We start from the raw sequence: 57,671 nt of genomic DNA, 5'->3' as shown, positions 1-57,671 counted from the left end.
GACCCTTACCGCTCGGTGCTATTTTATCGCACATCGAAGATGGGGCACGGCCGGATGCCGCACATCGGCTCGGAATTGGTCGATGTCGCCGGCATCGAATTGCTGCGCGATTGGATTCGGCAATTGCCGGTTCGCCCCGACGACACTTTCGCCATCGAACAATTGCGCAAGTTGGACGAATCCACGGCATTGGCCCGAGAGCGGCAAAACCGCCCACGCGATCTTGCGCTGCGGTCCCGCGATATCGCCAAGCAAAACGATCGCGACAACCCGAGCGAATCCGACCGAAAACTTGCTGCCGAGCAGCTCGACCGCGAAGCGAAGGTTCAAGTCGTCGCGCGAGCGAAACGGCGTGTCGAAATGATTCAGCGCTTGCTCTCATCCACCTCGAGCGCGCTACTGCTATCGCACGAAATCGACGTTCGGCCATTGCCGCCTGCGCTGCGCGAGCAAATGGTGAGCATGGCTTATGCGAATGGCGATCCGCAAATCCGCGATTTGTTCGAGCGCTTCGTGCCCGCGGAAAAGCGCGTCGCGCGGTTGGGAAGCATGATCGACTCCAGCCGGCTTTTGGCGGTCGCGGGCGATGCCGAGCGCGGCCGGGCGTTGTTCTTCAGCAACTCAGGCGTGCAATGCAAGAATTGCCACCGCATCGGCGACCAGGGTGGAAAGATCGGGCCGGAGCTGACGCACATCGGCAAGAAATACAGTCGGGCCCAGTTGCTGGCAAAACTGCTCGAACCCTCGAAGACAATCCTTCCCGAATACATTCCCTATCTCGCTCGCACCAGCGACGGAAAATCGCATGTGGGAATTTTGGTGGCAAAGACCGATCGCGAAGTGGTGTTGCACGACGTCGACGACAAACTGGTTCGCATCCCCGCCGCCGATGTCGAACAATTGATCAAACAAACCCGTTCGCTGATGCCGGACCAATTGCTGCGCGATCTGTCGGCCGAGCAAGCCGCGGATCTATTGAGCTTTTTGGAATCGTTGAAGTAAACCGTCCCTATCAGGCAAAGGCAAGCAAAGGAGAAGTGGTAATGCACGAACCACGACGTTTTCGCGCCAGATTGTTTGTGCCCGCAATGCTTGCAATTCTGGCGATTGGAATTCTCGAATTTGCCTCGGCAATGGCAGCCGATAAGGCGCCGGCCGCCGGCGGAAAGGTTGCCGGAATCTACATCGATGGGCGGGGCGAGTCGATCACCGTCAAAGCCGATGGCGAAGACGAGCCGGTCAAATATCTCATCGATCCGGCCGACAAGAATCTACAGAATGCGTTCAAATCGATTTTCAGTGCCAGCCGCGTGCAATTGACCTACAAGACCGAAGGCGACGCCCGACGATTGGTCAGCATCAAGAAGCAGGTTCTCCGAGCATCGGGAACCGTGACGGGCACCGTCGTGAAGGTCTACAACAAGTTTTGGGTCGAGGTAAAACCCAAAAACGGCCTGCCCGACGCCTATGCCGCCGGCGCGAATTACAAAGACAAAGAATTCATGGCCAAGCTGCAAAGCTTGCAACCCAGTGACACGGTAACAATCACCTTCAACACCGACTTCGAGCGCCATCGCATCAAGACGTTGAAGAAGGTTCAATAAGCAAGTCGGGCTTAGCCCGGATTATTCAGTGCGCCGGAAATCTGAAAAACGCTGCGATATAGTAGCCCGAAGCGTTAGCGATGGTAAGTGTCAGTCGCTTCCTCGCTTACGCTTCGGGCTACTATCGCACTATCGCTAATCCGGTTCAGCGCTTCATGCCACATCACCCGGAGGCGATCGAATTGGTCCGGCGGAGTGCGGCTCTGCTGAATGCCGGCGATCGCGGGGCGGCGGCGGAAATGCTGCGAGAGGCGCTGGCAATCGAGCCCCGCGTCGCTGCCTGGCATTGCGATTTGGCGGTGCTCGATCAGACCGCGGGCCGAATCGAGCAGGCCGAGGCCGAGTATCGCCGGGCCGTTGAATGCGATTCGTCGCTAAGGCCAGCGTGGTACAACCTGGGTTGCCTGCTCAACGAACAGGATCGCGAAGCGGAGGGACTGGAGTGTTTTCAGCAGGCGGTGCGGCTCGATTCCAACCAAGCGGCGGCACATCACAATCTGGCTCAATCGCTGTTCAATCTGGGCCACACCGATGAAGCGATCGCGCATTATCGCCGCGCTGCGGCACTCGGCGGCGGCACCAAGCCGGAAACGATGCTCGCACTGTCGATCGCGGTCAGCCCGACCGCCACGCCGCGCGAAGTGTTCGAGACCCGCCGCGCTTGGTCGCGCCGCCATCTGCCAAGGGCCGATCGATCGCCGATCGCCGTCGGCGCAAGCGGCGCCGACTCACCCAATTTGTGTGGCAGTTCGCTTGCGGTTTCGCGCGTCGCCCTGGCTGCCGCGCCGCCCTCCGCCGAAAGCCCCGGCCGCCCCCTGCGGCTCGGCTACGTCTCCGCCTACTTCGACTATCCGAACTGGATGAAGCCAGTTTGGCCGGTGATCAATAGCCACGATCGCAGGCAATTTGAACTATTTCTCTATTCCGATGGGCGGAACGAATCGCTTCCCCCCGGCTACGAGCCCAACCCCGCGGATCGCGTTCATTTCACAGCGTCGCTCGACAACGCAGTACTGGCCAATCTCATTGCGAGCCACGGAATCGACGTGCTGGTCGATTTGAACGGCTTCAGCCGCCTGCAGCGATTACCGCTGTTTGCATTTCGCCCGGCCGCGTTGAACGTCGGTTGGTTCAATATGTTTGCGACCACCGGCATGGAAGCGTTCGATTATCTGATCGGCGATCACACGGTGCTCGCACCGGGCGATGAAGCTGATTATTGCGAAAAGTTGGTACGGCTCGACGGCTGTTATTTGGCGTTCGCGGTGGAATATGCGGTGCCGCCGGTCGTGCCGCTGCCATGCCTTGCCGGACGGCCGTTTACGTTCGGCAGCCTTGCGTCGCTGTATAAGCTCACGCCGCAGGTCGTCGCCCTCTGGTCGCGAGTGCTCGAGCAATCGCCCGGTAGCCGGCTGCTGTTGCGAAATCAGGGTTTGCGATCGGCGGGCAATCGCCGGCACCTGGCCGCGCGATTTATCCGGCATGGAATCGCTGCCGATCGGTTGGAACTCTTGGGGCCGACCGACCATTTCCAGTTTTTGCAAACGTACGACGCGATCGATTTGGCCCTCGACCCGTGGCCATACAACGGCGGCACGACCACGAGCGAAGCCCTGTGGCAAGGTGTGCCGGTGGCGTCGATCCGCGGCGACCGCTGGACATCACGGGTCAGTGCGTCGCTGCTGACGGCGGCGGGCCTCTCCGAGTTCATCGCCTCCGACGTGGAGTCGCTCGTGCGGCTTGCCTCGGCCGCCGCAAAGGATCCCGGCCGCTTGGCCGGCCTCCGTGGTGAACTGCGCGAGCAACTGCGCCGCAGTCCGGCGTGCGACACGAACGGCCTCACCCGGCAATTGGAATTCGCCTATCGACGAATGCGGCTTGAGGCCAAGCCGAACGATTGACTTTTCGCGGCACGCTCGGAACGTTCGGACGAGTGCTTGCGAGCCCGCAGGCGTGTAGGTCTAATATCTGTTGCATGGCGATTTGTCCCAGAACAGTTTCTCCCAGCAGTGTCGCTCCTCATGCCTCAAATACCGAGCTTCGCGTGCCGATCCCGCATCCGCAAATTTCTTCCGTTCACGGTCGGCCGAACAACAACTTCCGCTTTTCGACCCCTTCACTCTGCCCTCTTCCGCAAGGGGAGGGAGGGCTGCGGAGAAGTTATTTTTCGGCCGAGCCTTAGCCGCAAGCCCGTCGCCTTTTTTGCGGCGCTTTCATTCGCGCTGGTTTCGCTGGCCGGTTGTGGTGGTTCCAGCGATCCGTATAGCTACGTGCAAGAGCACGGCAGCGTCACCTTCACCGATGGCTCGTTGATTAAGGCGCCTAGGATTCAACTGATTTTCGTATCGCAAACGCCGCCGGTCGATCCGAAATTCTCCCCACCCCTCGGGATCGCGGAAGTCAATCCGGCGGATGGGAGCTACGATTTCATCATGAGCCACATCCATAAAGGGATTGTTCCGGGCAAGCATAAAGTGATCGTGCGGTGCATCAGCGCGAAGGATCGGCCGATCACGGATCTGGTCGGCGTCGAGTATGCCGACCTTACGACGACGCCGCTCGTGGCCGATACGGCAAATCCGGAGTCATTCACGTTCAAGATCAACAAATACTCGGGGCCTGCCCATCCGAACATGCAGGGCCAGCGCGGGATGCGGTCTCCCGGAATGCAGTATCCCGGCCCGCAAGGCGGCAACGTCCAGGGAGGCCGCCGATAGTCGGCCGCGAATTTTCTCGCGGGCGCGCGACGAAGCGCGCCGCGCTTCACTCGCCCGTCGGCCCTCGCACCTCGCCCCTTCCTCCGTTCTTCCTGATTCCCAGGATTAACTCCACCTCACCGACTTGGCTGCCGATTTGGCTTGCGATCGTTGCCGGCGATAGGCCGGCGTCGGCGAGGGCGTAGACGCGATCGAATCGCGGCTTGTCTGCGCCGTCTGCCGTTGTCGAGCCGGCCGGTGCAATCGCCGGGACTCGTCGCGGCTCGGTGGCGTTGACTGCGGCGCGGATTGGCGGACGCTTCGGTGGTACGCCCGTTGGCGGCTGCGATGCCTTCGCTGCCGTCACCTGGAGTTCGGCGCGATCGGTCTTGCCCGATTCCGTCGTTTCGCGCGAGCGAGCTAGTGCTGCCTCAAGCCGGGCGGCCGCTTTGTCGGACTCGCGGATCAGCAATTCCAAAATCCGGATTTTGCTGTCTAGTTGGCCCGACAGATCGCGGGCCAGATCGTGCATCGCCACTTCCCATCTTTCGAAATCTCGAGGGGGCGCTGCGGCGGATGCCGACCGTTGCGAGCCCGCTGCCTGCGGCGCACCCGATGAAGGGGCGGCGATTGGTGGCGCGTCGGCGCGCGGAACCTGATATTCGCTCACCTGCCGAAAATAACGCCGCGAACGGACCAACAACACGACGATCATCAACGACAGCCCGAGCAAAAAAACGACTTGCGCAGCGCCGATTTCGCCGAGCACCAGTGCTAGTTGATCCATACGACTTCGTCCATGAAGACCCGTAGGTCGGGCTTTCCAGCCTGACAAGTTTTTTCGACGGATGGTCTAGCGGCCCGCATCCGCGGCGGAGTCGCGGTCTACGGAGCCCGCCGCGCTAGCAAGGAAATCGGACTGGTACTGCCTTGCTAGCGCTGCGGGCTCTGGGGTTTTCGCGCCCTAATCCATACCAAACGCTTGCGGATCGAACGCCCGCTGTGCCGCTTCAATCACGACGCGCAGCGGCACACGGTTTTCATCGGCCAATCGGCGGCATGTTTCGTACTCGGGGGAAAAACCGGCCGGACTGCCCGGCGGATGCCACAACACGCCGTCGATCGGGCCCCAAGCGGTCTGCACTTCATGCCGCTCGCGCGCCAACGCTCGCCGCTTTGCCGGCCAGCGGCGAACACCCAACGTCGGCGTCTGGCGAAACACGATCGCCTCGAGCCGCTCGACATCCGCCGGGCGGCACAAAACGGAGAGCAACACGCCGGGCCGGTTCTTTTTCATCTGCACAGCGGTGGTGTAAACGTCGAGCGCTCCCGCGGCAAGCAGCAGGCCGGAGCAATAGCCGACGAGTTCGCCGGTCGCATCGTCGAGTTGCGTTTCGAGCGTCCAGACGGTTTCCAGGGCGTCGGCCGAATTGTCCGGCTCGCCCAAGAACAACCGCAGCAGGTTCGGCTGTTCTTTCATGTCGCGGCTGCCGGCGCCATAGCCGATCCGCCTGATTCGCATCGTCGGCACGGGGCCGAATTCGTCGGCCAGCGTCGCCACGATCGCTGCGCCCGTGGGGGTCGTCAATTCGGCTTCGATGTCGCTAGCGGCAAGCGGTATGTCGCGCAGCAATTCGGCGGTGGCGGGAGCGGGAATGCTGCATCGGCCGTGGGCGATCGTTATGAACCCGTGCCCGGTCGGCACTGGCGATACTACGAGCCGATCGATCTGCAAGAGATCAAAGCCGATCGCCGCGCCGACGATATCGGCAATGGAATCGACCGCGCCGACTTCGTGGAAATGAACTTTGTCGATCGTGGCGCCGTGCACTTTCGCTTCGGCCTCGGCCAATCGCTTGAAGATTTGCGTCGCCAAATCTTTTTGCCGCGACGAAAGCCGGCTGCGGTCGATCATCGCCGTGATGTGGTGTAGATGCCGGTGAGCATGTTCGGGCTCGGTTTCGACGGTGATGTGCATGCCGCGAAACGCCTGCCGCCGCACCTCATTGGCCACCAGGCGGCAACTCGGCAGCCCGAGCGAATCGATGCCGGCCTGAATGGCCGCCAGGTCGGCCCCCGCATCGATGAGCGCCGCCAGCGTCATGTCGCCGCTAACTCCGCTCGGGCAATCTAGATAGGCCAGTGTCACGATCGTTTCTTCCAGACGCCCCGCAGATAATTTGCCATTGGATTGCCGCCAGTATACGACGAGCGGCCGATTTTCGAAACGCGGATCGAAGCCAACCGGCGGCGGGAAACGTGCATTTTCGCAATGTTCTAGCTAATGCTCGGCCGAAAAACAAATTCTCCACAGCCCCCTTTCCCCTTGCAGGAGAGGGCAGGGTGAGGGGTTCGAAAAGCGGAAGTCATTTTTCGGCAGAGTCTAAGCTCTTAAAATTCCCCCGACCAGCACACGAGGCGCAAAGCGTTAGCGACGGAGGTCCGCAACCTCGACGTCGTCTCGCTATCTGCCGAGCCGCATGCAGAATGGCTCGACGCGTTAGTCCAGCGACCCGTAACGGAGCGCACGCTCAACGATCATAGGCTCGGCCCTGGCCACTGCTCTTTGCAGCACCGTTTGGGAAATATTCGTAAACTAACTCGAACTTTCCGAACCCCCGTGCCCAGGAGCAAAAGGCCGTTACGACTCCCTCGCTTACGCTTCGGGCTTGTGTTGCGTCACAGCAAAGATTTGGGATTGTGGGCCGGACGCGCTCCGTTGCGGGGTCGCGTTCAACACTAGGCGCGAAGCGTTAGCGAGGATGCGCTCCGTTGCGGGTCGCCCCCACGAACGCATTTTGATCCAATGTGCATGCGCTTTGCCGCCTGCAGCGAGACGATGCCGCCGTAGCGGCGCTCCATCGCTTACGCTTCGGGCTTGTGTTGCGTTACAGCAACGATTTGGGTCGTGGGGCGGTTGTTGGGCGGCGAATCGTCGGACGACACGAACGCATTAATCCAATGTGCATGCGGCTGTTCCGCTTGCAGCGAGACGATGCCGCCGCAGCGGCGATTTCTCGCTAAGCCGCCTTGCTCACGCTGAAATCGTCGCTTCCTCGTTTTCTTCGGCGTCGGCGCCATGAGAGGCGATCGACGTGCGGATGCCGATCTTTAGCGTGCGAATTTTTCGCCGCAGGCAACCGCGGGTGATTCCGAGAATGATCGCGGCATGCGACTGATTGCCCCCCGTCGAGCGAAGCACCTGCATAATCAGGTAGCGTTCCATCAACTCCACCGTTTCGGCATACAAATTCGTCGAGCCGGCACGGAGCCGGCTTTCGACTAACGGTTGCAGATTGCTCGAAGATTCGTCACTTCCGTTGAAAACCCGCGGCATGGCGGGCTCGCGGTGGATCACCTCGGGCAGAAAATCGGGAATGATAACCGGACCCGCGGCTTGCAGCAGCGATTGCCTGAGCACGCTTTGCAATTCGCGAATATTGCCCGGCCAACTGTATTGCATCAGTTGGTGCAGTGCATCGGGGCTGATGGCTTGCACTTCCTTTCCCAATTCGTGGCGGAAGCGATGCAAGAAATGCTCGAGTAACAATAGCAGGTCGTCGCCGCGCTCGCGCAGCGCCGGCAATTGGATCGTAAAGCCATTCAGGCGGTAGTAGAGATCGCCGCGAAATTGCCCGTCGGCGACCATCTGTTCCAAATTGCAATTCGTGGCGGCGATGATCCGCACGTCGGTTTCGAGCGTCGTATTGCCGCCGACGCGTTCGAACCGCTGTTCTTGCAACACGCGGAGCACTTTGCTTTGAATCAAAGCAGACATGTCTCCGACTTCGTCCAAGAAGATCGTGCCGCCTGAGCATTGTTCGAATTTGCCGATCCGTCGAGAATCGGCGCCGGTGAACGACCCGCGCTCGTGGCCGAAGAGCTCGCTTTCCAGGAGCGACTCGGGGATCGCCGCGCAATTGACGGCCAGGAAGGGGCCGCCCGCGCGCGGGCTATGCTGATAGATGGCCCGGGCGACGAGTTCCTTGCCGGTGCCGCTTTCGCCGCGGATGAGCACGATCACGTCTTGCGACGCGACGCGTCCGATGGCTTTATACACCTCCTGCATCTTGGGGCTGCGGCCAACGAGCGAATCGCCGGCTTGCCCGGCGGTCGGCGGCAGCGGCACGTCGACCGGCACCCGCATGAGCCGCCGCATTTCGAGGGCTCGGTGCACCAACTGCCGCACCGTCGGCAAGTCCAACGGCTTCATCAGGTAGTCGTAGGCCCCGTTCGACATGGCCTCGATCGCCGTGTCGCTGTTGCCGTGGGCCGTGATGTAGATCACCGGCAGCTTGCGGTCGATTTCCTGAATTTGCCGGAAGACATCGAGCCAATTCGTTCCCGGCAGCATCACGTCCAAGAGCAACACGTCGGGCGTATGCTGTCGCAGGTGGGCGAGGCCTTCTTCGGCCGTGAGCGCAGTCAACACCGCCACGTCCGTCTTTTCGAAGCCGCGCTCGATCAAACGCAAAACGCTTCGGTCGTCGTCGATCACCAATAGCCGAGGCATGACAAAGTCTCCAGTCTGAGGACACGCGGAAACTAGGTTTACAAACAACGGCCGCTGGGCAAATTACCCATGACCGGGGCCTCCGTCAACTCTAGACGGCGAGTCAAACCACCGTTCCGCTCGGCAACCAAGTGAAACTGCTGCCCCAGTTCCCCGGTCGGTCGAAATTCATCGATTCGCGTTCATCGCCGATTCAAATCGCATAACAGCAACACCATATCGTGCAACTGGCCGCTCCGGTCGCGGATAAAGTCGGCCAACCGCGCGGCAGGGGAAAACCCACGCCGCGCGAGATGATCCATCAACTCGAATTGCTCTGCCGCACATTCATACACCAATTTGTGCACACCCAGATCCCGCGCCAACTCGACAAGTTCGCCCAAGAGCCGGCCGCCAATGCCGCGACGGCGGAAATCGGGATGCACGAGTGTTCGAATCTTGGCGACATGGGCCGTCCAGAGGCCCGGTTCCTGTTCCAAAGTCGCGTCGCCCACGATGCGATCCCCTTCCCAAGCCAAGAGCGGGAAAACATGCCGGTAGTCGAGTTCCGAGCACCACTGCTCGACCCGCTCGGCAATCGAAGCGTCGCGGCGAAAAAATCGCTGTTCCTCCTCGGGCACGGAATGCAAGAACGCTTCCAGATATTGCCAATCGCTGGGCACCATCGGCGCCAAGGTCAGGCGGCGGCCAGCCGCAAGCTCCAAATCGTGCGGGTAGCGGCCGCCGATCGAGTCGCCGAGGTGGTTGTCCCACGATACGGTCAACGGGCGCATGGCACACACGCTTTCTTTCTGCGGCGCGATCGAGCTCAGCGGGCGCTGCTCAAGCCGACGGAGCTCACCACTTCCACGCGGTTTTCGATCCGCTCGATCTGCGGCAACTGCCCCAGCACCGCCTGCAATATCTGCTTGAGATAGAACGACGGCACCCGGCCGCGCAGCGTGAGTACGCCGTTGTCAAAGCGATAATCGACGTGCTTGAAATAGAATTGATAAGGGCAGTTATCGGCGACCCATTCGCGCGCTAATCGCTCGATCCAAGAAGCTGAACTTGGCTGTGCGGCGCGTTCGTCGCTCGCTGAAGATAGTGCTCCGGCCGCGGCCTGTCGGCTCGCCGCTGATTGGCTAATCATCTTGTTCAACCCTCCGGTGGCAGGCGTCTTGCAATTTTTCGCCAGCCTTGGCTCGTTACTCTCGAGACGCCGCGGCACGTCGGCTGCGACCATCTCTCCGCCATGCACTCATTGCACTAGCTCCCCGTAGAAGCTATTTTTGCGCTTTCCTGGACGATTTAAAATCGGGGCAATTCCTAATTTTGCGTAGCGGAAACCACTATTTCGCGGCGATCTGGCATTGTTTTCGCACGCATATCACTGCCCTATTCGCCGTTTTTGATCTACCGTGGCCGTACGCCTAAAAATCCGATACAGGCGTTTCGGCCAGGTCAGAGGGTCAGCATTGAGTCCCGGGACAGTTTTGTTCGGCCGGCAGAGGGGGTTTGCACGATGACCGGCAAGTCGCGAGGCAAAAAAGGCAGCCGCAAGGGACGCCAAGCAGAGGGCGTTGAGCGGCGGCCCGTCGAACCAGAAAGGCCTGCCGACTCTGCCGAGCCCGCCAACGGGCCCCGGCCCGGTTTTCCCGTCATCGGCATCGGCGCATCGGCGGGCGGTCTGGAAGCGCTCAAGCGATTCTTCTCGAAGATGCCGAAGCGGCTGGGCATGGCGATCGTGCTGGTGCCGCATCTCGACCCCAAGCACAAAAGCATGATGGTCGAGTTGCTTTCCAAGCAGACCGATTTGCCGGTCACCGAGGCCAATGAAAATGTGCTGGTGGAGCGCGACCATATTTATGTGATTCCGCCAAATCGCTATCTGTCGCTGACGGATCGGCATTTTTCCTTGGTAAAGCCGGAAGAAGGCCGAGCGATGGCAATCGCGATCGACGGCTTCTTCCGCTCGCTCGCCGCCGACGCGGAAGAGCGAGCGATCGGCATCGTGCTCTCAGGAACCGGAAACTACGGCGTGGCCGGTCTGCGCGAGATCAAGATCGCCGGTGGAATCGTGCTCGCCCAAGATCCGGATACGGCCGGTTTCGATCAAATGCCTCGAGCAGCCATCGCGGCCGGCGTGGTCGACAGCGTGTTGCCCCCCGAGGATATGCCGCGGGCGATCATCGACTTCGCCAAGCGGTTTTTCGATCGGTTGCCGGGAACCGAGGCGGGCGAATCCGATCTGGATTCACAGCTCATATCGCAAATCGGCCCGATTTTGAAACTACTGCACGGCCAAACGCGGTGCGATTTTCAGTACTATCGCAAGAAGATGATTCTGCGGCGCGTTCTGCGACGCATGGGATTGCGTCAAATCGATCAACTTGGCGAATACCTCGGCTATCTCGGCGACCATCCCGAGGAGGTCGTGGCGCTGCGAAAGGACCTGTTGATCGGCGTGACGAGTTTCTTTCGCGAGCAGCATGCGTTCGAGGTTCTCGAGCGGCTGGTGATTCCCAAGCTTGTGCAGGAAAGCGACGGCCGGCCGGTACGCGTCTGGGTGCCCGCGTGCTCGACCGGCGAAGAGGCGTATTCCCTGGCGATGCTGCTCTTGGAAGGATTTGCCGCGGCCAAGAAGATGCCGTCCGTGCAGATTTTCGCCACCGACATCGACGAAGATTCGTTGAACGTCGCCCGCCATGGCAGCTATCTTGAGAGCATTGTCGGCGATGTGTCGAAGCAGCGGCTTCAACAATTTTTCGTGAAGGTGGACGACCATCATTATCGGGTGTCGAAGCAACTCCGCGAATCGATTGTGTTCGCGGCGCAGAACTTGATTTCGGATTCGCCCTACTCGAAGCTCGATTTGCTGAGCTGCCGCAATTTCTTGATCTATCTCGAGTCCGAGATGCAGCAAAAGCTTGTGGCGATGTTTCACTTCGTGCTCAATTCCGGCGGAACGCTCGTCTTGGGGCAGTCGGAATCGATCGGGCGATCGGTCGACCTCTTCGAGCCGATCTCGAAGAGTTGGCGCGTGTTCCGCCGGGTCGGCGCCAGCCGCCATGATCGACTGGAAATCCCGATTGTTTCGCAGGCCAGAGCGCTGGGTGGGCGATTGTTTCGCACCGAGGCGCCGCCGCAACCCGCGAAGAGCCTTCCCCACTTGATGCAAAAGCATCTGCTCGAAGATTACACGCCCGCCGCGGTTTTGATCGATCGTCATTTTCAGGTGCTTTGCCAGAACGGGCCTCTTACCGCGTATCTCGAATTTCAAAGCGGCGAGCCGTCGCGCGATCTGTTCTCGCTATTGCGCCAAGGATTGCGCGGGAAAGTTCGTGCGGCCGTCCAACGGGCGATCCAGGAGAAAGCTCGCGTGGTCGACACGAGCGCCCAGGTCAAACGCGGCGACGGCTATGTCCCTTGCACGATCGAGGTCAAGCCGGTCCAGGCGCCAAGCGACCACGACTTGTTGCTCGTCAGCTTTCGCGACCGCGAATCTTCCCCCGGCGAAACCGCTGCCGGCGAATCCATCGCCGGTGGGCCGGGCGATGCCGCGCTGGCACGCCAGCTTGAAGACGAACTGAAATCGACCCGCGAAGAATTGCAAGGGGCCATCGACGATCTCGAAGGCTCGCATGGCGAGTTGAAAGCGTCGCATGAAGAAGTCATGTCGATGAATGAAGAACTCCAATCCGCCAACGAGGAATTGGAGACTTCGAAAGAGGAATTGCAATCGCTCAACGAGGAATTGACCACCGTCAACAACCAGCTCCAGTCGAAGGTCGACGAGTTGGAGCGCGCCAACAACGATATCACCAATCTGCTGGCGAGCACCGATATCGCCGTGGTATTTCTCGATGCGGCGCTGCGGGTGGTGCGGTTCACGCCGCCCGCGGTGAAGCTGTTGAGCCTCTTGCCGAGCGATGCGGGCCGGCCGTATGGCGATCTGTCGCCGAAATTCAACGATCCGCAGCTATTGGCCGAGTGCCGGCTCATGCTGCACGGCAAGCAGTCGGCCGATCGGGAGGTTTGGAGCAGCGCCGCGATCGATTCCGCCCCGGATGCACGACAAGAATCGCCGCCGCGGTGTTACTTGCGCCGCATCCGGCCGTATCATGCGGGCGAGAAGCGGATCGAAGGCATCGTCGTTACGCTCATCGATATCACCGATCGAATCCAGGCCGAAGCGCAGATTCGGCGCTTCGCCGCCGTGCTGCGCGATTCGAGCGATGCCATGTTGGTCTACGATCTCGACGGCAAAATTACCGCCTGGAATGGCGGAGCGCAGCGCATGTACGGCTATACGGAAGCCGAGGCACTGAACATGAACCTCTGCGATCTGGTTCCCGAAAACCTGCGCAGCACGTGCCTCGATCAGATTCGGCCCCCGAACGCCGCCGCGCACATCGAGTCGGTCGAAACCCAGCGGCGCACCAAAGACGGTCGCACACTCGACGTGTGGCTTAATGCCGCCTGGCTCACCGACGAAGTGGGCAAGCAAATCGCGCTGGCCACGACCGAGCGCGATGTCACCGATCGCAAGAAACACCTCCAATCGCTGGAATCCTTGACGAACCAATTGGAGCAGCAGGTCGCCACCCGCACCGAGGAACTGCGGAGAAACGAGGATCGCTTGCGGGCGATCGTCGATAGCGTCGCCGACGCGATCATCACCATCGATCAACACAGTTCGATCGGCACCTTCAATCGATCCGCCCAGCGGATATTCGGCTATGCTCCGCCGGAAATCATCGGCCAGAAGATCGGGCTGCTGTTGAGTTCGGCAGCGGGTGAAGACGCCGATTCGGCCACACGATTCGAACTCCTCAAGGATAACTTGCACGACGGCGCGCGCGAGTTGGTCGGCCGCCGCAAAGATGGCACGACATTTCCCGCCGAATTGGCAGTCGGCGATTTGTCCGACGGCTTCGACCTGTCGACCATCGTGATCCGCGATGTTTCGGAACGGAACGAGTTGCAGCGGCAAGTGCTGCAGGTGGCGGAGCAAGAGCAGCGCCGCATCGGCCAGGATTTACATGATAGCACGCAACAGGAACTTTCCGGTTTGGGAATGATCGCCCACAGCCTCTACGAATCGCTGGAGCATGCGAGCCCGCAAGCGGAAACAGCCGCCCGGCTTTCGGAAGGCATCGGCCGAGCGCTCGAGAATGTGCGCCACTTGTCGCGCGGGCTGGTTCCGGCGGAGATCGGCGCCCATGGACTATGCTTTGCCCTCTCGGAGCTTGCCAAGCAGACCAACGAATCGGGCCAGATCGATTGCCGCTTCGAATGCGACGAGAATGCCGAAGTCCGCGATCAGTTCGTGGCGACGCATTTATATCGCATCGCCCAGGAAGCGATTACCAACGTGCTGAAACACGCCAGCGCCCAACACATCGTCGTCGCCTTGGAAACGCGGCCGAATTTCGTTACGCTGAAAGTCACCGATGACGGCTCGGGCATTCAAAGTCCCCGCGATGCCGGCAAGGGCATCGGACTGAAGGTGATGTCGTATCGCGTGGGACTGATCGGGGGCTCGTTGCGCGTCGAGCCCTTGCCAGGGGGCGGCACCCAAATCGCCTGCACCGCTCCTCTTCGTTAATACGCCGCGAGGGAGACTTCCGATGAACAAAATGCTCGATCCGCCCAAACGCGTAAGAATCCTGATCGTCGATGATCATCCGCTGGTGCGCGAAGGGCTGACGACCCGCATTTCCTCGCAGCCCGACCTCGAAGTTTGCGGCGAGGCCGAAGACGTCGAAGATGGTTTGCTTCAATTCAAAGCCTGTGAACCCGATTTGGCGCTGGTCGATATTTCGCTCAAAAAAGGACACGGCTTGGAATTAATCAAGCAAATCAAGACCTTGAATCCCGAGGCGAAGATGCTCGTGATCTCGGCCTACGAAGAATCGTTCTACGCTGAACGGGCGTTGCGGGCCGGAGCCCTTGGATATATCAGCAAACAGGAATGCCGCGAAAATGTGGTGGGAGCGATCCGAACCGTGCTCGAGGGGCGTCGCTATCTCAGCCCGCAGATGACGGATCAATTGTTGGGGATGGCAGTGACCGGGCGCGAGCCAACTCCCCTATCGCCGGTGGAAAAGCTCACCGACCGCGAACTGCAAGTGTATCAACTGATCGGGCAGGCGCAGACCACGAGCAGCATCGCCAAGCAGTTACATTTGAGCCCCCACACGATCGATTCGCACCGCGAAAAGATCAAAGCCAAGCTGGGCCTGAAAAACGGCGCCGAGCTGACCCGCCACGCCTTGCAATGGGTGTTGGAAAATCGCTAACGGTCGAACTGCGATCAAAGCTTCGTCAAAACGCCGGCGGCTGGTGCCTCGCCAATCACGCGCGGATCGTTCGTCGCTTTGGCTAGCGCGATATTGAAACCGGATCGAGATGCGATTGCCGTGGCTGCGCGCCCATCTACGTTTTGCTGCCGTTTGGCGGGGGAGGTCGGGGCGGTTTGAGCTGATCGTTGACGGCGGCTTGGACGAATGGCTCGAAATTCTTCGACCCAGGTGACTCCAAGCTCGCGCAGCGAAACGGGCCAACGATGGCTGGAACGCATTTGGTCGGTGATGGCCACCGGCGCGGCACGCGACTGCCCCCGAAGGCTCCGGCGTGCCAGAACCCGCGGAAGTCACAACCCCTCACCTGAAAGGCAGATCAGAATTGCCCCCTGAAGGACTTGAACCTTCAACCCTCTGATTAAGAGTCAGATGCTCTGCCAATTGAGCTAAGGAGGCGTTGCGGGCATTCACCGCAGCAGGGCAGTTTAGTCCATTCAATCGCACCGATCAAGGCACACACGGCGTTGCCAGCGTCGCCATGGTGCCCTAGAAATTTCGCGCTTCGTTGGGGAAAGTGGAATTGTTCATTTTGCCCAATAGATAATCGACCAGCCCGATCGCTTCTCGATAGTCGGGAATGATGATATCGGCCCCGACTTGCAGAAGACGGGCCCTTTTTCGTGGATCGACTTGGCCGGAACCGTTGTTCGCCTCGTCGCTGGCGACCGCAACGGCGATCCCACCAACGGCTTTGACGGCTTCGATTTCCGCGAAGCCGTCGCCGAAGCCGAGCAGTTGTGTGCCGGGGATGCGGTCGTCGCGAAGCATGCGCGAGATAACCAGTGGCTTGGAGAATTTCGCCGCATCGGCGTGCGCTCCATAGATGTGCGGGCCGAAGTAGCGGGTTAGGTCCAACAGATCGGCTTCATGCTTGACGGCCACATCGTCGGTGCCGCTCGCCAGATACAGCCGCAATCCGAGCCCGCGCAAGTGTTCCAAAAGCGGCCGCACCTGGTGCACGAGCAGCGACTCGGCGGCCAGCTCACGGCTCTGCAAGCCGGCCCGGCGGGCGCCAGTGTGCCGCTCCAATCGCTCGAGGAATCGCTCCTTATACCACTCGGGATCGTGGGGGGTGCCGCCGCGCTGGCGAATTTTTTCGGCCAACAGAATCATCTGATCGATGGTCGGCTTGCCGGTGAGCCGCATAATGTCTTCGACAAGGGCCGGTCGAAGCTCGGCGCCGGTTTCGCCCGGCGAACGTGGGAGACAATCGAGAAACAGCCCGAGCATGATGTCGGGCCAGCCTTCGCGCACCAAGGAGAGCGTGCCGTCGAAATCGAAGAGCACATGGCTGATCTCGGGCCGGGGCGGCAGCGGCGCCGCGAATTCGACATTGGCCCAGCACCGTTCGCGGGAGTGTTCGTTCTTCATCCAGGAGATTCCGTCATGCGTTGCTCGTGACCCGGCAACACCATCTTGAGCGAAGGCCGCCGATTCGGGAAGGGCGTCGCCGAGGAGCCATCGAGCGCTCGCCTTGGGGACCATCCGGGTTCTACGGGCATCGCGGCGGCCATGCGGCCTGATTGGCAACGGTCGGTTCGCGGCCGCTGCGTCCGTCAAACTCGGTATTGTCGGCGATGGGGGAGCGAATATCCGAAGATTTTCGCTTCCAGCCCGTAGGAACCGCTTGACACAGGCCGAGGGATGATTATGATTCGTGTAGTTTAACGACTTGTTTGTGGGGACATTGCGAAAACAATGATCTCCGTACGGCAAGGCGGCTGCCTTGGCAGCACAGTTTGGCTGCGGTGGAATCCTGCGGCCATCCTTCGGCACGCGGGGCTCAATTGAAACGAGCCTCGTCGAGGGCTTCAGACGCTTCTTGATCCGATTCCTGCTCTCTGGTTTTGGCAAGGCCCGTTCTTGTGACAGGCCAAGTCTGGCAGGGGACCGCATCAGTTCTCCGAGAATTGGTGTAACAAAGCAGGATTTCAGGATTTAGTTCGCGGAGCACGCACGGCATTTGCGGGGTTGGCAACGCCGTTGTCTCGATCGGTTGAAAGGTTTTTCCGAAGCGCACGCTCTGGCGAATCTTTGCCACGCTGACACCGCAGCGCTTACACGATGTTTTTCCTTCCGCGCAACAGGCGCGATGACTAGCCATCGGCACGGCACCAATTAGCCCTCGGCATGATTTTATAGCCCCGGCAGGATACACGGCCCGGTAGGATCAGAGCGCCGGCATCGGACCACCGATATAGAATTCCGTCGGTTTCCGGCGGCTCCATGATTTTATCTTGCGGCTTCGCAGCGCGGCAGAGTCCGTTGCTCTGAAACGGCGTTCAAACTGGCCGCGAAGCGATAAGAAGTTAGCGTCATCCCCAAGACGAAGATCGCCGCAGAAAACGGTTCAAGGAAAAAGCTCGTCGGCGACGTGGGGATGGCAATGATTGTTGTGCGCATCGCGCGCGAGCGAAGTTTCATAGGCTTGATCTGCTTGCCGCCAGAATGGTTTCGTGTTGACCTTGCAAGCGGGTGATCTTGCATGCGACGAATTCGCAGGTCGTCTTTGGTCCAGGCCGCCGTCGCGCGGCTGCCGGTCGAAGCGATCCTAGCGATTTGATCTTCGATCGAATCTGGCCGTTGATTTCGGCGAGGTTCGGTTTTGGCCGGTTCTTTGTGGGTGGCGACTGTTCGCATGGAACGGTCGGTTGTTCTTTTTTGGAGGTCTTCTCAGGTGAGTTATATGGGCAAGCGGAAAAAGGGCCGCGGTCGTGGGCGTGGTCCAGGTGGTGGTTCGGCACATGGACCCGGGGGTGGCGGAGGGCACAGCGGCGGGCACGGCGGAGGGCACGGCGGCGGCCGGATGAACGGCGGCGGGATGCGATCCCGCAATCGCCGTTTCGACGGAGAAAACTCTCTCGCGCCGCTCCCCTTCTCCGAACAAGACGGCGCTCCCGACAACGGCGAACCGGTCGAGCTCGTGGCGGGTGGCGGAGTTCTCGAACTGCACCCCAACGGCTACGGTTTCCTCCGCAACCCAGACAACAACCTCACCCGCGAACGCTCCGATCCATTCGTGCCAGGCACGATGATCGAAAAATTCCGGCTCCGTGAAGGCGTGCGGCTCAACGGCATGGTTCAGCCCGGCCGCCGCCAGCAAGGCCCGCGGTTGAAAGAGATTCACGACGTCGATGGGATGAAGCCCGAGGATTACCCGAACGTCAAAACGTTCGACCAACTCACGCCCATCAACCCGGAAACGTGGCTCAAACTGGAAACCGGCCAGCAACCGCTCACCACGCGAGTCATGGATTTGCTCACTCCGCTCGGCAAGGGCCAGCGAGCCCTGATCGTCGCTCCGCCGCGAACCGGCAAGACGATTCTCTTGCAGCAGGTCAGCCAGGCCATCTCGGCCAACTATCCGGATATCAATCTGGTCATGCTGCTGGTCGACGAACGGCCCGAAGAAGTGACCGACATGCGCCGCTCGGTGAAAGGCGATGTCATCGCCAGCAGCCTCGATCGCGATGTCGAGAGCCACGTGCGTCTGTCGCAACTCGTCGTCGAGCGTTGCAAGCGCATGGCCGAGATGGGCAAAGACGTGTTTCTGCTCATGGATTCGATCACACGAATGGCCCGGGCCTTCAACAAGTGGGTCGGCAACACAGGCCGGACGATGTCGGGCGGCGTGGATATCAAGGCCCTTGATGTTCCGAAAAAGTTGTTTGCCACCGCCCGATTGTTCGAAGAAGGGGGCTCGCTGACGATTGTGGCCACCGCGCTGATCGACACCGGCAGCCGCATGGACGAACTGATCTTTCAGGAGTTCAAAGGCACCGGCAACATGGAGCTGGTCTTGGACCGCAAGCTTGCCGACCGCCGCGTTTGGCCGGCGATCGACATTTCGCAATCCGGCACGCGCCGCGAAGAGAAGCTGCTCGATCCGGATACGCTGCATGCCGTGAACATGCTTCGCCGCACGCTTTCGACCATGCACCACGTCGACGCGATGGAGCAGTTGACCCGCCAGCTTGCCAAGTTCAAGTCGAACACGGAATTCATCAAGTTGATCAGCGGCTCGCGCTCGATGGATTAGCGATCGGCTTTGCCTCCCGCGAAGAGCGAACTGAAAGAATGGATACGCCTCGTCCTCGATTCGGGCGTACGCTATGCGCCTTTGGTCTTCGCACGAAGCCGATTTCTCGCTGGCAAAGCCAGTGGCACACAAGCGGCATAAGGTAACGGGCACGCTCCGTGTGCCGTCTGCCCACAGCGTGGCTTGGCACTCGTAGATTTCGCTTGCCGGTGGCACGCTGCGCATCGCTACTGGCCAAGGCCAGCAGTGGCATCCTTGCGGCATCGCCGCGGCAGCGGGAATAAATAAGCGGCGGCCCACGAATCTTAGGGTGTCCGGTCGCGTCGAGGCTGCGGCCGGACATTTTGGCCAATCGGTCGTCGCCGGCTGCAATTCTGCATCTGCGATCGAGCGCGCCCGGGTATTTATCCGCGGGCAGCGGAAATTTGGCGAATCGGCGGTCCGAGCGCCGGATCGCGTTGCAGTTACTCCATTTTGATTTTTGCGATCGCTCTGCGCGCCGACGGCGGCACCGCAGTAGTTGGGCTTGGTGAGACGCGTCCGCGACGACGCCGTGGGCTACGCCGACCGCCGCTTCGTAGCGAGCTGACGGCGACGAAAGCGTTCAAAGCTTCGAAGATTATTTTCCGGAGAACCATCATGGCAAGCAAAGATCGGGCTAACCGCACCGGCGTTGAAGAATCGGAGGACGCCGAATTCGAGCAGCGTTCGTTCATCAGCCATTTTCGCGATTTTGTGCGCACTCAAGCGCCGTGGTGGGCCGTCAGTTGCACGGCCCACATGGCGGCCCTGGCGATGCTGCTGCTCCTGGGCCGAATGATTGTCCCGAAGGCCGACACCGGCGATGTCGGGTTTAATCCGCCGGAAGCGGTGGTAGATGCCTCCGATGCGCCGGTCGATCCGCCGATTGTCGATCCCGGGCTGCCTGATATCGACGAGAAAGGGCTGACAACGATCGCAATGATCTTCCCCGAAGCGATGGCAAACGATTTGACATCGACGCCCGGCAACACGCCCGGCGAGCAACCACCAGGCGATCCGTTGAAGACGGACACCGGTTTCGTCGGAGGGGGCACCGGTTTTCTTCCGTCCGGCGCGGGACTCGGTGGAAAGCCGGTCGGCCCGATCGGTCCAACTGGCGGATTCGGTGCTTGGCGCGACCGTTCAAAGATTAATATTGACGGAAACACCCCCAGTTGCGACAGAGCCGTCGTCGCCGCTCTCTATTGGTTCGCTCGCCATCAATCGCGAGACGGCGGTTGGAGCTTGCAAGCATATGCGAAGATGTGCAAAGATCGCACTTGCACGGGCGCTGCCGACCAAGAATCGCTCTCAGCCGCCACGGCAATGGGTATTCTGCCCTATCTTGCCGCCGGCCAAACGCATCTCACCAATGGCCCGTTCAAACAAACAATCACCGCCGGAATCTATTGGCTTGTGAATCATCAAAAGGCCGACGGCGATCTCTCGGCCGATGCCAGCGGCAAGCAATCGTGGATGTATTCTCACGGCCTGGCGACGATCGCGCTTTGCGAATGCTACGGCATGAGCCACGACAAGAACGTCGGGCGCTCGGCCCAAAAAGCGGTCAATTTCATCCTCGCCGCACAAAACACGAAGACGGGCGGCTGGCGTTATCATCCCGGCGACGACGGCGACACATCCGTTCTCGGCTGGCAGTTGATGGCCCTGAAGAGCGCTCAGATGGCCGGGCTCTCGGTCAATCCGGCGGCATTTGACGGCGCGAGGAAATGGTTGAAAGCGGTGGGCGTCGGTGGTGCGGCGGCCAGCGCGAGCAGCGGAGCGGCGAGCGGCGAATTTGCTTATCAGCCCGATGGCGCGCCATCGCCTACGATGTCGGCCGTCGGACTGTTGTGCAGCCAATATTTAAACGCCGGCAAAACCGATCCAGTGATCGTCGGCGGCGTGCGCTATCTGATGGCCAATCTGCCGGATGGCGGTTCGCCGAACATCTATTATTGGTACTACGCCAGCCAAGTGATGCACAACATGGACGACCACGACTGGGACGTTTGGAACCGCAAGATGCGGAAGATTCTGGTCGAGAGTCAAAGCCGTGCGGGTTGCTCGGCGGGAAGCTGGGATCCCGACAAACCAAACCGCGACGCCTGGAGCGCCCATGGGGGCCGCATCATGACGACCAGCTTCGCCACGCTCACGCTCGAAGTCTACTACCGCTACATGCCCCTCTACCGCACCGACCACCTCGACGCGTTGAAATAGGTCTCGTCCCGCGGCGACATTCGACGCGCCGCCGGGTAGTGATACTTTTGCACGTAGGTCAGGCTTTCCAGCCTGGCATTCCTCGCGGTTTCGTCAGCCGAGAAAGGCTGACCCACGGCGAACCGTACCACTATCCGCCGCGGAGGTCGATAGACGCTCTCCCTGCCATGCGATACGATCGAGTCGATTCACACTCGACACGTTGGCCTTTGCTGGAGCGGACGCATGGCGCAGCATCTTTCGTTCGGATCGGTGTTCGTCGGAAAGACTGCCGGAGCTGAAGAACTCACCGCTGAACGAGCGGCGGCCGAAGAAGTTTCCGAATCGCCGATGCGGATTCTGATCGTCGGCAATTTCCACGGCGCGGGGCAACGGCGCGGCACGCAAGCCGCTTCGCCACGGCCAATCATGGTCGACCGCGATACGATCGACGAAGTGCTCGCGAAATTTCATCCGATGGCACGGCTCGAGGGTATCGATCCCGATGGCTCACCGGTCGAAATCGAATTCATGGAACTCGACGATTTTCATCCGGACCGCTTGTACCGCGAGTTGCCGCTCTTCGACAAGCTCCGCGACATTCGCGACCGATTGGAAAGCCAAACCACATTCGCCGACGCGGCCGCCGAAGTGCGCGGGTGGGCCGAGGCACACGCGGTCGAATCTAAAGCCAAACCGGGGTCCGAACAGGCCGCGGAAGCCAATCAATCTCCCGCCGCCGCTGCACCGCCATCGATTTCCGGCGAGAATCTGTTGGACCAGTTGCTCGAACATTCGGAGGCCTCGCCCAACGAACATGAAGCTTCGCGGCAATCGAGCGTGTTCGATTTGCTGTTGGAAAAAGTGGCTGGGCCGTATCGCATCGCGGCCGACAATCCCGATAAGCAACCGCTCGTGGATCTGGTGAATGCGTTGGCGGCCGATCGCCTGCGTGCGATCCTACACCAGCCTGAATTTCAGGCGATCGAATCGGCTTGGCGGTCGATCGATTTTTTGACGCGCCGCGTGGAGACCGATGCGAATCTCAAGCTATTCGTCGTCGATTTGCCAAAGGAAACGCTTGCCACAGATTTGGATGCCGTCGCTGGGCTGCGATCGTCGCAGCTCTATAAGCTTTTGGCCGATCTGCCGGCCGGTTCATCGCCGTGGGCGATGGTGGTTGGCAATTATGAATTTGCCGCGACTCGCGATGACGTCGAAATGCTGGGCCGGATCGCGCAGATCGCAGCATCTGCCAGTTCGCCGTTCGTCGCGGGAGCTTCGCCTGCCGTATTCGGATGCCCCGCCCCCGCCGAGCGGCCCGATCCCGACGATTGGCACGAGCCGGACGCGACGGGTGCCCAAATGTGGCGGCAACTTCGCAGCCTGCCGGCAGCGACGGCGCTTGCGCTCGTGTCGCCGCGGTTTCTGCTCCGGCATCCGTATGGCCCGGGAGCGAGCGAGACGGAAGAACTTGAATTCATCGAATTGCCGACGCCGCAGCACGATGGCTTTTTGTGGGGCAACGGCGCGTTCGTCGCCGCTTGCCTAGTGGCGCAAGCGTTCGGCGAAAACGGCTGGAATTTGAACCAGAATTTGGGCCGCGATATCAATGACTTGCCCCTTCATGTTTACGACGACGATGGCCAGCCGGTGGTGAAGCCGTGTGCCGAAGCGCTGCTGGGCGACCGGGCCGCGGAACGGATTCTCGAATTCGGCATCATGCCACTGCTGTCGTTCGCCGATCGTGGCTCGGTGCGGCTGGCTCGGTTGCAATCGCTGGCTGATCCGCCCGCGGGGCTGGCTGGTCGCTGGCAATAATCGCGATGCGAGGCCTCAATCGTGCCGCGGCCGGACCGCGGCACAGTGCGCCGAAATGCTTCATCAATCTGTTTCTGCGCTCGTCGTGTCAAGATTAGCGAAACCGCGCCCCACTTTTCGGTCCCCGTTAGCGCGGGGCTGGGGCCCCGGATAGCCCAAGCGGGTCGGCGACTTCCGCCATTGCGTCGATGACGAACTGGATGTGTTCGTCGAAATCGACGCCCAAATCGGCGGCGCCGCGGGTCATGTCGTCGCGATTGACTGCGGCGGCGAATCCCTTCGCTTTCATCTTCTTGCGCACGCTCGATGCCTGCATGCCGCGGATTCCTTCCGGCCGCACCCTGGCGGCGGCAGTGCAGAATCCCGCCAATTCATCGCACGCATACAAGGCCTTGTCGAGGCGCGAAATTCTCGGGCAATCGGTGAGATAGTCGGCGTGCGACTTGATGGCGTAGATTACTTCCGGCGGATAGCCGAGCGAGGCGAGAATTTCCGCGCCGCGCAGCGGATGGTCCGGAGGATTGGGCCAGCGCTCGTAGTCGAAATCGTGCAACAAGCCGACGACGCCCCAAAGCTCCTCGTCTTCGCCGAACTTGCGAGCGTAGGCCCGCATGGCCGCTTCGACGGCCAGCATGTGCTTGCGCAGGCTGTCGCTGGTGGTGAATTGGCAGACGAGGTTCCAAGCTTCGTCGCGATTCATATCGCATCGTGAGGGGCAAAAATAAGCGATCGCCGGTTCCGCCGCACGGCCCTTACCCGGCGTGATTGGGGTGTCACCGGCGGATAGCGGCATTGCCGCTCAAACGAGGATGGCCCTCGTGAGCGGCGAAGCGCTAGCCGCCGGTAATTGCGTCCGTGGAACTTTGCTGCAAGCTCACGCTCCGGCGAACTATTTCTTCTCGGCGGCGGCTTTGGCCTTTTCGTCCTCGGCCTTAGAAAGTTCGGGGTTCGGCGTGGCGTCGCCTGGTTCGAGGTTGAGTTCCCATTTGATCGCGCCAAGCAGGCATTCTTGATACTTCGGATTGGCCCAAACTTTTTCGTCGTGGCCCAGGCTGATGTAGAACACCTTGCCCTTGCCCCAGTCGCGGCACCAGGCGATCGGCTCGTGATAGGGTTTCTTCTTCGAGGTCTTGGCCATGTCCATGCTCATGAGCACATGAACTTTATCGGCCTCGAAATTCTTGAAGTGATAGATTTCGTCGGCAATTTCGAATTCATCGCCCCACGGCTTCATGGCGGGGAAATTCTTGTCATGCACCTTGATCCACACCTTCGAACCGTTCCCCCAGGGGTGCTCTTGGAATTCGCCGCCGAGCATTTCGAGATACGGGCGGTAGTTGTGATACGTGTCGCTGGCCGAGTGGGTGCCTATGAACCCGTGGCCGCGTTGCTTGAGCCAGTCGTTGAGGAAATAGTCCAGGTTTTCTTTGGGAATCTTAAGGTCACCGGTGGTATAGAAGAAGACGATGTCGTAGTTGGCCAGTTTTTTCGGCGTCATCTCCTTGGCGGCGTCTTGCGTGCAATCGACGCGGAACAGATTGCTCGATATGCCCAGATCGGTCACGGTTCGTTCGGCGACCGAGAGCTTGTCGTCATGTCGGGTCACGGAGCTATGCCGATAGCCGGCGCTCTGAGTGACCATCAGGATTCGATAGGCATGCGGGGCGGTCTTCGTTGCCGAACTTTCATCGGCCGAAGCCATTTGGCTTAAACCGACGAGCGCAACACAAGCGGCGCCGGCCACACACAAGGAAAACAATCGGAAACGGCGAAACATCGGTTGCTCCTCAAAAGGCGGGAAGGAAGGTGGGATAAAGAATGCAGGGCGGGATATCGACCACTCTATTTAACCAGCGGGCCGCGGCGAATGCAACTATCGCAAAATCGCGAGTCTCGCCGATCGTTCCTCTCGCGGAGGTTTGGACCGCCGATGCCAAAAATCACGTTTCATGCTCAGCGCGGGTCGCCCGAGTTAGCACCGCCGCCACGCGACGCTCACCGTTGCAAAATCGAATTGCAGCCGCGATTTCATCCGTCGTTCGGACTCGGCTAACCTCGGCTCATTAGATTGGTCCGTATCGGGCAGTGCTTGTTTTGCGGAGTGCGAAACAACCGCCATTGTCGGCCGCTGTGCATGAACATCCCGACGTGACCAAATAGGGTCTCGGTTCGGCGAAACTGGAATACGTCGGCCCGAAGCATATTGGCGACGTCGACGGCTGGGTGTTCAAGACGCAATGGGACGGCAAAGAATATCCGTCGCAGATCTTCTGTAGCGCCGACCGAGTTTATTTCGGTGGCGGCGCCAGAGCCTATATTGCTGCCGACTGACCAAAGAGATCGAAGAGCTTCGCCGTTCGAACCGGGCCGCATTCCTCGACACAATTCTTCCCGGAATCATCGCACCCGGTGGATGGGAAGAGTTCGACGAAAAAAGCCAGCGCGATTAATCCGATCTCATTTGGTATCCGTGCGGAAGGGCGCGGCTGGGAGGCCTTCTTTGTTGGCGAGGTTCGACTGCGCGATGCCACGAAAGGCAAACCGGACGGCCGCTGGATTGGTCACCGCGTCGCTAATGACGATCACGCTCGGGCCGTCGATCTCGGCAGTGGCCGGCAGAAACTTTTTATCCGCGCCGGCGATCATGAACTCGGTGAGCGGCTTGCCGTCGCGTGAGATCAGGCCGCCGCCGACGTGATCGAACGAGATGCGAATCTTCTCTCCTTCGATCGCCATCGATTTGTAGATCGGTCCGGAATAAACGAACGGCCGATTGTAAACCTTCGCCAGCGCCCACAACGCCAACCGCCGGCCAACGTCTTGTTTGTCTTTGGGATGGATTTCGTCCAAATCGCCGATGTCCATCGTCAGCGCGATGCCCGTGTTGGGAACGGTTTGGACGGTCTTCAATTGGGCTTCCCACAGTTCGGCTTCGGCGGTTCCGTCGCCGCCATAAAAGAAGGGGGCGATCTGCACCATGCCGAACGGAAAATCCCCCTGGCCCCAATCGGTCCGCCAGTTGCGTATCAACGTGGGCAGCAACACTTGATATTGCGTGCCGCGGCCGACGTTCGCTTCCCCCTGGTACCAAATCGCGCCGCGGATGGCGAAGGGAATCAGCGGAGCGATCATGCCGTTGTAGAGCGACGACACTTCATACTCGCCGACCATGCCCTTGAGAGTCGGCTCCGCCGACAGTGCCTTCCGGCTGGTCCATTCCTCGGCCGGAGTTCCGCTCCACGCGGCGAAGATCAAGCCCACGGGCACCCGCAAATCCTTGTGCAAATCGCGGCCGAAGAAATAGCTCGCGGCGGAAAACCCGCCCCATGCGCCGGCCCCCAATGTTTTCGGGCTGCAAACATCCCACGATGCGGCGACGTCCGAGGCAGGCTGCCGGGCTCGTTCCTTTGGAACCCAAAAGAGCCGGATTCCCGGATAATTTGCGGCGGCGATTTCCGCTTTGCCGTTCTTGGCCGCCCCGACGCCCATCTCCATATTCGACTGGCCGGAGCAGATCCAGACTTCGCCGACCAGCACATCCTCCAGCGTGATCTCATCGCCGGAACTCCCCTTGATGGTCATTTCCAGCGATTTGCCCTCGGCAGTGGCGTCGAGCTTGGCGAGCGTCACTTCCCAACGGCCGTCGTCGCCGGCCTTGGCGGACACGGTTTGCCCAGCGATGGAAACCGTCACGGCCTCCCCCTTTTCCGCCCAGCCCCAGATCGGCAAGCTCACGCCGCGCTGCAAAACCATGTTGCTTCCGATCACGGCCGGCAGCCTGACCTCGGCGGAAGCGGAATCTAAACAAACGAACAGTGCTAGCGTTAGCGCGCAAACGGGCAAAGCGGATCGGCGAAGCATCAGACTACCCTTGGAAAAAAGCGGCGGAAATCGAGCGAGGGACCGGGCGAGCGAAGCATAACGGCGCCCGAGAAATCCTGCAATCGATCTTGCATTGCGGATTGCGCGATTGCAAGTGCCGGTATTGAAATGCCGCGACTTTCCCTTGGCCGCTGGCGATGGGCGATGCGATGGCGACAAACCGATAACGGTTGAGAACGCCCGCGGCCCCCGCGAGCCGGCAACTTCAATCCGGCGTCCGCCGCCGCATCGAACGCTCGCTGTGCGACATGCAAATGGCAATATGCGGCCTAAACACGGGAAGCCCGACAACGGCCAAGCCTTCCGCGGCAATGTCCAGGCCACCCGACAGTTCGACCGAAAATTTTCGTTGTCCCGACAACGGCGCGATCAACCGCCTCCGGCCCGTAGCATTTTTGAGAGTCGCAAGCCGACCGCGCGAATTCGTTGTTGATTGAAGCGCCCGATCATTAGGGGTAAAATGGGGCTAGCCGATTCTTTTCTCGAAGATGAGGCCACGCGTAGCGAGGCGCTTGGCTTTGGCCAGCGGAATTTTTTATGCGAGAAATAATTTCATTTCGGGGTTGGCCGACTCTTTGCGTCGTGGGCGGCGCGGTACTGTTTGCCGGATGCCAGAAAAGCGGCCCCCCTTCGCTGGGGTCCAGCATGGTCGGCGCGCTATCGGCCGGTGATGCGGGATCGATCGAGGATTTAGACGGCCGCGCGGCGGAGCCGATGCCGAACGAGCGTGCCGTGGCCTATGTGTTTATTTTCACGCGCAGCGATTGCCCGATCTCGAATCGCTACGCTCCGGAATATCGCCGGCTGTGGGAGAAGTTTCACGGACAGGGGGTCGTGTTTCGGCTCGTCTATCCTGATGCCGGCGATACGGCCAAGGCGGTTCGGGATAATTTGACCGCATTCGATTTGCCGCTCGAGGCTGTTCGCGATCCGCACCATGCGTTGGTGCACCGCTGCGGAATCCACACGACGCCCGAGGCCGCCGTGTTCCTCGGCGATCGCCAGTCAATGGTCTACCGCGGGCGGATCGACGATCGGTTTGTCGACTTTGGCGTTGCGCGCCGCGAGGCGACGACGCACGACCTCGAGCAAGCCATTCAAACCGCAATCGACCACAAGTCGAACGGGCTGGTCACCACTCGGGCCGTGGGGTGTACGATTGCCGACGCGCCATGATGCGAATTCTCGTTCGTAGCGCTGTTCGGGCTTCAGGCTTCCTGTTGGTGGTTTTGCAGGTGCTAGCGCTAGCCGGTTGCGGCCGCGGCACAACCACCGGTGTCACCGACGCTCAGCCGACGTTCGATCGCGACATTGCGCCGATTGTCTTCAACCACTGCGCAGCTTGCCATAATAACGATGGATCCGCGCCGTTTCCGCTGCTCACGTATGCGGAAGTGAGGAATCGCGGGCCACAAATTGCGCAAGTGACGAAAAGTCATTTCATGCCCCCCTGGCTTCCGCGCGGCGGCGATTACACGTTCTCCGGCGATTGCAGCCTGAACACTCAGCAAATCGCGAAGATTCACGACTGGGTGGCAGCGGGGTCCTTGGAGGGGAATGCGGTCGATTTGCCGCCGGCGCCCCAAGGACCGCTGCGGGGCAAGCCCGACCTGGTCGTGGAAATGCCGCACGCCTACATGTTGCAGCCCGAGGGGACGGACGTCTGGCGGAAATTCGTGATTCCGGTGCCGCTGGCGTCGGCCCGTTACGTCCGGGCGGTGGACATCCGCCCGAGCAATCCGAAGGTCGTCCATCATGCGGTGGTGCATATCGACACGACGGGCAAGATCCGAGCCCTCGCGGCCAAGAATCCGGATAACGCCATAGACGGCATGACGACCTATCCGGAAGAACGCAATCCGCCGGGGCATTTTGTGAACTGGCTGCCGGGCAAAATCCCATTTGCCGACGACCCTGCCATGGCATGGCGGATCGAGCCGGGAACCGACTTGGTGGTGGAAGCGCATATGCTTCCGAGCGGCAAGCCCGAGCCCGTCCGAATCAGCATCGGCTTTTATTTCACCGACACTCCGCCGAGCAAATTTCCCGTCGACTTTCTACTCCACTCGGAATCGATCGACATTCCCGCCGGGTCTCAAGATTTCGAAGCCGCGGATTCCTATCAGATTCCGCAAGACGTGCAACTGTTGGGGTTGTATCCGCACTGCCACTTGTTGGGCAAGACCGTAGACGTGTGGGCGATTTTTCCGGGTGGAACTAAAAAGACGCTGCTGCGGATTCCTCGCTGGGATTTCAACTGGCAGAATGCATACCGCTTGTCGCCCCCGGTCTTGCTGCCGCGCGGAACGACCGTGGCAATGCGCATCCGCTACGACAACTCGGCGGAAAACGTTCGCAATCCATTCAACCCTCCCCGCCGCGTCCAATTTGGCTATCACACCGACGACGAGATGGCGCAAGTCAATGTGGATGTGCTACCGCAGAGCGCCGCTGCGGCCAACGAATTCCTCGTCGATTTTCGCCGGCACGACATCCTGGGAATGATCAAATCGTACCAATTCACGCTCACGCTTCATCCCGACGATGTCGTGACGCATGTGGAATTAGGCAAAGATCTCGCGGTCACCGGCCATGTGAACGAGGGCATCGAATCTCTGCGGCGAGCCGTCGAGCTCGATCCTGGCAACGCCGAGGCCCACTACTACTTGGGTCGCTTCGAAGCGACGCTCAGCAAGCCCGCGATCGCTCGGCTCGAATTCGAAAAAGCGATCCATGCCGATCCGAACTACTATTTGGCCGTGTCGGAGCTCGGCCTTTGGCACATGCAAAACGGGAATCTCGACCAAGCGGCCGAGCTGCTCGAGCGTTCGTTGAAACTACACCCGCGGGACGCGGTAGTTCTCAACAATTTGGGCATCGTGCGCTTCCGGCAAGACAATCGCGGCGAAGCACTGCGTTGTTTTAAGCAGGCCGTCGCGGTCGCCCCCGACTACCGCCCCGCTGTCGACAATTTGCGACAGGTGGAAGCAGCGGCAGGCAACTGATTTCCCCAAAACCATCCGGCTCGATCGTGCTTCGGCTCGATCAAACAAACAAACTCGTGTGGCGTCAACGCAGGAATTTGGGATAGCTAAAGCGATTCGCCCGACAATTTGCCGCCCAACAACCGACCCCAAAACTTTGGCGCAACACTAACCCGAAGCGTTAGCGAGGGAGCGCCGCAACGGCGCCATCGTCTCGCTGCAGGCGGCACAGCCGAATGCACATTGGACCAATACGTTCGTGACGGCGGCCCGCAACGGAGCGCATCCTCGCTTACGCTTCGGGCTAGTGTTGCGTCGACGCTGGATTTTGGGATGGTCAAAGCGATTCGCCCGACGCTTGCCGCCTCACTACCGACCCACGATCCCAAATCGTCGCGGTCACGCAACACTAACCCGAAGCGTTAGCGAGGGAGCGCCGCAACGGCGGCATCGTCTCACTGCAGGCGGCACGGCGCATGCACATTGGACTAATGCATTCGCGAGGCCGACCCGCAACGGAGCGCATCCTCGCTTACGCTTCGGGCTAGTGTGGCGTCGACGCTGGAATTGTGAGATGGCCAAAGCGATTCACCCGACGATTTGCCGCCCAACAACCGAACCACGATCCCAAATCTTTGCTGTGACGCAGCACTAGCCTGTGCGCGACGTTACCGCGCTACTCCGTGATACGCTTCAAGCGATTCGCAAAGCTTGTCCGTGCTCGCCGGAGAGCCAACGAGCACATGGCCCGGCAGCAGTAATTTCGGAACGGCTCCCGCGTCCAGCAGGTGATAGATCCGAGTGTCGTCGGCAAGCTGCCGTGCGACTCGGTCGCCGGCAAGCGTCTCATCGAGCGATTTCTGCCCCAACAATTCGGCTGCCCGAGACCGAGCGACCGCCAGCGCCGGTGGCTCGACCGGTTCCATTAGCCAATTGTGGTAGGCCATGAACGAAGAGGGTCGCGCGTTCCAAACCGCGAGCGCCAAGCGTGCGTACTCGCAGGCATGTTCGTGCGGCGTTTTGGTGACGGCGACATACTTATTGCAATCCGCATTGATGGGCGTCGGCAACAATGCCAGCGTCAGCCGGCCACCGTATCGGGCAAGCGCCTCGTGCGTTCGATGATGCAAACTCCGGCACTCGGGACAGGTGTAGTCGAACATTTCGGCAATCACCCATTCCGCTCGCGGGTCGCCGATCGTCGGCACCTCGTCGACGTCGACCACCACCTTTCCCCCGACGAGCGCGAGCCGCCGATGCGGACCAGGTCTTGCCCACGGATCGGCCTCGGCCAGTGCGGTAGAAGACGGCTGCTTATCAAGCGACTGCGGCGGGTTCGTTGCCGCAGCCGAAGCAACGGCATTGCCTGTGCATCGGCTCTCAAAACTCTCCGCGACGAACGATTTCGAGACCGGCGCCGCTGGAGTCGCGTGGACTTCAAATCCTCGCTCTGGCGGGCTGATGGCAATCTGTCCGCCGATGAGAATGCCCATGCCGACAAGGCCGACCAGAATTAAGCCGATGCCGCTATTGAAACTTGATGGCACGCGGCGACCGGACACGTCCGCCGGCGGCCAAGCAATCGGCAAATTCCAGAACAAAATCGCGGCCAATGCCAGCCCACAGACGTGCAACCCGATGCAATAAGGGCACATGCTTTTCAGAGCGAAGAGTTGCAGGCCCATGAACCAAAGGCTTGCCCCGGCGATGAGCGTGGCCAGCGGGAGCAAACACATCCAATCGCCGCGCCGAATTCGCTGGGGACGACCCGACCCGATGCGGAGCAACAGCCCGAACACGCATCCATAGGTTACGATCGCCGGCAGGCCGACGGGCAACCCGAACCAAGTCGACCATCGGCTGAGCAGCACGCTGCCGCAACCCGCTCCACTATCGTCGCCACATCCAGCGACATGGCCTGACCGCGCAAGCGAGGCCCACAGTAAATAGCCGCTGATTCCGATCGCCACCAGAGCGATCAATCGTGCAACAACACGAATCCCGATCGTTCCGAGCAGGCGGCGGGCGGGCGAAACGGAATTGTTCGTCAAAAACTCCGTCGGCGAACGCGGCGTCGAATCCACGGCAACAATACCACGATATCAAGGAAGCAGCCCCGCTCTCGAGTCTGCCGGAAATTCACCAGCAATCATCTTAGCCAGCGGATCGCGCCGTTGCATGATCCGGCGGCCCGTCGCCCGATTCTCGCTCCCCGCGGATCAGTATCGCGCATTGACCGTCGTCAGCGGAAAACTGTCGGTCCGAAAGGGACCTGCCGGGAGGCCTTGCTCGTTGTAGAGATTGCAAATCGGATTGTCGGCCCAAGCGTAGCGGACCGCGATCGGCCGAGGAACCTGCGGCGACCGGACAACGACATCGGCGCCGTCGATCTCGGCCTCGGCCCATTTCCATTGACGGTCTTTGCCACAGATGGCAAAGCCTTCAAGTTGGCCTTTTGGGCTGTTGCGTACCAGCGGCACGGTCGTAGGCGACGACGAGGAGGGTTGATAAGTCGCCGGCACATCATGGGCCACCAAGCGCGAACCCGCGGTGGTGAAATGGATGCGAATCCTGTCGCGCTCGATCGCCATCGATTCGAATGCCGGCGCGGTCGCCACCATACGTTTGCCATAGGTCTTGGCGAGCGCGAGCCGCGCCAGGCGTTCGCCGACCACGCGCTTATCCCGTGGATGAATGTCGGCCTCTTCGCCCACGTCGATCAACACGGCCTCGCCGGTGTTCGGCAGGGCCAGCGATTTGGTCTGGGCTTCGCGCAGTTCGGCCCACTGGCTTTCGCCGGGCATTTTGCGGTGCGGCATGAAGTTGGGAAGCTGGCAGAAATAGAAGGGGAAATTTCCTTGTCCCCAATGCTCGCGCCAGTCTCGAATCATCAGCGGGAAGCTGGTGCGATATTGCCAAGCGCGCTCGGTGTTCGATTCGCCCTGATACCACACCACTCCCGCGATGGCATAGGGAATCTTCGAGCGAACCGCGTAGTCGAAGAACATGCCGGAGGGAAAAGGCTGCGGGGGCCGCGATGGGATGGCAGCTTTCGCAGTTTCGGTTAGCGGCGGCAGAGCGAATTCAGTCTTGGCCAGCCATGGTCCGGCGAGCGAAATCGGGCCCGAGCGAAAACCGGTTGGCCCTGGAGCGATACCGGCATTTCCCGCGGCGCTGAAAACGCGGACCGCGAGCGTCGCGCTGCCCGGCCGAACCTGCGGACCGCGAACGATGCATTGGTGCGAATCCGGGGGCCCGCCAACGCGCGACTCGCCCACTTTCACGCCGTCCCAATAGACGGTGGAAAAGTCGTGAATCGCACCCAATTCCAAGAGCAGATCCTTGCCGACCAACTCCGCCGGAATCGTCACTTGCCGCCGGACCCAAACCGCGCCGCTCTCCGGCAAGCCCGCATGGACGAACAGCTCCGGCAGATTGATTTTCTTCCAATCGGTCGTGTCGGCTCGCGGCGATGCAAACGCATCGATCTTGTCCGTCGGATGGTCCTGCCGCCCGTATCGCGACTGCCATTGCAAATAGCGCGGACCGTAACTGTCAAAGACGCGGCTCATTTCCATGACCCGCTCCTTGCCGGCCTTCAGATCCTTGTCTCGATCCATTCCTTCAGGACTGATCCAGAGTTCGATGGCCGTGGCCGGCTGCAATGCGATCGGCAATCCCACGGGAACGTTTAGCTGCCTTTGCAATTCTTTGCCAAAGTAGTAACCGACGGCTTTGAAATCACCCGTGGTGCTCGGATCGGCGACGATCCATTTGCCATTGTCGTATTGCCGCAGCCAAGAATTGGCCGAAGCTGGAATTTCCGTCTCGGCGTTCATCGCTTTGGACACCTCCAACGCCATGTTCGATTGTCCGCCACAGATCCAGACCTGACCGACCACAACATCCGCGATGGCGAGCCGGTCATTGCCTTGCACGACGAGCACGAACGGTCCGCGGCCGACATTGCGAAGATCGAGCGCAACGCGCCATTGGCGATCAGCGCCGGCGATTGTTTCCGCCCGTGCGGTGCTCAAGGAGACGACGACTTTTTCACCGGGCGCGGCCCGTCCCCAAACAGGCACCCGTTGCGCCTTTTGCAGAACCGCATGCTCGGTAAAGAGCGGCGGCAGCGAAACATCGGCCCGACACGGCGCCAAAATGGCAAGCCAGCCGATGAGGCAGCAAACGAAGGAAAGCCGGCGCAGCCACGAGTTCAATTCAATCTTCGACACAGTGCAACGGCTCGGCTGTGAACGGGAGGTGACGGACAACCTAGAATACTCGAAATCGCATTCGGCTACATGGCGTCGCGTAGCCGGCGCCAATTTGGGACGACGTGGCGAGTCTGATTGAACCGACCTGCGTCCGGCAACCTGAGCCCGATGCGTGCGGCACGATGGTTCCAGCCGGTGACTATTGTATTGTCTGCGAAATATCGTGCTTTATCAAACGCGGCGAACGGTTCACCGGCGAGCGAACACCGAGAACAGCGGAAAGCATCCGAACGGATGAGCAAAACCGCCTGACGTCGGCAGTGAAAAACTTCGGCATTTAACTCGGTTGTGTGTTCTCCGAGTTCTCGGTGGCTCGGTGATAAGAAATGAAGCCAGGAAGGTGTGCCCGCAAAATTGCCGGAAAACTCCTCATTGGCTTCTTCGACCAAGCCGGTGCTTTCCATTGGACGCTTGTCTTCGGCTAGCTGGCAGAGCATATTGTGCCATTGGATTTTGCATGCCCCCGCACGAATGCAGTCCACCGCATCCGCGTTTGAAACTGCGGGCCGGCGAACTGCGGGTCTTCGGATCGGAATTGCGGCACGGATTTTCGGCACGATTTTTACGACCAACACCATCCACGAGTTTACCATGAAATGGGTCTTTGCCTGTCTGATTGTGCTTCTGCTAAGCGCCGGCGCGGCCCGCGCCGATGTGCGGGTGTCGAACCTGTTTGGCGATAACATGGTTTTGCAACGGGAAATTGCCGCCCCGGTTTGGGGCATGGCCGCGCCGGGCGAGGCCGTCACCGTGAAAATCGGCAATGTGCAAGTTTCCGTCCAGGCGGATGGCGAAGGCAAGTGGATGGCCCGACTGCCGACGATGGAAGCCGATGCGAAACCGCAGGATTTGATCATCAGCGGCAAGAACATGCTGACGATCAAGAACGTGCTGGTCGGCGATGTGTGGATCTGCTCGGGGCAGTCAAACATGGAGTTCGGACTGGGAGGCGCCAACGCGCCGCAGGATGTTGCCGCGGCCGATTATCCAACCCTGCGGCGCATCAAGTTTGACCACCGTGCGGTCGGCCAGCCGAGCGACGAAGTGCCCGGACATTGGGAAGTCTGCACTCCGGGAAGTGCGCCGGGCTTCACGGCCGTCGGCTTCTATTTTGCTCGCCGCATCCAGAAGGACATCGGCGTGCCGATTGGTCTGCTCGACGACAACTGGGGGGGCACGCAGATCGAGCCGTGGATTCCACTTGCCGGCTTCCAGATGGAGCCGTCGCTGGCAAGCGTCCTTTCGGAAATGAAGCAGCGGAAACACGACTATCGCGAACAACTCGTAAGAAGCCTGGATGGGATCCAGAAGTGGGTTAGCGAAGCCCGCCAGGCGCTGGCCTCGCCCGGCGCCGAAATCCCGGCTTCTCCGCCAATACCCAACAATCCGCTGACCGACCCGGGCTTTCCCACGACCCTCTACAACGGCATGATCCACCCCGTCGCGCCGTTTGCGATCAAGGGCGCGCTTTGGTATCAGGGAGAGTCGAATGGCGGGGAAGGGGACGAATATTATCACAAGATGCGGGCACTCGTGGGTGGCTGGCGCAAGGTATGGGGCCAAGGAGATTTTCCGTTCTATTTCGTGCAACTGGCCAATTTCACGCAGCCCAACCACGACCCGGCCGGCGGCGATGGATGGGCCCGGCTACGCATGGCCCAGTTCAAGAGCCTCGCGATAGGCCACTCCGGCATGGCCGTCGCCATCGATCTCGCCGATGCCGACAACCCCGGCGATATTCATCCAAAAGACAAGTTCGACGTCGGCGAACGTCTGGCACTTTGGGCCTTGGCCAAGGACTACGGCAAGAAGAATCTGGTTTACAGCGGGCCGCTTTACAAGGGAATGAGCGTCGAGGACGGCAAGATTCGCCTCCACTTCGATTCCCTCGGCAGCGGACTCATGGTCGGCAAGAAAGTGGGACGGAACCCCACCGTCGACGACAAGGACGGCAAGCTCAAGCGGTTCTCCATCGCCGGTGCAGATAAGCGGTGGCATTGGGCCAACGCCGAGATCGACGGCAACACGGTCGTGGTGTCGAGCTCCGAGGTTACAAAGCCGGCGGCAGTTCGCTACGCCTACACGATGAACCCCGAGGGCTGCAATCTTTACAATCGCGAGGGCCTGCCCGCCTCGCCGTTCCGCACCGACGAGTGGTAATCGAATAGCGTGGCAAGAAAGTATCCGCCGTCGATCGCGGCGGCCGCCGTTTCGTTGCTTTCGAGCGTTAGGATGGCCGCATTGATGAGCGAGCCGCGTTCCACCGAAAGGCTGCGGGGACAGGCAAAGTAGGCGCTGCTGGTGCCGCCGACCACCTCGGGCCTGTCGAATACGATGCCGCCGCCCTCCGCAATATCACCAACGTAAGAACCATCTTGAGATTCGTTGCGGGGGCAATGTTGTCGACGTCGCCGCTGCTTCCGCTTGGAGCGCGCGGTTAGCTTTCGCACCAATTGGCCGCCCGATTCCGCCCTATCGCCCGCCGAATCGATCCTCTATTGTTCGCCAGCCAGGTGCATCACAACCTTGTGCGCCCCAGCCGGATTACGTCGGCACGGCGCCCACTCCCCCGCCTACGATTCTCCGCCGCAACTTCAAGACTGTGTTGCAGATACCTAAATGGAACGGCGAACCGCGGCATGGCTGTCCGGCGCGTGGCGCCAAGCTTCGCGAAGCCGTGCTGGTCGAGGTCGGCATAACGTAACGGCAAGAGTACCATCGATATCGGTCATGGCGCATCGGCGCAAATCCGCAAAAATTTGCTTGCGTTGCTTGTAATCTTGAATTAGATTCCCCGTTGGACATAGAGGGGGGGTATTGCCAGGACCAATTCCCAGCGCGGAGCGCTTGGTGGGTTCGGGGCGACGGTAGAAATGCAACGCATTCGCGTTTCGTCAGTGAGGGAACTCGTGAAGTCAACCGTATGTCTAGCCCGTGCGCAGGTCGGGGCGAACGCGCCGTCCGACTGCATCTTTTCGTCCGGCTCGTTGCGTTCCCTTCAGAACAGCACTCCTCGCCAAACTGTTGCGGCACGGTGGCAACGCAACTTGAAGTCTCTAAATTATTCAAACGCACCACGCCGCCCGGAGCCTAGCGGCCGGCAGCGCATGCCATCGTGCGTGGGTTCTCATTTGCTTTGTCTAGCAGTGGTGTTTTCGAATCGGCATTTTCTCGATGGTCGATTCCTCCAACGGTATTCGCCGGGGTTGCAATCATGAGCATTATCAGAGCGAGTTTGGCGTCCTTGGCGGTTGTGTTGTTGTTTTCGGCGAGTGGGTATGCGCAAGGTCCCACGCCGGTTGCATACTACACGCTCAATGCAAACCTAAATGACACGTCCGGCAGCGGCTTCGATGCCACGGTCAATGGCAATCCGAACTACGCTTCCGGCTTATTCGGCCAGCAGGCGTTTCAGTTCGATGGCAACACCAACATTCCAATTTCCGGCGCCACCACCGATCAGCTGGGTCTTGTCGGCGGGTCGTTTACGGTCGACGCGTGGTTCAATCTCTCCAGTGTGCCCAGCAACGCTAGTGAGGCAATCTTCGGCACGCTCGAAGGGGGCACGAGCCTAGGGCTGCAAATGCTCATCCGGAATGACGCGTCGTTCCTCGGTTTTTATGGCAACGATTCGGGACTCGGCCAGACCGCGATCCAGCCCAACACTTGGTACAACATCGCTTTTGAGTACAACGCGGCCACACAAACGCAGTCGGTTTACCTCAACGGCAATCTGGATCTCACTAGCACAGCGCACACCCCGTTTGAAGGAACGGGCGAGACGGCCTACATCGGCGGCTCCTGCTGCGGCAACAATCCTCCCGGCGGAAGCTTGATCCAAGATGTTGGCGTGTACAACAGCGCTCTTTCTCCTTTGCAAATCCAAGCCGCGGCTTACAGCCAATCTCCGACCCTCACATGGACCGGCGCCGGCGCTACTTCCGGCAATGCGAATTTCCCGGGAAGCTGGGATACCAACGGCAGTGTCAATTGGATCGACTCGAACAACAATCCAACCAGTTTTTCCACCAGCGATAGCGTTGTCTTTGCCGACACAGCCAACGGCGCTCCGGTGACAAACTCGAATATTCAGATCCAATCAGGCGGATTGATCGCGGAGAATATCACCTTCAGCAATAGCTCGGTGCCTTACGCACTTACCGACGCCGACGGCACCAGTGGCAGTGGCAATGGCAGTGGCATCACCACGGCCGCCTCGGTCACAGTGAGTGGTGGCGGCCAAGTCACATTCAGCGGCGCCAATAGCTATTCCGGCACCACGACGATCACCGCCGGAACACTTCAACTGGCCGACCCCAACGCCCTGCAAAACAGCACTGCTACGGTCAACGTCAACGGCGGCCTGCTGTTCGCGCCCTTGATTGGAACATTCAATTTGGGTGGCTTGGCCGGCACCGGCAATGTCAATTTGGTCGATTCCGACAATCAGCCCGTGACCGTCTCGGTCGGTTTGAACAATACCAGCACCACGTACACCGGCACGCTCAGCGACCTCGGGACCGGCAATCTAAGCGTTGGCGGCGGGCTGACCAAAGTGGGCACCGGAACGTTGACCCTGGCCAATCCCAACACATACACCGGCCTGACCACGATCAACGGCGGCAGCGTACAGCTCAATAGCGCCAACGCCCTGCAAAACAGCACCGCCACGGTCAATGTCAACGGCGGCCTCACATTCGGCGGCGGCATTAGCCCGAGCCCGTTCAATGTCGGCGGCTTGGCCGGCACCGGCAGCATCGTCCTGACCGACACCAATAGCCAGCCGGTGAATCTTAGTGTCGGTGCTAACGGCGCAAACACCACTTACACGGGCGGGCTCGGCGGGCTCGGATCATTTACTAAAACGGGAAACGGCACGTTGATCTTGGGCAATCTGAACACCTATACCGGCAACACCTACATCACCGGTGGAACGCTACGGCTCGCGCCGTCCGCGCCCGCCGGCCTGTATCAAGGAGCCGTCGCCCAAGGCACGAATAATTTCGACCTGACCGATCCAATTCCTCAAACGAACATCGTGCTTTCCACCGCCGGGATCGCCAACAACACCAACAGCAGCGAGACATTTCCCCAAGGCCTCGCGAACAGTTCGACCATCGGTTACAGCGGATATATCAACAACACCTCGAGCCACAACGTCACCTACGTCTTCACCGAGAACTTCGACGATGGGGCCTATCTTTCCGTCGACGGGACTGTCGTGCTTAACGACGACAACTGGAATAATCCGACGATGGCGGAATACACCCTTACGCCCGGCCAGCATAGCATCCAGATTCGCTTCGGTCAGGGCGGCGGCGGCGTCGGCCCGGCAAATGGGGGTCTTTTAAACGGCACGGCCGGCGGCACGTTTACGCCCTCTGGAACCACCGGCTATTTGACTGCCGGCTCCTACTCCGCTCCCGCATCCGGCACCGCCGACTCGGATGGCTTAGGCCTGGGATACCAAGTCCTCCCCGCAGGCGACACGACCTCGAGCACGCTGAACATTACGCCAAGCTTCTTGAACGGCTTTCAGACCCTGGCCGATTCGGGGAGCGGCAGCTTCCTGTCAACTGGTCCGATTTCAACGTTGCCGACCGCCGGTTCGGTAATTATGTCGACCAACACGATTTTTGACACCAACGGCAACTCACCGACCATCGGTTCGTTGGCCGACGCCAGCGGCGGTGAAACCGGGGCCCAAGTGTTGCTGGGCACAAGCGGCACGCTGACCACCGGAACCGACAACACGAGCACGATATTTTCCGGCGTGATCTCTGGAACGACCGGAAATTTAATCAAGGTCGGCACCGGCACCTTCACGCTCGCCGGCGCGAACACCTACGGCGGAAGCACCACCATCAACGGCGGCTCCTTGCGGCTCAATAACGCCATTGCCCTGCAAAACAGCACCGCCACCGTCAACGTCAACGGCGGCCTCACATTCGGCGGCGGGATTAGCCCGAGCCCGTTCAATGTCGGCGGCTTGGCCGGCACCGGCAGCATTGTCCTGACCGACAGCAATAGCCAGCCAGTCAACCTCAGCGTTGGCGCCAACGGCGCAAGTACGACCTACAGCGGTAGCCTGACCGGCAACGGCGGTCTAACCAAGGTCGGCGGCGGCACGTTGATCCTAGCCGGCGCCGGCTCATACGGCGGGGCAACCGTCATCACCAACGGCACGCTCCGCATCGGAGGAATAATGCCAAGCGGCGTCACTGAAGCTTACACGTTCAGCAACGCCTCCGGCACCACGGTTCCAAACGCCGTCAGTCCTGGCACGTATGACGGAACGCTGATCAACGGCGCCACCGTCGTCGCCATGCTCGGCGCGCCCGGCGGATATGCGCTGTCGCTTGGAGCCCAAAGCGGTAACAATGACAACTTTTTGCAGGCCGGCAGCGCCGGCGTCCCCACTACAGGCGGCGTCTATACGGCGTCGGCATGGTTCCAAGGGCTCTACGGCCAAAGCTCAGCGAATCTTTGGCGAACGCTGTATCGGGGTCAGAATAACGACCACCAACTAATCCTCAATCAAAATAGCAACGAGCTTGGCTATTACGACACCACTCTTGGAAGTGGTTTTAACGACACCGGCTTCAGCATGGGCGCCTACAATGGCCTCTCCACTTGGAATCAAATCACTGTTGTTGCAAACGGCACGACGAGCACCTACTACATCAATGGCCAGGAAGTCGGCAGCGTGAATCAAGCTTCCACGGGGGGCATTTTCGCCATCGGCAACTACCAGGGCGGCGGCCAGGCCTTCGCCCAGTATTTGAGCGACGTTAACATCTATTCCGGTACTGCGCTCAACGCAAGTCAAGTCGAGCAGCTTTATCAGGGAATCGGGACCCTCCCCGCTACGACGCCCGTTTCGATTGCCACGGGCGCCATACTCGACCTCAACGGCACTTATCAGACGGTCGCTTCGCTCAACGATTATACTGTCGGCACGAGCTACGGCACCGTGACCAACAGCAGCCCGGCCCCTGCGACGCTCGTGCTGGCGCCCTCGAGCGGTTCGGCCACGTTCACCGGCGTGATCCAGGATGGCAACGCCATGGTCGGCCTGACTCTCAACGGCACGGGAACGCAGGTTCTCGCCGGCGCGAACACCTACACCGGCCCAACGACGATCTTGAACGGCACCTTGCGGGTAAACGGTTCGCTGGCCGCCGGCAGCACGGTCAGCGTCGGCGGCACTGGCGCCAGCGGAATACCAATGCTGGCCGGCAGCGGCACGATCGCCGGTCCCGTGACAGTGTTCGGAAGCGTCGCCGGAAGCGCCGCCGGCCATCTGGCCCCCAGCGCGTTCACCGGCTCGAGCAGCACGACATTGACTCTGACCGATGGTCTTTCGCTGGGCAGCGGCGCCAACCTCGATTTCAACCTCAACAGCACCCCCGCCAGCGGCAACGACCTCGTGACCATCACCGGCTCGTCCGGCACGGTGAATTACGCGCCGGGCGGCGTGCTGAACATCAACGCCTACAACGGGGCGCTGCAACAGTACGGCACGTATACGCTCATCAACGATGCCAACGGCCCTGCGCCCACCGCTGCGTCGTATTCGTCGATTTGGAAAATCGGCACCAATAACGACCCGAATGCCGCCACGAGCGCTTACGTCGTTTACGTCGACCCCAACACCAACAATCTCGACCTGACTGTTTCGCCGCAGCTCACCTGGGCCGGCCAAATCAGCGGACTCTGGACCGATCCCCCGTCGAATAACATGTCGAATTGGTATTCCGGCAGCACGCCGGCTACCTTCAGCACTCAAGCCGTCGCGTTCGGCGACACGTATAACGACGGATTGCCCGTCAGCAACAATAACAACGTCACCGTGAGCGGCCCGGTTTCCCCGGCAGCTGTGACGTTTAACAACAGCATCCCGTATACGGTCGACACCACCGGCGACAGCAGCAACACGGGCATCACGGGTTCCACGGGCATGGTGCTGAACGGCACCGGAACCGTCACCCTGCTTGGCCCGAACACCTACACCGGCCAGACGCTGTTGAATCCCGGCAGCACGCTCATGATTAGCGACGTGGGCTCGCTCGGTTCGACAATCGCCCCATTGACATTCAACGGCGGCACGCTGCAGTATGCCTCGAGTCCGACCGCCAACACCGACATCTCGACGCACACGGTCACAATCGCCGGCGGCGGAGCGACGATCGATCTCAACGGCAACAATGTTATCTACGCCAACTCGATCGGCAACAACGGCGCCGGTGCCCTGACGCTGAAAAACAGCGCCACCAACACCGCGGCGTCGTTGACTCTCGGCGGCGCGAACACGTATACCGGAGGCACGACGATCAATTCCGGCAACGCCACCCTGATTTCGGGCAGTTCGGCTAGCCTCGGCACCGGCCCGCTCACCTTCGCCGCCGCCGGCGGCACGCTGCGGCTGTCGGGCTCGGCGACGGCTGCACCCGGATTGAGCAATGCTTATTATCTCTCCGGAACCAATAATATCCCCTATCCGGCCAACGACGGCGGCAATCCCGGAACCAACAACGGCTGGTCGACCTTCGCGTCGTATGCACAAGTGCAATCCGCTTTCGGCGGCCTGACACCCTCGCCCGGCACCTTCGCCGGCACGAACAATAGTGCCGGCCCGCCGCTCACCAGTTATTATTTCGGCGGCAATGATTATAACCAGCTCAACAATTTCATCGGCAATGCCAACGGCAATGGATTGAACGGCGGCAATAATTTCATCGTGCTTTCGACCGGCATCCTCAACGTGCCAAAATCCGGCAATTACACCTTCGGCACCACCAGCGACGACGGAAGCATGATGTTCCTCGATGTCGGAGGAACCTGGCAAACGGTCGTCAATAACAACTACTCCCAGGGCAACACGCAACGGATTGGCACGATCAACCTTGCCGCGGGCCAATATCCAATCGAAATTGCCTACTACGAAGGGGGCGGCGGGTATACGCTGAGCGCCGCGGGCGAATACGACCCGGATCAGTCAACGCCGCCAACCAGTTTGCCCAACTCGAACGACGGCAATAATCCAAACAGCGTGCTTCCCTCGCCGCTCAATCTGCCCTTTTCCACGGCGACGAACATCTTGGATCTGCAATCGCCGGCCACCGCGGGCGTTATCCCCATACAAATCTATTCGAATCCGCTCGTCTTCACCGCTTCGGGCACGATCGATCTGGGAAATGTCCCGTCGGGTGTCTTCGGCCCGTTGACGATCGGTTCGTCGCAACTGTCGCTGATGGCCAGCGGCAGTTCGTCGTCGGCGCGATCGGCCGCGGTGGGATCGGTTACCTTGACCGGCAATCCGACGTTCGATGTCGCCAGCAGCGGAGGCACGCTGTACCTCGGCGCGCTAAGTGACGGCGGGACTCCCCGCACGATCACGATCCAAGACTCCGGCATGACCTATCTGACGGCCACCGCCACCAGCATGGTGGCAGGCACCACCGTGAACGTCAACGGCGGCAATTTGACCGCTGGCGCCTCGGCCGCCCTCGGGACATCGCCCCAAGTCAACGTCAGCGGGGGCAACGTCATCGCCGGCGTTTCAGGCGCATTCGGCACGTTGGCGCAGGTTAGCCTTTCGAATTCCGGAGCATTCAGCCTCGACTCCGGAATTAGCCAAACGATCAGTTCGCTGAGCAACAGCGATGGCACCGGTATCGTGAATCTCAGCAACAGCACGCTCACGATCGGCAGCAGCGATAATCTCTCCTCCACCTACGCCGGCAGCTTTACGAGCGCCGGCGGCGCTACGCTCATTCAGGCCGGCACCGGCACCCTGACGCTCACCGGAAACAGCAGTTCCGGAATCGTCAGCGGCACGCAGGTGCAGGTGAATGGCGGCGGTTTGATTACCAATAGCGCCGCCGCCCTCGGCACGCTTGCCCAAGTCACCGTCGCCTCCGGCTCCGCCTGGACTGTCGGCGTGAGCAATCAACAAGTTAGCGCCCTGAGCGGCAGCGGCAACGTCGCTCTCAACGGCGTTGCGCTCACCGTGGGCAACAATGCGGATAATGTCAGTTCGCTGTTTATCGGAAACATTCTGGACGGCACGCCTGCGGGTGGCTCGCTTCGCAAGAGTGGCGCCGGCACATTGACCATCAATGGCGCAAACAACTACTCGGGCGGAACAATGGTGTCCAACGGCGTACTCGCAGTTGGCCCGTCGGCAACCAGCGGCTCGGTCATTCCAATTGGAACCGGAACCGTCACTTTGAACGGCGGCACGCTTTCGCTCGCGGGCGGGCAATCCGTCGCCGGGCCGATCAACGGTTTCAATGGTACGAACCAATATGGCTGGTTAGTGAACAGCAGCAACATCAGCACGCCTGCCTTCGGCGCGCCCAGCGTGCTGACGTTGACCGACCCAAACAACAACGAAGCCCGCAGCGCCTTCTACGCCGCGCCGGTTTCGGTCGCCAGCGGCGGGGCCGGGTTCACTGCCTCGTTCACTTACCAAGTGTCAGGCAATACAACTACAAATCCTGGAGACGGAATCGCATTTGTTCTGCAAAATGCGAGCGGCCTGGGAGCTCTTGGCTACAACGGCGGCAACGCGGGTTATACCGGCATTCCCGGACGAAGCGTCGCTATCGGTGTGAATGTCGACAACGGTGGCAACAACATTCTCGGTGGCACGAATTACGTCACCAACGGCGGCGGCGGACTCGCAAACATCAACACCAGCCCGGTGAATATCGGATCGGGCGACCCGATCAACGTCGTGATCAGCTACGACGGCTCGTCGACGCTCACCGAGACCCTCACCGACACGGTCACGAGTCAAACCTTCAGCCAGACTTACACGGGCCAGAACCTTCAATCGATCCTCGGTTCCTCGACGGCATATCTTGGCTTCACCGGCGGCACCGGCGGCAATAACGCGCTTCAGACCGTCACCAATTTCGATTACTCGCTCGGCGCAGTCACCCCCGGCACGGCCGTCTACACGAATAACGTTGCGGTTACGGGCACTTCCACCATCAGCGTCGCCGGGCCGATGGCAACCTCAATGGGCGATCTGACGATCAACGGCAGCACGCTCAACGTCGTCGGCAATTACAATTCGACCGACGCCTATAGCCTGTCGCTGGTTGGGGCCGCGCAAACGACCACGCTTACCGGCAACCCGACGTTCAATGTGTCGAACAGCGTCGGCGGCGGTCCGGGAACGCTTTACTTGGGCGCGCTAAACGATGGCAACAATCCGTCGAACCAACTCAGTGGCACGCCTCTCACGCTCAATTTCACCGGCACCGGCGCGACGACCTTGAATTATCCCGCAGTCAGCTTGGTTCAAGGTACGCAAGTCAGCATCAGTGGCACGCTGAATTCCAACGCCGCCGGCACGGCCAGTTCGCCCGGCTCGCTCGGATCGTTTGCGCAAGTCAATATTGCCACCGGCGGCACGCTCTCCGTCGGCGCAAATCAAACGATTAGCTCGCTGGTTGGCAGCGGCACTGTGAACCTCAACAACAACACACTGACCATCGGCAATACCGACAACATCACGCCGACCACCTTCGGCGGCATCGCTTCCTTTTCAGGCACGATCCGCGACGGCGGCATTTCCAGCCAAGGTTCGCTCATCAAGGCGGGCACTGGCACGCTTTATCTCACCGGGGCGAGCACGTACAACGGCGGCACGACCGTAACCAATGGCGTGTTGGCCGTCGGCGCCAGCACCTCTCTCGGCGTCGGCACCGTGACATTGAGCGGCGGGACGCTCTCGTTGCAAGGAGTCAAGCCAACGCCGGGGCTTACCGGAACCTTCCTCGGTCCCGAAAGCGCAAACCCGAACAACGCCAACTACGATAGTTTGTCGCAATTGAACACCTGGTTCGGTTTGCAAACTCCGGTCGTCGTTGCCAACACCACCACGGGGAATTACCCCAACTTGAATTTCTCGAACAACGGCTATAGCGGGCAAAACTCGACGATGTTCGGCGCGAGCCCCGCCAATTCGTCTCTCGGTGAGGCCGGGTTTGGCTTTACCGCCCAAACCAATCTCGAAGCGAGATTCACTGGTTACATCTACATCACCCAGGCCGGCAGCTACACGTTTAGCACCACTAGCGACGACGGAAGCGTGTTGTTCCTCGACAATGGAAACTCGCCTTTCGTAAACAACAACGCCTTCCAGGGCGCCACAACAGTCACGGAGACAGAAACGCTAAGCGCGGGCTTCCACGCCATCACCGTCGGCTACTATCAAGGCACCGGCGGCGAAGGCTTGAACGTGCAGTACAGCGGTCCCGACACCAGCAACCAGACCGTTTCAATCCCCAACACCGTTCTCTTCACAAGCAATGCGGTTGCAGTAAATAGTTTGTCGCTGGGCAACACAGTTTCCGTAACGGGGCCATCGACGATCGACATTACCGGCACGTCGTCCGACTCGGTCGGCGCGCTCACGCTCGGCACCACGCTGCTAACCGTTTCCGGCGGCAGCACCGGCACGAATGTTCCCTACACCTTGACGTCAAACGAAACAACGCTGGCGGGTAATCCGATCGTCAACGTGTCGAACAACGGCACGGGAAGCGGAACCTTAATCCTGGGATCGCTTAACGACAATGGCACACCCGGCTCACTGACCTTGGTCGGCAATGGCACCGTAACGCTCGACGCGCCGTACACCAGCCTTGTGCCGGGCACCGTTGTCAACATCTACAACGGCACGCTCAATGCCAGCGTCGCCGCCGCACTCGGCACCACCACGACTCTAAACGTCAATGCGGGCACGACGTTCAACATGAATGCCAGCGGGGCGAGCCAAACTTTGAGCGCCTTGGGCGGCTCGGGCACCGTCAATATCGGCGCCAACACGCTCACCGTCGGCAGCAGCGACAGTCTTTCTTCCACGTTCTCCGGCACTCTGCGAGACGGCGGCGCGGGGGGCATCCTGAACATCGGCACCAATGGCTTCGCGGGAAAATTCACGCTCGCCGGCAGCGGCAACTTCAGCGGCCCGACCACGGTCAATTCTGGCACCTTCGTGCTGGCCACCAGCGGCTCGCTCAGCAATCCGACGATCGCGGTTAATAGCGGTTCCACGTTCGCCCCGCAACTCATCGGCGGCAGCACGCGCACTCTCGGCAACGCAACCACGAATGCGATCCTCACGGTGAACTCAGGCACACTCGACCTGTCCGCCGGCAACAACATCGGCGCCTTCGCTCTCAATCAGCAGAGCAGTTTCACGGGCGACGGGCTGGCGCTCGACAACGCGACCCTCAAATTCAACGTCAACAGCACCGGTGCCGATGAGCTGTTGGTCAGCGGGGCGTTGGCAAATGCCGCCGTCGCCGGAACGAACATCATCGATGTCGCCGGATTGGGTTCCGGGCTCACATCGGGCGCTCAGTACACGCTGCTGAGCTCGCCGAACGGCGGACTGGGCGGAACGTTCGAATTCAGCAACAATGCCACCACGGAAGTCATCACCATCGGCGGAACCGGCTACCGTCTGTCGCTCGGCAATTCGCCCACGGCGGAAACTCTGGGTATCGGCCTGTCGGTTAGTTCCGTTTGGCAACAGACGAATCCTGGAACTTACTCTTGGAGCAGCCCGACTTCGCAGTGGTCGGGCGAAAACGTGCCGCAAGTGCCCGGCGATTCGGCCACCTTCGGATCCGCGCTTACAAGCACCACCAACGATGAAACCATCACCGTCGATCAAAGCGTGCTCAGCGTCGGTTTGCTCACGTTCGATAATCCCGCATCCGGCACTTACACGATTGCCCCGTCGCCGACGGCTCCGGGCAACACACTCGCGCTCAGCAATGGCGGCAGCAGCTTCACAGCCACATTGACCAACGCAACGAACAATAACACGATTTCCGCCCCGGTGTCGCTGGTGAGCAATGTCATTGCCGACGTTGCCACCGGCACGCAACTCACGTTGTCGGGCCCGCTCTCCGGCACCGGCGCGCTGAACCTCAACCCCGATTCTCCGAACGCCGGCACTCTCGTGCTGTCGGGCAGCAACAGCGCCTATTCCGGGCCGATTTCGCTCACCGCCGGCCAACTCACCTTCAGCAACGGCTCGTTGGGCAACGGCAGCAGCACCAACACGATCACTTTCGCCGGCCCCGCCGCCACGCTTCAATACGCCAGCGGCAACACGCAAGACGTTTCGTTGCAAATTCAGCCCCTCAGCTACACCGCGACGATCGACACCAACGGCAACAATGTGAGCTTCGCAAGCGGCTTGTCCGCGTCCGCGAACGGCTTGAGCAACATGGCTGGTCTCACGAAAGTCGGCAGCGGCACGCTAAACTTGGCCGGCACGAACACCTACCAAGGCACGACCACTATCTCAGGTGGCTCGCTACAAGTTTCCGGTAGCGTGGCCGGCACAGTGAACGTCAACTCGAACGGCGCCTTAGGCGGTTCCGGCTCCGTGGCCGGCCTTGTCACCGTCGCCAGCGGCGGCATCGTTGCGCCGGGCGCCGGGCAGGCCCCTGGCGGAGTCACCGCGAACTTCAACGGCGGACTCACCCTCCAGTCGGGCTCGGCGCTCACCTTCAATCTCAGCTCCACTCCCGACGGCAACGGCGATACCCCACCCCAGTTTTCGAACCCGTATAACGACCACATCCTCACCTCTAGCTTGGGCATCGACGGCACGATCACATTCAACATCAACGACTACAACACGTTGCTCCAGCCTGGCACTTATGACCTGATCAACTACACAACGCTCTCTGGCACGGCGGCCTGGAATCCCGGTTCCGTTCCCACTGGATACAACTACGAAGTTGTCACGACCGGCAGCCCGGGCCAAGTCGATCTGATCGTATCTACCATCGTCAACAATGGCTCTTCGTCCTGGGTCGGTACCCTCGGCGGCATTTATGGCGCCTCGAACAGTTGGTATCAGGGTGAGATTCCCGATGTCGCCGGCCAATCGGCTTCCTTCGTCAACATCAATAACACGAACCTCTCGCAATCCGTCACCATCGACAACACCTACACCGTCGGCTCTCTCAACTTCACATCGGGCACCAACTTCACGTTGGTCTCCGGCGGCACCGGGTCGGGCTATAGCCTCACGCTCAACAACAACGGCGCCGACGGCGGCGCGCAGGTCAACCTCACCAACAGCTTCGTCGAACTACGAACCTCGCTCATCCTGGGCGATTCGTCGGGCAACACCACCTTCAGCGTCGATCCGGACAGCTACTTGCTCACTGCCAGCTACTCCGGCAATAGCACCGTCATCTCGGGCACCGGATCAATTACGCTGACCGGTGGCGGCCAGATCGACTTTGAAGCCCCCAACACTTACACAGGCAGCACTACCGTCGAAGGGGGCACCACGCTCTACGTCGGTCAGACAAGCAGCGGCGCCACGCTCGGCGGCACCACGGGCTCTCCCGGCGCGCTGACGATCAACGACACCTCCATCGTCAACCTCTACAACAACAGCTTCAACATCGGCAACCTGTCGGGCACGGGCGGCACGCTCTATGTCGATAGCACCGCCAGCCTGACGGTGAATCAAAGCAATTCCACCGGCTTTGCGGGTTCGCTGCAACTGAACGGGCCGTCACTCACCTTTAACGGCAACAGCAACACGCTCACGCTCAGCGGCGCGACGACCGTCGCAAGCGGCAGCGCCTTGGCGGTCAACTCCGGCACGCTGCGTGTCAGCGGCACATTGAGTTGGGGAGGCAGCAATACGCTCTCGGTGAACGGCGGCACGTTGGCCCTCAACCCCAGCTCGGCGGCAACCCTTTCGGGCGCGGTCTCCGTAACCGTCGCCGCCGGGGCCACGCTGCAACTGGCCGGCGCCCAAGCGCTATCGCAGAGCGGCATCGCGGCCAACATCACCACGGAAGGCACGGGCAATAGCAATGATGGCGCGGTATCGGTCGTCGGCACGACTTCGCAAACCGTGGGTGTGATCTCCAGCACCCCGGTAAGCACGTCTCCAACCACCTACGCCGGCAATACGTCGGTTGGCGACGGCATCAACGCCGCCAGCCTGTCGGCCTCGCAAATCCTGCAAAACTCGCTGGCGATCAACGCCGGCTCGACGGTGACCATCCTGCCCTTCGCCGGCGGGCAGGGCAACGCTCAGCCGGCCGCGACTGCATCGAGCGCTTCGCCGGCGGTGGCCACAGCCAGCGCCTCGACCACCGACACGAGCGACCCCTTCACGGCCATCCAAACCGCGATCGCTTCCGGCGCAATCACCAGCGCCGCCGGCCAATCGCTGGAAAACCGCATCACGGCGATCGAGAATCTGGCGGCCACTGACCCCGGCCTGAATGCGAGCCTCTTGGAAAGCCGAGTTCTGGCCGTCTTGCCGTCGGGTACGGCGGTTTCCTCGCCCGACGCATCGCCGGCCGAAATCGGTTCGAGCCTGCTCGCATCGGACACGAGTGTCTACAGCACGCCCTCAGCTTCGGCCTTGGGAAGCGTGACCGCCGCGTTCGCCCCGAGCGCGACATTCGCCGGCAGCCCTGCTGCCGTCCCGGAGCCCTCCACGTTGCTATTGGCCGCCATGGCCGGCCTTGGAGTGATTTTCGCGGTTCGTCGGCGAAAAATTTGTCGTGCATAAGGTCGGCCGCGATCGTTCTCCCAACGAATCTCCACTTCGCGCCCTCGGTTCGGGTCGCTTTCTTTTCTCGCGCGCGATCACCGCTCGGCGAATCTCTTCGCGCAGATGATGCGAGAGCGGCGCATTAGCGCCGGCCATTAAGGCAACTTTGACCACTACCCCGCGGCCGGGCTAGTTTACGCGTCAGCGACGAGCACGTAAAATGGAGCATCCCGCCGGTTCCCGCCCCTCCTTCCCGCTCGCGCCCTTATGCGACGCCATTCTCGTCCAGCGTGCGTTGTGTTGGCCGCGGGCCTAGTGTCGATTGCGATCGCGATTTGCCAATTGCTGGCCAGCGAAACGTCGCCACCGGCGATTCCTCCTGCTGCCGATCACAAGATCGATTTTCACAAGGAAGTCGCACCGATCTTGGCCAGCACATGCGTCAAATGCCACGCGAATGCCAAGCACGAAGGGGGATTTTCCATTGAGGACCGCGCGGCCGTCCTCAAAGGGGGCGATACCGGAGCCACCGTCGTGCCGGGAAAGAGCGAGGAAAGCCTCTTGATTCGGTTGGTCAGTGGCTTGGATTCGGATCGGGTCATGCCTGCCAAGGGCCCACGGCTCACGCCGGACCAAATCGGCGTATTGCGGGCATGGATCGACCAGGGATTGCCGTGGGAACCGGGTTTCACCTTTCACCGGGCTCCCGCCGCTCCGCTCCATTTGCGACGGCCAACCTTGCCACCAGCCGCGGCCAATGGCTCGACAAATCCGATTGATTTGCTGCTCGGTCCTTTTTTCGCGAGCAATCATGTTTCCGGTGTTGAGCTGGCGGGAAACATCGCCGGCGATCGCACGTTTATCCGCCGCGTGTCGCTCGATCTCATCGGGCTGTTGCCGGAGCCGGAGCAGGTTGAAAAATTCGTTGCCGACACGTCGCCCGACAAGCGAGAAAGGCTCGTCGAGCGGCTTTTGGCCGACAACGAGCGCTATGCCGAGCATTGGATGACATTTTGGAACGACGCCTTGCGCAACGCCTACCGCGGCACCGGATACATCGACGGCGGGCGAACGCAAATCTCGGCGTGGCTGTATCAATCGCTGTATTGGAACATGCCCTACGACGAGTTCGTGCGCGATCTGATCGATCCCAAGCCCGAATCCGCCGGATTCATCCGCGGCGTGGTGTGGCGGGGCGTGGTAAATGCCAGCCAAGTGCCGGCGATGCAGGCGGCGCAGAATGTGTCGCAGGTGTTCATGGGCATCAATCTGAAATGCGCCTCGTGCCACGACAGTTTCATCAACGACTGGACGCTCAACGATTCCTACGGCTTGGCCGGCATCTTTTCCGACACGCCGCTCGAAGTTCATCGCTGCGATAAGCCGACGGGCAAGTTCGCCCCGATGAAATTTCTCTATCCCGAGTTGGGCGCGATCGACGCGAAAGCCCCGCGGGAAAAGCGGCTCGGCCAATTGGCCCGCGCGATCACCAGCCCCGAAGATGGCCGTTTTGCGCGCACCATCGTCAATCATCTTTGGGCCCAAATGCTCGGCCGCGGGTTGATCGAGCCGGTCGACGACATGGACCAAGGAGCGTGGAACGCCGATTTGCTGGATTGGCTGGCGGCCGATCTGGTCGACCATCATTTCGATTTGAAGCGCACGTTGAAAGTCATCTGCACTTCCCGGGCCTACGCGATGCGCTCCGTCGGCGCGCGTGGGCCGGCCGAGAGCGGGTTCGTATTTCGCGGGCCGCTGGTTCAGCGGATGACGGCCGAGCAGTTTATCGACGGCGTGTTTAGCGTGACGGGCGTTTGGCCCCATTCGGCGGCGTTTCAATCGCCGAGGCCTACGAAAGCGGAGAAGGAGAACCCAATTCGGGCAGTCTTCTTGAACGACGACGCGCTGAGCCGAGCGCTTGGTCGCACGGATCGCGAACAAGTGCTCACGCATCGCGACAATCTGGCCACGACATTGCAAACCCTCGAATTGACCAACGGCACGACGCTCGACGATCTGGTGAAACAAGGCGCTCGGAAATGGCTCGACAGGAAGCCGAAATCGGCTGCCGTGTTGATCGACGAGATTTATCGGCGCGCGTTGTGCCGAGCGCCGACGAAAACTGAACTCGCCGCCGCGACCGGATTTATCGGCTCGGATTTGAAGCCGGAGCCGGTGGAAGATTTTCTCTGGGCAATGTTCATGTTGCCGGAGTTTCAATTGATTCACTAATGATTTATTGATGAGTTTTCCATGAAAATCGATCGACATCTTTCGCGGCGGCGATTTCTGGAAACCGCCGCCAGTGCGACGCTCGCAGCCATGGCGGCGGCCCCCGCACGGCAATTGCTCGCCAACACGGCGGCAGAAAAGAAATCCCCCGCCACGGTCGACACCGTGATCGTGCTCTGGATGGCGGGCGGCATGGCCCACACCGAGATGTTCGACCCGAAGCGCTACACGCCGTTCGAAAAGGGCCTCGATCCGCAAAAGGTGCTAAGCACGTTTCCGTCGATCGACACATCGGTCGACTCGATCAAATTCTCGCAGGGCCTGGAGCAGATCGCGTCGGTGATGAACCGCGGCACGCTGATCCGCTCCTACAAGGCCGGCGATTTGGGCTTTATTCTCCATTCGCGGCATCAATATCAATGGCACACCGGCTACGCCCCGCCGCAAACCGTTGCCGCGCCGCACATCGGGGCCGTGATCGCCCGCACGCTCGGCCCGCTCAATCCGGCCGTGCCGGCGTTCATCGATATCGGCCAGCGATTCGATCTCGGCGAAGGCGAAGAATTGAAAGCATTTCACACGGCCGGTTTTCTCGGCGGCGAATTCGGACCGTTTCTGATTCCTTATCCCGATCAGGCGGCCGGCACGATTCGGCCCCCGAAAGGAATGAGCCCCGCGCGGTTCGAGAATCGCGACAAGTTCTACCGCCGGCTGGTGAAAGACAGTCCGCTCGGCGATGCCGGCAGCGACTATCAGCAGCAGTCGCTATTGCGGGCGATGGACGGCGCTCATCGGCTGCTCAGTTCGCCGAGCGCCAAGGCATTCGACCTGAGCCTCGAACCGAAGGAAAGCTACGATCGCTACAACACCGGCCAGTTCGGCTTGGGCTGCTTGCTGGCCCGGCGATTGACGGAAGTCGGCGCGCGGTTCATCGAAGTGACGACCGAATACATCCCTTTTTTGAATTGGGACACGCACGACAATGGCCACACGCGCATGATCGACATGAAAAAGCACATCGACGAGCCAGTGGCCCAGTTGGTGCGCGATCTGGAATCGCGCGGGCTGCTGAACCGCACGCTGATCGTGTTGGCCAGCGAATTCAGCCGCGACATGATGCTCGAAGGCCGGCCGGGCCAACCGGTGCAGAACCAAGTCGAAGTGCCGAAATCGATCGAGAGCCTAAAATACTACGGCATGCACCGCCATTTCACGGACGGGGCGAGCGTGCTGATGTTCGGGGGCGGCGTGAAAAAGGGATTTCTCTACGGCAAAACTGCCGACGAGCGGCCTTGCAAAACGATCGAAAACCACGTCGTGATCGAAGACCTGCATGCCACGATCTATCATGCCCTCGGCATTTCACCGCGACTGGCTTACGAAGTCGAGCGGCGCCCGTTTTATGTCACCCGCGACGGCGTCGGCAAGCCGGTGCTGGACCTTTTCGGCTGATCGCCCCCCGGCGGTTCTTGCAAAACTTGGCTTTGCCTCAAAACTTGTTAGCTAAGCATACTAACCCGAAGTGTTAACGAGGAAATTTTGACAGACGATGCTGGCCCAGCTCGAATTGCACTGCGGGCCGGTGTTTTAAAAGTATGCGCAGCATTTTTTAGACAGACCGTACGCTTACGAAATCGATCCGCATGAAATTCCGCTCCACGGTCCGCCATTTAATATTCGCTTCGCTTACCTTGGCGGCCATTAGTTGCATGGCGGCTGTGCTCTTGGCAGATGATTCGGCCAAGCCGGTGCTGAGCATGGGCGACGCGGTCGGCCTGCTGCCGGAAAAATATCGGCCCGATGCCGTGAAGGCGCTTGGCATTGCCGAGGGAAATCAAGCCGAGTTGATCAAAGCCATCGAGCGCACTGCGCCCGGCGACCGCGAAGGGCTCGCGTTTCTATTGGTAAACATGCCCGAGCGCGATCTGACGAGCATCAAGGCCGATCTGCTGGTGGACGATGTTGCGTATGCGTATCGCGCCCGGAAAGCGGTTTCCTGGGGCAAGGCGCTGCCCGAGGAGCTGTTTTTCAACGATGTGTTGCCCTACGCCAATGTAAACGAGAAGCGCGAGAACTGGCGAAAGGATTTCTATGAAAAATTTTTGCCTGCGGTGAAAGACTGCAAGTCGCCCGGCGAAGCTGCGCTCGTGTTGAACAAGTTCGTGTTTCAAACCACGAAGGTGAAATACCATCCGACCAAGCGGCCGAAGCCCGACCAAAGCCCGTCGGAATCGTGTGCGGCCGGCTATGCGTCGTGCACAGGGCTTTCGATTCTCTTGGTCGACGCATGCCGTGCCGTTTGCATTCCGGCCCGCTTCGCGGGCGTGCCCGAATGGACGAACGCCGACGGCAGCGGCGGAGGAAACCATTCGTGGGCGGAAGTGTGGGACCGGCAGTGGAATTTCGTCGGCGCGTCGGAGAGCAACCAGCTCAATCAAACGTGGTTTAACGCCAATGCCGCCCGTAGCGACGGCACGCAGCCCGAGCGACGGATTTATGCCGCTTCGTATGCCCCGACCGGCACTTCATTTATCCTGGTTTGGGCGCCGGAGAATAAAGACGTTCCGGCGATCGATGTAACGCCGTTCTACACACGCCGCGCGAGCCTGACGCTGCAAGTGCTCGACAACCCGGCTGGCCGGCCGCAAACCGTCCACCTCGCAATCCGCCGCGGCGGCAATCTCGTGGCCGGCGACGCGGGCCATTCGAGCTTTCAATTCGATCTTGCCCGCGGCGAAAAATACACCGCCGAAATAACCGCCGGCAATCAAGAACCGATCATCCGCGAATTCACCGTCCCCAGCAAAGGAAGCGATGTGCAACTATTTCTTTCCGCCGAGGATAGGAAATAATCCGGCAGTTCTTGAGAACGGCACCCCTTTGGATGGCGCCTTCCGCCGCGGAGCGGCGGACTACGTAGGCGGCGACTCCGCATGCCCCGAAGACCGTTCGCACCAATGCTCGCTACGCTCCGATCACCTTGATCAGTACCCGTTTCGGCCGGTGGCCGTCGAATTCGCCGTAGAAAATTTGCTCCCAGGGGCCGAAGTCGAGTTTGCCGTCGGTGATCGCCACGACGACTTCGCGGCCCATGATCTGGCGCTTCAAATGGGCGTCGGCGTTGTCTTCGCCGGTGCGGTTGTGGTGATAATGATTCGGATCGGGATTGAACGGGGCGAGCTGTTCGAGCCACACGCCGAAATCGTGGTGCAGGCCGCGCTCGTCGTCGTTGATGAAAACGCTGCTGGTGATGTGCATCGTGTTGCATAGCACGAGCCCCTCTTGCACGCCGCTTTTGCGCACGGCCTGTTCGACCTGCGGCGTGATGTTTTGAAACGCCATCTTCGACGCGATGTTGAACGTCAGGTATTCGGTATGCGATTTCATGGCGATGCGTCGTGAGGAGTGAATCCCGTTGGCCGTCGAACGTTCCTCGTTGGTTTAGCCATTGATCGTAAGCCACCTCGACGGCCTCGGGCAAGCCGCTGTTTGCAAACGGACGGCCGGGATTTAAAACGCACAACGGCCGGTCAGTTCGCTTGGGAACTGCCGGCCGTCGGAGGTGAATGTACCAGGCACACTCCGTGTGCCGTCGGCGCTCCGTGGAGCGCCACGCACAGAGCAAGGTGGACGGCACACGGAGTGTGCCTGCTACGTTGCTTCCATGCTCGTTTACGGTCGGCCGACAAATTGCTTCCGTCTTTCACCACCCCTCAACCACCCCCCTCACGCAAGGGGGGGTGGGGGGAAGTGGAGGCCTTAGTTTCGACTGAGCCTTACTGTCCGAGCATCGGGATGTCTTGCCGGGCGTAGACCGCGAAGTTGTTGGCCTTGTTGGTTTCGACCAGTTCGTTCTGGCTATCGATGATCGTGTGCAGATAAGTGAAGGCGGCGGGCTGTCCGTCCACGGTGGCCATGCTCATCGCTTCGATCGGCAGGCGGATGTCGACAAACATCGTTTCATCGGCGGCCATGCCGTCGACTCGCACCGCCGCATATGGCAGGTTCGTGGTCAGCGTCTGATCGTTCGAAGCCAGGATCGCCACGTCGAATGCCTGGTTGATATCCACATCGCTATTGTTATGGAACCAGACCCGGTAGGCCGGCGCCAAGTTTTTCGACGGATCGCCGGCGTCGAGCTGGCGAACGCTGCTGAATTCGACATCGATGCCGCCCGCGACCAACTCGCCGACATCGAAATGATGTCCGAACCAAAAGGCGACCGGATAGTGCATGTGATACGGAGGACGGGGATGGCGGCCCGGCGGAATGTAAGCGTTCACGGATTTTTGGGTAAATCGGTATTCGAGGTTTTGTAGGTGATCGGGTAAGTTGGCGGCGCTATGACGCAGCCCGCCGACAAGCCGTGCCCGAATTGCGAAGTCCTTCAGCGACGCGTTGAAGGCCTGGAGCAACGATTGGCCGTTCTGGAAGCCGAGTTGGCCAAGGCCAACAAGAACTCGGCGAATTCCTCCAAGCCGCC

At 60.4% G+C, this 57,671-nt stretch carries 31 protein-coding genes and 1 tRNA gene (1 of these 32 running past the window's edge); 16 read left to right on the top strand and 16 right to left on the bottom strand.

The window, feature by feature from the left end; genetic code table 11:
• From VHX65_11350 to VHX65_11335, 4 genes are all read left to right on the top strand, one after another.
• On the top strand, window positions 1–1,002 hold the end of the coding sequence (locus tag VHX65_11350; GenBank protein ID HEX3999137.1) for a PQQ-dependent sugar dehydrogenase. The gene continues 2,223 nt to the left of window position 1, outside the view; 1,002 of the gene's 3,225 nt are visible here — the last part of the coding sequence; the start codon falls outside the window, past its left edge; it ends in the stop codon at window positions 1,000–1,002.
• A gap of 41 nt (window positions 1,003–1,043) precedes the next feature.
• Window positions 1,044–1,604, top strand: coding sequence for a hypothetical protein (locus VHX65_11345; GenBank protein HEX3999136.1), 561 nt, complete (start codon window positions 1,044–1,046; stop codon window positions 1,602–1,604).
• 155 nt (window positions 1,605–1,759) lie between these two features.
• Window positions 1,760–3,505 carry a tetratricopeptide repeat protein gene (locus VHX65_11340; GenBank protein HEX3999135.1) on the top strand — a complete coding sequence of 582 codons (1,746 nt, stop codon included), beginning with the start codon at window positions 1,760–1,762 and terminating at the stop codon, window positions 3,503–3,505.
• Between the two features lie 408 nt (window positions 3,506–3,913).
• On the top strand, window positions 3,914–4,321 hold the full coding sequence (locus tag VHX65_11335; protein HEX3999134.1) for a hypothetical protein: 408 nt from the start codon (window positions 3,914–3,916) through the stop codon (window positions 4,319–4,321).
• Window positions 4,322–4,367: 46 nt separating this feature from the next.
• Here the strand turns inward: VHX65_11335 and VHX65_11330 are convergent, their stop codons facing one another.
• From VHX65_11330 to VHX65_11310, 5 genes are all read right to left on the bottom strand, one after another.
• The gene (locus VHX65_11330; GenBank protein ID HEX3999133.1) at window positions 4,368–5,087 is read right to left on the bottom strand and encodes a hypothetical protein; all 720 of its coding nucleotides are present in this window, start codon (window positions 5,085–5,087) and stop codon (window positions 4,368–4,370) included.
• 177 nt (window positions 5,088–5,264) lie between these two features.
• Window positions 5,265–6,449 carry a nickel pincer cofactor biosynthesis protein LarC gene (larC, locus tag VHX65_11325; GenBank protein ID HEX3999132.1) on the bottom strand — a complete coding sequence of 395 codons (1,185 nt, stop codon included), beginning with the start codon at window positions 6,447–6,449 and terminating at the stop codon, window positions 5,265–5,267.
• A gap of 885 nt (window positions 6,450–7,334) precedes the next feature.
• Window positions 7,335–8,813 carry a sigma-54 dependent transcriptional regulator gene (locus VHX65_11320; protein ID HEX3999131.1) on the bottom strand — a complete coding sequence of 493 codons (1,479 nt, stop codon included), beginning with the start codon at window positions 8,811–8,813 and terminating at the stop codon, window positions 7,335–7,337.
• Window positions 8,814–8,995: 182 nt separating this feature from the next.
• The gene (locus VHX65_11315; GenBank protein HEX3999130.1) at window positions 8,996–9,586 is read right to left on the bottom strand and encodes a GNAT family N-acetyltransferase; all 591 of its coding nucleotides are present in this window, start codon (window positions 9,584–9,586) and stop codon (window positions 8,996–8,998) included.
• Window positions 9,587–9,621: 35 nt separating this feature from the next.
• The gene (locus VHX65_11310; GenBank protein ID HEX3999129.1) at window positions 9,622–9,945 is read right to left on the bottom strand and encodes a BON domain-containing protein; all 324 of its coding nucleotides are present in this window, start codon (window positions 9,943–9,945) and stop codon (window positions 9,622–9,624) included.
• A 372-nt stretch (window positions 9,946–10,317) separates the two neighbouring features.
• Between VHX65_11310 and VHX65_11305 the strand changes: the two genes are divergently transcribed.
• Both VHX65_11305 and VHX65_11300 read left to right on the top strand, forming a co-directional pair.
• Window positions 10,318–14,403, top strand: a complete 4,086-nt coding sequence (locus VHX65_11305; protein HEX3999128.1) for a chemotaxis protein CheB — start codon at window positions 10,318–10,320, stop codon at window positions 14,401–14,403.
• Between the two features lie 22 nt (window positions 14,404–14,425).
• Window positions 14,426–15,097, top strand: a complete 672-nt coding sequence (locus VHX65_11300; GenBank protein ID HEX3999127.1) for a response regulator transcription factor — start codon at window positions 14,426–14,428, stop codon at window positions 15,095–15,097.
• A 386-nt stretch (window positions 15,098–15,483) separates the two neighbouring features.
• Here VHX65_11300 and VHX65_11295 read toward each other — a convergent pair.
• The 3 genes from VHX65_11295 to VHX65_11285 form a co-directional block, all read right to left on the bottom strand.
• Window positions 15,484–15,556, bottom strand: a tRNA-Lys gene (locus tag VHX65_11295).
• A gap of 90 nt (window positions 15,557–15,646) precedes the next feature.
• Window positions 15,647–16,531, bottom strand: a complete 885-nt coding sequence (locus tag VHX65_11290; GenBank protein HEX3999126.1) for an HAD family hydrolase — start codon at window positions 16,529–16,531, stop codon at window positions 15,647–15,649.
• Between the two features lie 861 nt (window positions 16,532–17,392).
• Complete coding sequence (locus VHX65_11285) at window positions 17,393–17,584, bottom strand: hypothetical protein (GenBank protein HEX3999125.1); 192 nt, start codon at window positions 17,582–17,584, stop codon at window positions 17,393–17,395.
• A 262-nt stretch (window positions 17,585–17,846) separates the two neighbouring features.
• Between VHX65_11285 and rho the strand changes: the two genes are divergently transcribed.
• The 3 genes from rho (at window position 17,847) to VHX65_11270 (ending at window position 23,243) form a co-directional block, all read left to right on the top strand.
• Entirely contained in the window at window positions 17,847–19,199 is a 1,353-nt protein-coding gene (gene rho, locus VHX65_11280) for a transcription termination factor Rho (GenBank protein HEX3999124.1), read from the top strand.
• Window positions 19,200–19,838: 639 nt separating this feature from the next.
• A complete protein-coding gene (locus VHX65_11275) occupies window positions 19,839–21,443 on the top strand; it encodes a prenyltransferase/squalene oxidase repeat-containing protein (protein ID HEX3999123.1) in 1,605 nt (534 codons plus the stop codon).
• Between the two features lie 225 nt (window positions 21,444–21,668).
• A complete protein-coding gene (locus VHX65_11270; GenBank protein HEX3999122.1) occupies window positions 21,669–23,243 on the top strand; it encodes a type VI secretion system contractile sheath large subunit in 1,575 nt (524 codons plus the stop codon).
• A gap of 127 nt (window positions 23,244–23,370) precedes the next feature.
• On the opposite strand, the gene VHX65_11265 is transcribed toward VHX65_11270, so the two are convergent.
• From VHX65_11265 to VHX65_11255, 3 genes are all read right to left on the bottom strand, one after another.
• Window positions 23,371–23,943: an HDIG domain-containing protein gene (locus VHX65_11265; GenBank protein HEX3999121.1), complete on the bottom strand. Its 573-nt coding sequence runs from the start codon at window positions 23,941–23,943 to the stop codon at window positions 23,371–23,373.
• Window positions 23,944–24,132: 189 nt separating this feature from the next.
• Window positions 24,133–25,020 carry a ThuA domain-containing protein gene (locus tag VHX65_11260; protein HEX3999120.1) on the bottom strand — a complete coding sequence of 296 codons (888 nt, stop codon included), beginning with the start codon at window positions 25,018–25,020 and terminating at the stop codon, window positions 24,133–24,135.
• Between the two features lie 680 nt (window positions 25,021–25,700).
• On the bottom strand, window positions 25,701–27,104 hold the full coding sequence (locus VHX65_11255; GenBank protein HEX3999119.1) for a sialate O-acetylesterase: 1,404 nt from the start codon (window positions 27,102–27,104) through the stop codon (window positions 25,701–25,703).
• 666 nt (window positions 27,105–27,770) lie between these two features.
• Here VHX65_11255 and VHX65_11250 point away from each other — a divergent pair.
• Together VHX65_11250 and VHX65_11245 are read left to right on the top strand one after the other, a co-directional pair.
• Entirely contained in the window at window positions 27,771–28,301 is a 531-nt protein-coding gene (locus VHX65_11250) for a redoxin domain-containing protein (protein HEX3999118.1), read from the top strand.
• Window positions 28,298–30,130, top strand: a complete 1,833-nt coding sequence (locus VHX65_11245) for a tetratricopeptide repeat protein (protein ID HEX3999117.1) — start codon at window positions 28,298–28,300, stop codon at window positions 30,128–30,130. Before VHX65_11250 ends, VHX65_11245 begins: the two co-directional genes overlap by 4 nt.
• Window positions 30,131–30,777: 647 nt before the next feature.
• Here VHX65_11245 and VHX65_11240 read toward each other — a convergent pair.
• From VHX65_11240 to VHX65_11230, 3 genes are all read right to left on the bottom strand, one after another.
• Window positions 30,778–32,193 carry a vitamin K epoxide reductase family protein gene (locus tag VHX65_11240; protein HEX3999116.1) on the bottom strand — a complete coding sequence of 472 codons (1,416 nt, stop codon included), beginning with the start codon at window positions 32,191–32,193 and terminating at the stop codon, window positions 30,778–30,780.
• A 135-nt stretch (window positions 32,194–32,328) separates the two neighbouring features.
• The gene (locus VHX65_11235) at window positions 32,329–34,344 is read right to left on the bottom strand and encodes a sialate O-acetylesterase (GenBank protein HEX3999115.1); all 2,016 of its coding nucleotides are present in this window, start codon (window positions 34,342–34,344) and stop codon (window positions 32,329–32,331) included.
• 65 nt (window positions 34,345–34,409) lie between these two features.
• The gene (locus tag VHX65_11230; protein HEX3999114.1) at window positions 34,410–34,964 is read right to left on the bottom strand and encodes a hypothetical protein; all 555 of its coding nucleotides are present in this window, start codon (window positions 34,962–34,964) and stop codon (window positions 34,410–34,412) included.
• A 13-nt stretch (window positions 34,965–34,977) separates the two neighbouring features.
• Here VHX65_11230 and VHX65_11225 point away from each other — a divergent pair, with 13 nt between their 5' ends.
• The 5 genes from VHX65_11225 (at window position 34,978) to VHX65_11205 (ending at window position 56,040) form a co-directional block, all read left to right on the top strand.
• The gene (locus VHX65_11225; protein HEX3999113.1) at window positions 34,978–36,546 is read left to right on the top strand and encodes a sialate O-acetylesterase; all 1,569 of its coding nucleotides are present in this window, start codon (window positions 34,978–34,980) and stop codon (window positions 36,544–36,546) included.
• 1,054 nt (window positions 36,547–37,600) lie between these two features.
• Window positions 37,601–50,974, top strand: a complete 13,374-nt coding sequence (locus VHX65_11220) for an autotransporter-associated beta strand repeat-containing protein (GenBank protein ID HEX3999112.1) — start codon at window positions 37,601–37,603, stop codon at window positions 50,972–50,974.
• Between the two features lie 297 nt (window positions 50,975–51,271).
• Window positions 51,272–53,188, top strand: coding sequence for a PSD1 and planctomycete cytochrome C domain-containing protein (locus tag VHX65_11215; GenBank protein HEX3999111.1), 1,917 nt, complete (start codon window positions 51,272–51,274; stop codon window positions 53,186–53,188).
• 21 nt (window positions 53,189–53,209) lie between these two features.
• Window positions 53,210–54,640, top strand: a complete 1,431-nt coding sequence (locus VHX65_11210) for a DUF1501 domain-containing protein (GenBank protein ID HEX3999110.1) — start codon at window positions 53,210–53,212, stop codon at window positions 54,638–54,640.
• A 191-nt stretch (window positions 54,641–54,831) separates the two neighbouring features.
• Window positions 54,832–56,040 (top strand): transglutaminase-like domain-containing protein, encoded by a 1,209-nt coding sequence (locus VHX65_11205; GenBank protein HEX3999109.1) that lies wholly within the window; start codon window positions 54,832–54,834, stop codon window positions 56,038–56,040.
• 112 nt (window positions 56,041–56,152) lie between these two features.
• On the opposite strand, the gene VHX65_11200 is transcribed toward VHX65_11205, so the two are convergent.
• Window positions 56,153–56,575 (bottom strand): secondary thiamine-phosphate synthase enzyme YjbQ, encoded by a 423-nt coding sequence (locus tag VHX65_11200; GenBank protein HEX3999108.1) that lies wholly within the window; start codon window positions 56,573–56,575, stop codon window positions 56,153–56,155.
• 389 nt (window positions 56,576–56,964) lie between these two features.
• On the bottom strand, window positions 56,965–57,471 hold the full coding sequence (locus tag VHX65_11195) for a hypothetical protein (protein ID HEX3999107.1): 507 nt from the start codon (window positions 57,469–57,471) through the stop codon (window positions 56,965–56,967).
• Between the last annotated feature and the right edge of the window lie 200 nt (window positions 57,472–57,671).

Source organism: Pirellulales bacterium (assembly GCA_036267355.1).
Classification (GTDB): domain Bacteria; phylum Planctomycetota; class Planctomycetia; order Pirellulales; family DATAWG01; genus DATAWG01.
This window is presented reverse-complemented; position numbering and strand designations above follow the sequence as displayed.

What these genes read in the sequence shown, in the direction of transcription:
- VHX65_11260 (HEX3999120.1), bottom strand. Translation starts at nt 25,020, where the DNA reads ATGTTTCGCCGTTTCCGATTGTTTTCCTTGTGTGTGGCCGGCGCCGCT.
- VHX65_11210 (HEX3999110.1), top strand. Translation starts at nt 53,210, where the DNA reads ATGAAAATCGATCGACATCTTTCGCGGCGGCGATTTCTGGAAACCGCC.
- VHX65_11340 (HEX3999135.1), top strand. Translation starts at nt 1,760, where the DNA reads ATGCCACATCACCCGGAGGCGATCGAATTGGTCCGGCGGAGTGCGGCT.
- VHX65_11270 (HEX3999122.1), top strand. Translation starts at nt 21,669, where the DNA reads ATGGCGCAGCATCTTTCGTTCGGATCGGTGTTCGTCGGAAAGACTGCC.
- VHX65_11250 (HEX3999118.1), top strand. Translation starts at nt 27,771, where the DNA reads ATGGTCGGCGCGCTATCGGCCGGTGATGCGGGATCGATCGAGGATTTA.
- VHX65_11275 (HEX3999123.1), top strand. Translation starts at nt 19,839, where the DNA reads ATGGCAAGCAAAGATCGGGCTAACCGCACCGGCGTTGAAGAATCGGAG.
- VHX65_11315 (HEX3999130.1), bottom strand. Translation starts at nt 9,586, where the DNA reads ATGCGCCCGTTGACCGTATCGTGGGACAACCACCTCGGCGACTCGATC.
- VHX65_11320 (HEX3999131.1), bottom strand. Translation starts at nt 8,813, where the DNA reads ATGCCTCGGCTATTGGTGATCGACGACGACCGAAGCGTTTTGCGTTTG.
- VHX65_11220 (HEX3999112.1), top strand. Translation starts at nt 37,601, where the DNA reads ATGAGCATTATCAGAGCGAGTTTGGCGTCCTTGGCGGTTGTGTTGTTG.
- VHX65_11330 (HEX3999133.1), bottom strand. Translation starts at nt 5,087, where the DNA reads ATGGATCAACTAGCACTGGTGCTCGGCGAAATCGGCGCTGCGCAAGTC.
- VHX65_11205 (HEX3999109.1), top strand. Translation starts at nt 54,832, where the DNA reads ATGAAATTCCGCTCCACGGTCCGCCATTTAATATTCGCTTCGCTTACC.
- VHX65_11245 (HEX3999117.1), top strand. Translation starts at nt 28,298, where the DNA reads ATGATGCGAATTCTCGTTCGTAGCGCTGTTCGGGCTTCAGGCTTCCTG.
- rho (HEX3999124.1), top strand. Translation starts at nt 17,847, where the DNA reads ATGGGCAAGCGGAAAAAGGGCCGCGGTCGTGGGCGTGGTCCAGGTGGT.
- VHX65_11225 (HEX3999113.1), top strand. Translation starts at nt 34,978, where the DNA reads ATGAAATGGGTCTTTGCCTGTCTGATTGTGCTTCTGCTAAGCGCCGGC.
- VHX65_11200 (HEX3999108.1), bottom strand. Translation starts at nt 56,575, where the DNA reads ATGAAATCGCATACCGAATACCTGACGTTCAACATCGCGTCGAAGATG.
- VHX65_11285 (HEX3999125.1), bottom strand. Translation starts at nt 17,584, where the DNA reads ATGAAACTTCGCTCGCGCGCGATGCGCACAACAATCATTGCCATCCCC.
- VHX65_11265 (HEX3999121.1), bottom strand. Translation starts at nt 23,943, where the DNA reads ATGAATCGCGACGAAGCTTGGAACCTCGTCTGCCAATTCACCACCAGC.
- VHX65_11230 (HEX3999114.1), bottom strand. Translation starts at nt 34,964, where the DNA reads ATGGTGTTGGTCGTAAAAATCGTGCCGAAAATCCGTGCCGCAATTCCG.
- VHX65_11305 (HEX3999128.1), top strand. Translation starts at nt 10,318, where the DNA reads ATGACCGGCAAGTCGCGAGGCAAAAAAGGCAGCCGCAAGGGACGCCAA.
- VHX65_11300 (HEX3999127.1), top strand. Translation starts at nt 14,426, where the DNA reads ATGAACAAAATGCTCGATCCGCCCAAACGCGTAAGAATCCTGATCGTC.
- VHX65_11290 (HEX3999126.1), bottom strand. Translation starts at nt 16,531, where the DNA reads ATGAAGAACGAACACTCCCGCGAACGGTGCTGGGCCAATGTCGAATTC.
- VHX65_11310 (HEX3999129.1), bottom strand. Translation starts at nt 9,945, where the DNA reads ATGATTAGCCAATCAGCGGCGAGCCGACAGGCCGCGGCCGGAGCACTA.
- VHX65_11255 (HEX3999119.1), bottom strand. Translation starts at nt 27,104, where the DNA reads ATGCTTCGCCGATCCGCTTTGCCCGTTTGCGCGCTAACGCTAGCACTG.
- VHX65_11345 (HEX3999136.1), top strand. Translation starts at nt 1,044, where the DNA reads ATGCACGAACCACGACGTTTTCGCGCCAGATTGTTTGTGCCCGCAATG.